This window comes from Belnapia arida (genome assembly GCF_016773205.1).
Classification (GTDB): domain Bacteria; phylum Pseudomonadota; class Alphaproteobacteria; order Acetobacterales; family Acetobacteraceae; genus Belnapia; species Belnapia arida.
Genome location: NZ_JAETWB010000012.1, coordinates 57,672 through 111,772 on the forward strand (window position 1 = coordinate 57,672; position 54,101 = coordinate 111,772).

The window sequence follows — 54,101 nt, forward strand, 5'->3', positions numbered from 1 at the left end:
ATGCTTGCGCTGGAGCCCGTCCTCGCCCGCCTGCCCTGCCCCTTGGTCATCGACCACATGGGCGGCGTGAAGTCTGGCGACCAAGGCCTTGATCACCCCGCCTTCCAGGCCCTGCTCCGGCTGCTGCGCGGCGGCGCCTGGGCCAAGCTCTGCGGCTACCGCTCCTCTACCGCTGGCGCGCCCTATGCCGACGTCGCCGCCATGGCCCGCACCATGATCGAGGCCGCGCCCGAGCGCTGCGTCTGGGGCACCGATTGGCCCCACCCCTCCCTTGCCTCGCCCGAGGAGGTGCCGGACGACGGCGTGCTGATGGACGCCTTCGGCGACTGGGCGCCCGAGCCTGCTCAGCGCCAAGCCATCCTCGTCGACAACCCGGCACGGCTCTACGGCTTCTGATCCCCTTGCACGGCACGCGCGGCCATGGCACGACTAGTGCCATGGTGCAGCGCGCGATCCCCGCTACGCGATTTTGGTACCGCTGGTACACACCGGTGGCCTAGGATCAGCGCACCCACGCAGACCCGCAGAAGCCGCCACTCGCTGGCGGCTTTTTCGTCTCTGCACCTCCCGCCAGCGGTGCCGGCCCCCGAACCACCCAGGAGGCCCCATGCAACGCAGCGATTTCGACTTCGACGTCATCAGCGGCCCGGCCCTGCCTCCCCTGCGGCCGCCCGCGCCGCCGGCCCCGCCGCCGCCCGCGCTTGACCCGGCCGCGGCCCGGCCCGAAAGTTCGAAACCATGATCCTGCTGATCGACAACTACGACAGCTTTACCTTCAATCTCTACCACTTCCTCGGTGATCTTGGAGTGGAGATCGAGGTGCGGCGCAATGATGCGCTGACGAGCCAGGAGGCCCTGGCGATGCAGCCGGAGGCTATCCTGCTTTCGCCCGGCCCCTGCACGCCGAACGAGGCCGGCATCTGCCTGCCGCTGATCGGCGCCGCCGCGTCGGCCGGCGTGCCGCTGATGGGCGTCTGCCTCGGCCACCAGGCGATCGGCCAGGCTTTCGGCGGTACCGTCATCCGTGCCCCCGATCCCGTCCACGGCAAAGTCTGGGACGTCCACCACCGCGGCACCGACCTCTTCGCCGGCCTGCCAAGTCCGGTCCGCGCCACGCGCTACCACTCTCTCGTCGTCTGCCGCGACGACCTACCCGCCGAGCTTGAGGCCACCGCCTGGACCGAGGACGGCCTCATTATGGGGCTCGCCCATCGCAGCCTGCCGATCTGGGGCGTGCAGTTCCACCCGGAGAGCATCGCCTCCCAGCACGGCCACGACCTGCTGCGGAACTTCCTGCTGCTCGCTAAGGCGCGGGTGCCGGCGTGAACAGCCTGAAGCCGGTCCTCGCCCGCCTTGCTGCCGGCGAGCGCCTGGCGGAGAGCGAGGCCGAGGCCGCCTTCGGCATCATCATGGCCGGCGAGGCGACCCCCGCCCAGATCGCCGGCATGCTCATGGCGATGCGCGTCCGCGGCGAGACGGTGGCCGAGATGACCGGCGCCGTCCGTGCCATGCGCGCCCGCATGACGGCAATCGAGGCCCCGCCTGGCGCCATCGACATCGTCGGCACCGGCGGCGATGCCTCGGGCAGCCTCAACATCTCGACTGCGACTTCCCTCGTCGTTGCCGCCTGCGGCGTGCCCGTCGCCAAGCACGGCAACCGTGCCCTCTCCTCCCGCTCCGGTGCCGCCGATGCGCTGGCCGCCCTCGGCATCGACCTCGACGTGCCGCTGGAGCGGCTGGAGGCGGTGCTGAAGACGGTCGGCATGGTCTTCCTGATGGCACCGCGCCACCATGCGGCGCTGCGCCATGCCGCCGGCCCTCGCGTCGAGCTCGGCACCCGCACCATCTTCAACCTGCTGGGACCATTGGCGAATCCCGCCCGTGTCCGCCGCCAGCTCACCGGCGCCTTCAGCGCCGCCTGGCTCCGTCCCATGGCCGAAACCCTCGCCCGCCTCGGCACCGAGGCCGCCTGGCTCGTCCATGGCCAGGGGCTCGACGAGATCGCCCTTTCCGGCGAAACCCAGGTGGTCGCGCTCGACAGCGGGACGATCCGCGAATTCACGATCGCACCGGAGGATGCAGGCCTCCGTCGCGCTCCGCCCGAGGCGATCCGCGGCGGCGAGCCGGCCGAGAACGCCCTCGCCCTCACCGCGTTGCTGGACAGCGCCCCTGGTCCCTACCGCGATATCGTGTTGCTGAATGCGGCCGCGGCTCTGGTCGTTGCGGGGCGCGATACCGATCTAGCATCCGGCGCGGCGCGGGCCGCGGCGGCCATCGACAGCGGGGCCGCTTCTGCCGTACTGGCCCGCCTCAAGGACGCCACTGCAGCATGAATGCCCCCCATCTGATCCTGTCCGAGCCGCAAACCGTGCCAGATACGCTCGCGCGCATCCTGGCCGACAAGTACGAGGAGGTCCGCGCCCGCTCCGCCGCGACGCCGCTCTCCGAGATCGAGCGCCAGGCCCGCACCGCCGACCGTCCGCGCGATTTCGTCACCGCCCTTTGCCAAGCCGTGGCCGATGGCCGGGTCGGCCTCATCGCCGAGATCAAGCGCGCATCCCCCTCGGGCGGGCTGATCCGCGATCCCTTCGAGCCCGCCACCCTCGCCGAGGATTATGCCCGCGCCGGCGCCACCTGCCTCTCGGTTCTGACCGACGCCCCGTATTTCCAGGGCCATGCCGAACACCTGAAGGCCGCCCGCGCCGCCTGCACCCTGCCGGTGCTGCGCAAGGACTTCATGGTCCATCCCTGGCAGGTTTTCGAAGCCCGGGCGATGGGCGCTGACTGCATCCTCATCATCATGGCCGCCCTCTCCGACCAGCAGGCCGAGGAGCTGGAGGATATCGCCCGCAGCTTGGACATGGGTGTCCTCGCCGAGGTCCATGACCGCGCCGAATTGGAACGTGCCCTCGGCCTCCAAACCCGGCTGATCGGTGTTAACAACCGCAATCTTAAGACTTTGCAGACCGACCTTGCGACTTCGGAAGAGCTTGTTCCGCTGGTTCCCGCCGATCGAATTCCCATCGCCGAGAGTGGCATCCGCAACCCCTCCGATGTCCGCCGGATGGCTGATGTCGGCGCCCGCTGCATTCTTGTGGGCGAGAGCCTGATGCGGCAGCCGGACGTCACCGCCGCCGCCGCCGAGCTTGTCCAGGCCCTCTGATGGCGGAAGCGCCCTCCCTCACCCATTTCGACGCGGAAGGCCGCGCCGCCACGGTCGATGTCGGGGGCAAGGCGGAGACGCAGCGTCAGGCCATTGCCCGCGGCCGGGTGGTGATGGAGCCGGCAACGCTGGCCCGCATCGTCGAGGGGCAGATGGCCAAGGGCGACGTCCTCGCCGTCGCACGCCTCGCCGGCATCATGGCAGCGAAGCGCACCGCCGACCTCATCCCGCTCTGCCACCCGCTGATGCTGACCAAGGTGGCAGTCAATCTTACCCCCACCCTGCCCGATGCGGTCGAGATCGAGGCCACTGTCGCCCTCACCGGCCGTACCGGCGTGGAGATGGAAGCGCTGACCGCCGTCACCGTCGCTGCGCTGACCGTTTATGACATGTGCAAGGCGATCGACCGCGGCATGCGGATCGAAGCCGTGCGGCTATCTCACAAGTCTGGCGGAAAGTCAGGTATTTACGAGGCAGAGTGATGATCTCGGTCGAGGAAGCCCGGGCGCGTATCCTGGCGGCCCTCACCGCCACGCCGTCAGAGACCGTGCCGCTGCCCGCCGGCTGGGGCCGCGTCCTCGCCCTACCCATACTGGCCCGGCTGACCCAACCTCCTGCTGATGTCTCGGCCATGGATGGCTACGCCGTCCGCGCTGCCGATGTGACGGAAGGTGCCCGCCTCGCCGTCATCGGCACCGCGCCCGCCGGCCATCCCTTCGCCGGCGAGGTTGGCGCAGGCCAAGCCGTGCGCATCTTCACCGGCGGCATCGTCCCGTTTGGCGCCGACGCAATTCTGCTTCAGGAGGATGCCGAGGCCACCGCCTCCACCGTGCTGGTGAAGGAGGCCGCCCGTCCCGGCCGATGGATTCGGCGCCGCGGTCTCGACTTTGCCGAGGGGGAGGAGGTGCTGTCTGCGGGTCGCCGCCTCACCGCTCGGGATATCGGGCTCGCCGCGGCCGCCAATACGCCCTGGCTGGCGGTCCACCGGGCGCCTCGCATTGGCATCCTGGCGACCGGCGACGAGATCGCCCTCCCCGGCGACCCGATTCCACGCGGCGGTATCGTCAGCAGCAACGCGCATGCCCTGGCCGCGCTCGTCCGCGCCGGTGGCGGCGACCCGCTGATCCTGCCCATCGCACCGGATGACAGCCAGGCGATTGCCGAAGCCGCCCGCGCCGCTCGCGCCTGCGACATGCTGGTAACAACCGGAGGCGCCAGCGTCGGCGACCACGATCTGGTGCAGAGCGCCCTTGGGCCGGAAGGGTTCGCCCTCGATTTCTGGAAGATCGCCATGCGGCCAGGCAAGCCGTTGATCTGGGGCCGCCTTGGCGCAACGCCGGTTCTTGGCCTGCCCGGCAACCCGGTCTCGGCCCTGGTGTGCAGCGTACTTTTCCTGATCCCAGCCCTGGACCGCCTCTCCGGCCTGCCTGGAGCTCCGCCGCGGACTATTCGTGCCCTCGCCGGTGCCGACCTGCCGGAGAACGACCGCCGTTTCGACCATCTTCGTGCGACCCTGCAACCCGGCCCCGAGGGTATCCCGCTGGCGATCCCCTTCCCGCTCCAGGACAGTTCCATGATGAAAACCCTGGCCCGTGCGGAAGCCCTTATCCTCCGCGCGCCTGGCGCGCCGGCCCTCCAAACCGGCGCACCGGTCGAGGTTATTCCTCTCGGTGATCTCGGACTCTGATACGATACAGTTGACCGGTCGGGAGAACTTCCGTAGAACATCGCTGCGATTCGTGGTTTGTTCGCCACCCATACGCAGGGCCAGCCCACGGAGGGGAAGATGCTTACCCGCAAGCAGCATGAGCTGCTGATCTTTATCGACAAGCATTTGCGCGCGACCGGCTTCTCCCCCTCCTTTGAGGAGATGAAGGACGCGCTGAAGCTCAAGTCGAAATCTGGCATCCACCGCCTCATCACCGCCCTGGAGGAGCGCGGCTTCCTCAAGCGTCGCGCCCATCGCGCCCGGGCGCTCGAGGTCATCCGCCTGCCGGAGAACATTGCCCCGCGTCGCACGCCGGAACCCGTGCCTGCCACTCCCCCGGCCACACCAGCATTCTCGCCCAATGTCATCCATGGCCGCTTCGCCCCCAATTTGGCTGGCGTCCAGCGCGCGGCGAATGAGGCGGCCGCCGTCCAACTTCCCCTCTACGGGCGCATCGCCGCCGGTCTTCCAATCGAGGCGCTGCGCGACAGCGGCACCAGCGTCGAGGTCCCAGCCGCCCTGCTGACCAATGGCGAGCACTATGCCCTCGAAGTCGCTGGCGATTCGATGGTTGATGCGGGCATCCTTGATGGCGATACGGTCATCATCCGGCGCGGCGACATGGCCGATAACGGCTCCATCGTCGTCGCACTGGTGGATGAGAACGAGGTCACGCTGAAGCGCCTGCGCCGCAAGGGTAATTCCATCGCGCTTGAGCCGGCTAACCCGCGTTACGAAACCCGCATCTTCGGCCCGGACCGCGTGAAGGTGCAGGGTCGCTTGATCGGTCTGCTGCGCCGCTACTGACCTAATCGACAGCCGCGAGAGGCGCCGCCGAGGCCAGTCCCCGTGGGCTCGGCATCGGCGGCACCCAAGGCCGGTCGCCCCGCCAGGCGCGGTCGCTGATCACCCGGGCCCCGCCGCGGTCCAGCCATATGGCATGTGGGCCTTCCCGCCAGACGGCGAAGCGGTCCACCACTTGCGCGAGGCAGGCTCCGCGCACCGGCTCGGCCGAGACAACCACCGCAGCGCTGGCACAGGTTGCCTCCGGCGCCTCGCCCCGCAGTAGCGCTGCCTCCGCCCCCGCCGGATCGGGCCGCAACACACAGGCCCCGGCCCTGCAGCGCAGGGCACCGTTCGCCGCCACGCCATCGCGCGGCAGCGCCTCAATGCTGACCTCGCCATGCACCCGATGCCAAACCTCCCGGACGAAGCTCGAGGCCCCGGATTGCCGCTGCAGGAACAGCCCGTCGCCTGCCCGCAGCGCAATCAGCCGCCCATCACCTGACACCAGCAGATCCGGCGGCCGATCGACCATCCCGCTGAGCAGCCCGATCGCCAGCAGCGGCACACCAGCCAGCCGCCACCCCGTCCGCCAGAGGCAAAGCCAGAGCAGCCCTATGGCACAAATCCCAAGCCCCCAGGATGGAATCGGCTGCATGGCCAGCGACGCCCCAGGCCAGACGGCGACCAGCCGCGCCACGCCGAGAATTGCCTCCACCCCCCAGCCCATCGGCGCCAGCGCCCAGCCCTCAAGCTCAAACGGCATCAGCAGCACCGCGGCCAGCGCCGCGGGCATGACCAGCAGCGAGGTGACCGGCACCGCAACCGCATTCGCCACCACGCCATAGAGCTGGACCCGGCCGAAATGGTGCAGGGAGAAGGGCATGGTAGCGAGCCCCGCCAGGACCGAGGTCGCCATCACGCCGAACAGCGCCAGCGCGAGGCGGCGTCGCCAAGCCGCTCGCCGCCCGCCTTGCGGCAGCCGCGGCCGCAGCCAGTCCCAGCCCGCAATGAGCGCGAGCACCGCGGCGAAACTCATCTGGAAACTTGCCCCGAGGATGGCAGCCGGCTGCATGACGATCACTGCCGCCGCCGCCAGCGCCAGCACCCTGAGGCTCAGCGCCCGCCGGCCTGCCAGCAACGCCAGCGTCGTCACCGCCGCCATGGCGAAGCTCCGTTGCATCGGTACCTGCACGCCGCTCAACAGCAGATACCCCGCCCCCACAGCCAGCGCCGCCAGCGCCGCGATTGCCTTTCCGGGCAGCCGCATGGCGAAGGCTAGGCCGCAGCGGACCAGGGTGAAGGCAATGCCCATCACCGCGACGATGTGCAGCCCCGAGACCGAGAGCAGATGCGCAAGCCCTGAGTCCCGCATGGCTGTGAGGTCGGCGCCGGGGATGGCGCTCTGGCCGCCGGTGATCAGCGCAGCGGCAATGGCCCCCGTCACCCCTGGAAGAGCTTCGGTCACCCTTGCCTCGATCGACGCCCGCAGCCCGGCGAAAATCGGCCGCGTCTCGCCCGGCACCACCGCCGCCATCCCCAGCGCATAGCCGCTACCGCCAAGGCCGGAGAAGTAGGCTGCCCGCTGGAAATCCCACCCGCCCGGATGCGCCGGCGCTCCCGGCGGCTGGATCATCGCCCGGACGGTGAGGCGGTCGCCCGGTTCCGGCCGGGCCGGGTCCTGCGGCTTCAGCCGCACCCGCACCATCCGCTCCTCCTGCCGCCCGCCATCGAATTGGACTGCCCGAAGCGTCACCCGTCGCCCCTCGGGCAGCAGCTCGATCTCTGCGACTGAACCGCTGAGGATGGTCGCCCCGCGGGGCGGCTCCTGCGGCGGCGCCACTCTTCCAGCCTGCCAGCTCGCCAAGGCGAAGCCGACCGCTCCGGCCGCCAGCAGGCCGAGCAGCAGCCCGGCCACGGGCCGACGCGCCCCGATCCAGAGCGCAAGCAGCGAGAGGGGAGGCGCTAGCCACCTGGCCGCCGGTGGGGGTTCCGACGGCCAGGCGAAATAGACCAGCACGCCCGCACCAAGGGCCACGGCCAGCCATAAGGCAAGCCTTGGGCGTTCGTCCGCGAGGAGGTTTTTCCGCGCGTCCGTCGATGCGAGCCTGCCGGGCCATCGGGGGGCTGGCCGGGCAACAGCTGAAAACATTGTCGGCCGAAATATTACCGTTTCGAATGAGACTTACAACTATTACGTGAAGATAAAATTTGAGATTATCTTAGAGTTGTACTTTAAGATATCCATCTAGATGCGCATCGATTTGGTGCGGCGGCTGCACTCTCCGCAGCTGCAATCCTGTCCGACGCAGCCTTGAGGCCGTGCCAACAGGCCGGTTTCCCAAGCCCCACCGCCCAGTCTATCCTGCCCGCGAGGGGCCCTTGCGCCCCACCACCGGCTCCCGGTCCGGCTTTCTTTGCAACTCAGCAGAAGTGCCGGCCGGCCCAAGCCGCACCGCCCAGGCAGATCATGACAGTCCGCACCCGCTTCGCCCCCTCGCCTACAGGTTTCCTGCACATCGGCGGGGCGCGCACCGCCCTCTTCAACCTGCTCTTCGCCCGGCATCATGGCGGCCAGTACCTGCTCCGCATCGAGGATACCGACCGGGCCCGCAGCACCGAGGAAGCAGTTCAGCAGATCCTCGACAGCCTCGCCTGGCTCGGCCTCAGCCCGGATGAGCCGCCTGTCTTCCAGAGCGGCCGCGAGGTGCGCCATGCCGAGGTGGCGCGGGAGTTGCTCGCCCGTGGCGCCGCCTACCTGGCCTACGACACGCCGGAGGAGCTGGCCGCGATGCGTGCCGAGGCGGAGGCCGCCAAGCGCCCCTTCAAGTACGATGGCTCCCGTTGGATCGGTCTCGACCTCGCCGCCGCCCCGGCCGACCGCAAGCCCGCCATCCGCCTCAAGGCGCCGCACGAGGGCTCCACCGTCGTCGAGGACCTGGTCCAGGGCCGCGTCGAGGTCCGCAACACGGAGCTGGACGACATGATCATCCTCCGCTCCGACGGCACGCCGACCTACCTGCACGCCGTGGTGGTGGACGACCACGACATGGGCATCACCCACGTGATCCGCGGCGATGACCACCTGACCAACACCTTCCGCCAGTGCATGGTCTATGACGCCATGGGCTGGCACCGCCCCCGCTTCGCCCATATCCCGCTGATCCATGGGGCGGACGGCGCCAAGCTCTCCAAGCGCCACGGCGCCGTCGGCGTGATGGAGTTCGAGGCGCAGGGCTTCCTCCCCGAGGCCGTCTGCAATTACCTACTCCGGCTTGGCTGGGGCCATGGCGACGAGGAGTATGTCCCCCGCGACCGCGCCATCGCCCTCTTCGATCTGAAGGATGTCGGCCGGGCCGCCTCGCGCATGGACTATGCCAAGCTGACCCATCTCAACGGCATCTATCTCCGCGCCGCCGACGACGCCCGCCTGACCGAGGACGTGCTGAGGCGCCTCGCAGCACGAGGGATCGATTACGGCACCCTCGGCGGCGACCGCGTTCGCGACCTGATGCCGACGCTCAAGGAGCGCGCCAAGACGCTGGAGGACCTCGCCTCGGCCGCCGCCTTCGCCGCCCAGGAAGGCCCGCCGCCGATGGACCCCAAGGCTGCCGCCCAGCTGACGCCGGAGGCGAAAGCCCTCCTCGCCGACCTCGCCCGCTTCCTCACCGACGCGCCATGGGAAAGGGCGGAGCTGATGAACTGGCTCCGCGACTATGCCGATGTGAAGGGGATGAAGCTCGGCCAGGTTGCCCAGCCGATCCGCATCGCCCTCAGCGGCAGCACCCAGAGCCCGCCGATCGATGCGGTCCTCGCCGCCCTCGGGCGAACGGAGGCGATGGACCGCATCCTGGCTGCGATCGAGTAGTCAGGCTTCCAGCAGCTCGGGGAAGGGCACGATCGTGCTCTTCACCGTGCGCATCGCCATGGCATCCGCAACCGCCCGGCTCACCCCGTCCTCGTCGAAAGGATAGATGGTCTGCATCGCAGCCCAGGGATAGCGGTCCCGCGCATGGTCCAGCATGCGGATGCCGAGCGCCAGGTCGTTCTCGGTGAAGGCCCATGAGCCGATGATGACCACATCCTTGGCGACGAAGCGGTGCCAGTTGGTGGCGATGCTCCCCGCATCGGTGAACTGCCCCATCTCGATCATCGCCGCGCCATCGCGCAGCATCTCGACACCCTCCGGCCCTGCGGCGGGATGCCCCGTGCAGTCCATCACCAGATCAGCGCCGTAGCCGCCAACGATTTCGCGGACGCGCGCCACCCGCGCCTCCGACGTCGGGTAGGCTTCGATATCGACCGTCGCCTCCGCCCCGAAGCGCCGGGCCAGAGCCAGCCGCGGCTCCTCCGGCGCGCCGACGCAAATCACCCGTCCCGCTCCCATCTCCCGCGCCGCAGCGATGGCAAGGATGCCGATCGGCCCGCTTCCCTGGATGACAACCGTGTCGCCCCAGCGGAACAGCCCCATCTTCTGCGCCCGGGCAAAGCCGCGGATGCAAGAGGTCAGCGGCTCCGACAGCGCCCCGAGCCGGAGCGGCATGGTCTCCGGCAGCTTGTAGATCTTGGTCCCCGGCAGCGCCTCGAGATCGACATAGACATACTCGGCCCAACCGCCCCAAAGATGCGGCGGCCGGTCGAAGCCGAGATAGCGCCCATAATAGACCGGCGTCTGGCAGCGGTTGGAATTCTCCGGGTAGTGGCGGCAGTAGTAGCACTCGCCGCAGGGCATGAAGGGCGGGACCATGATCTTGGACCCGATGCCGATCGGCAGGTCCATCCAGTCCGTCTTCAGGTCCGGCCCGATCTCCTGGACGATCCCGGTCATCTCATGGCCGAGGGTGAAGGGCCAGGGCAGCGGCTTCGGCCAATGTCCCTTGAGGATATGCAGATCCGTGCCGCAGACGCCGCAGGCACCGATCTGAATCAGCGCCGATTTCCGGCCGACCTTCGGCCATGGCACCTCGCGGATGACAGGCGGCGCCCCCGGCCCGTCGAAGGTCGCTACACGAATGGGCTTCATCGGCCTCTCCTCCCCTTTGGGCGGGAAGCCTAGGCTGCCAGGGCCACCCCCGTCACCTGCGGCAACACGACGCGGAGCGGCGCCGGCGCCACCCTGACTTCCACCGGCAGCCGTCCTACCGGGTCCCCGTCCGCCTGCACGGCGACTCCCTCGCCCTCGATGCGGAGCCAGGTCGCATGCCGCAGCGCGAGCCCCGGCATATGCGGCAGCAAGTTGAGCGGCAGCGCCGCGCCATAAGCCGCCGCCGCGACCGGCCCGGAGCCGCGGAACAGGGCCACCTGGAAGCCCGGCCGCGCCATTTCGGCCTCCGGCGCCAGCAGATGGCGCCCGGCATAAAGCCGCCCCTTGCTGACGATGACCGAACTCACCAGCGTCTCACCATCCGCGAAAACGACCCGCAGCGGCGGGAAGCGGTAGCGCCCCAGTTCCCGTACCGCCTGCCACACATAGGCTCCCCTGCCGATCCGGCGCTTCAGCCCGAGATCGAGATTGGCGACGACAGCCGCGTCGAATCCCGCCCCCAGCATCTGCACGAAGAGCCTTTCCCCGCCGCCGTCGAAGCGTGCCTCGCCCGGATGCACAAGCCGCGCCTCGCCCTCCACCAGCAGCCGCGCGGAGAGTTCCGGCCGCACCGGGATGCCGAGCTCCCAGGCGAAGACATTGGCCGTACCGAGCGGCAGCACGCCAAGCGCCGCGCCCGCCCCCGCCAGCCCGGCCGCCACCTCGGCGATCGTCCCGTCCCCGCCGGCCGCGACGACGACGCCCTGCCCCCCTCTCGCCCCCTCCCGCGCCAGCAACGCGGCATGGCCCGGATGCGCGGTCTCGACCAGCGTGAAATCCTGCCCAAGCCGCCGCAGCACTTGGAGCGCACGGTCCAGCCTCTGCCGGCGCCGCTGTCCGGCCTTGGGATTGAAGATGATCAGCATGGGGGCTTATCGCGACCGAAGGTGACGCTTCGGGGTCATATCGCGGTCAGTCGGTTTACAACAGAGGACGTACGAAACCGCTTCTGTCATCGCCCAGTCATATCGCAGCCTTTTGCGCCGTGTTACTGCATGGTTTCATGAAGGGTTCACGACAGGATTGCTGATCCCGCGTTACCCGCTCGTTGACGATTGTGTCCGGGGAGTCGCGGTACCCGCCCCACCCCGGCGAGAGCGAGGGCAGGATCATGCAAGCCGCCGAGGCCAGGACCCGTTACCGCAGCGTCTTCCTCTCCGACACCCATCTCGGCATGCGCGGCTGCCGGGCCGACTACCTGGCCGATTTCCTCCGCCGCACCGATTGTGACCGGCTCTACCTCGTGGGCGACATCGTCGATGGCTGGCGCCTGCGCAAGTCCTGGTATTGGGACAGCGACCATGATGACGTGCTGCGCATCCTGCTGAAGCTCGCCCGCTCTGGCACCGAGGTCCTCTACATCCCCGGCAATCATGACGAGATGTTCCGTAACTGGCTCGGCCAGGGGCTGGAGGTGGCCGGCATCCGCCTGATGCGTGAGGCGGTGCATGAGGCCGCCGATGGCCGCCGCTTCCTCGTCATCCACGGGGACGAGTTCGATGGCGTCATCCGCTACGCGAAGCTGCTCGCCCATCTCGGCGACTGGGCCTACGACATGGCGCTCACCCTGAACCGCTGGTTCAACGCCGCGCGCCGCAAGCTCGGCTACCCCTACTGGTCGCTCTCGCAATGGCTGAAGCGCCAGGTGAAGGAGGCGGTCAAAGCGATCGACCGCTTCGAGATGGCACTCGCCAACGAGGCCGGCCGACGCGGGCTCGACGGCGTCATCTGCGGCCATATCCACCATGCCGAGATGCGCGACGTTCACGGCATCACCTACATGAATGATGGTGATTGGGTGGAAAGCTGCACCGCCCTCGTCGAGCATGCCGATGGCCGGTTCGAACTGATCGACTGGGTGCGCGAGATGCGCCTCCGCGCCGAACGCGATGCCACGACCCAGCGCCTGGCCATCGCCCGTGCCTGACCAGCCCGTCACCCTCGCTGAGGCGCCGGCGAAAAGCGCCCCGCTCCGCCTGCTGATCGTCACCGATGCCTGGGCGCCGCAGGTCAACGGCGTGGTGCGCACCCTCAGCACCATGGCCGAGATGCTGCGCGCCAACGGCGACACCGTGGAGGTGATTGGCCCAAACCGGTTCCGCAGCATCCCGACGCCCGGCTACAAGGAAATCCGCCTCGCCATCGCGCCGCGGCGCAAGCTGATGCAGATCGTCGATGCCTACATGCCCTGCGCCGTGCACATCGCAACGGAGGGCCCGCTTGGCTGGGCGATGCGGCGCATCTGCCTCCGGCGCAACTGGCCCTTCACCACCGCCTTCCACACGAAATTCGCCGAATACATGGAGGCCCGTGCCCGGATCCCCGCGGCTTGGTCGTGGCGCGTCCTGCGCCGGTTCCACGCTCCCGCACAGGCGGTGATGGCAGCAACCCCAAGCCTGCGGCGCGACCTAGCCGCGCGCGGCTTCGCCAAGGTCCGCCCCTGGACCCGCGGCGTCGATCTCTCCCGTTTCCAGCCGGAGCCGCGCGAGCCCTTCGAGGGCCTGCCAAGGCCCATATTCCTCTACGCCGGCCGCGTCGCCGTCGAGAAGAACATCGCCGCCTTCCTTTCGCTCGACCTGCCTGGCAGCAAGGTCGTCATCGGCGATGGCCCGCAGCGCGCGGAGCTGGAGCAGCGCTTCCCCGGGGCGCATTTCCTCGGCTACCGTGAGAACGGCGTCCTCGCCCGCTCCTATGCCGGCGCCGATGTCTTCGTTTTCCCTTCGCGCACCGACACCTTCGGCCTCGTGCTGCTGGAGGCGCTCGCCAGCGGCACGCCGGTCGCCGCCTTTCCCGTCACCGGCCCGCTCGACGTGGTGACCGACCAGCGCGTCGGCGTGCTGGACGAGAATCTCCGCGCCGCCTGCCTGGCTGCGCTGGAGTGCAGCCGCGAGGCTGCGCGCGCCCACGCGGAAGCCTTCTCCTGGGACGCTTCGATGGCGCAATTTCGTGAAACCCTGGTCCGGTTCAATAGCTGAAAGCCGAGCCGGACAGAGAGGACAGAGCATGTCGAGCAGCAGCCTTCAACGGCCCGAAAACGCTCATCCCATCGCCAACCTGCCGCTCTTCTTCCGCCGGTGGATGGCGGACCCTTTGCAGATGGGATCCATCGTCCCATCCTCGCGCACCTTGTCGAGCCGCATCGCCAATCTCGCTGTGGCAGACGGCGATGGCGTCGTGCTCGAAATCGGCGCCGGCACCGGCGTCATCTCCCGCGCGATGCTCGACGCAGGCATTGCCCCGGAGCGTCTCGTATTGGTGGAAATCGTCCCCGACATGGCCGACCATCTGCGCGAGAGCCTGCCGGGCACGACCGTGCTCTGCGCCGACGCCTTCGCCCTGCCGCAACATCTGCCGGAGCGTTTCGTCGGCCGCGTCAGCAGCGTGATCTGCGGCATTCCGCTGGTGCTGCTGCCGATCGAGCGCCAGCGCCTCTTCGTCGAAGGCGTTGAGCGCGTCGCCCCCGGCCTTGGCTTCCTGCTCTACACTTACTGCATCACCTCGCCTCTGCCCTACCGCAAGCTCGGACTTTCGGCCAAGCGCGAGACCTGGACTCCGAGGAACTTCCCCCCTGCCAGCGTCTGGCGCTACCGCCCGCTGCAACGGGGTTGACACGGAACTGCCAAGCCGGCGCAACACGCGCCGGCTAGGAGCGCCCCCGGATCGACAAGGGGGATGCCCGCATGCGCCGACTGCTACTCGCCACCACCGCACTGCTGCTGGCCGGTCCAGCCTTGGCCCAACCCCGCTTCGAGGCGAACCTGGCCGGCCATGCCGTCCTGCCCGCCTTCACCATGGCGCTGCCGCCCGCCGACGCACCGCGCGATGCGCTGATCTCCGGCAAGTTCACGGGCCCGGGCAATACCCGCACCGACCAGCCCGGCAGCATTGCCGGCACCACCGGCCCCGTACCCGCCGGGCGGCCGACCGGCATCAGCCTCCCCTTCATCGGCCAGCCGATCCAGGGACTCTCAGGTATCAAGCCGGCCGCCGGTCACCCCGGCGCCTACTGGGTGCTGAGCGACAACGGCTTCGGCAACAAGCGCAACAGCCCTGACGCGATGCTGATGCTCCACCGCATCCGCCCGGACTGGCGGGCCGGCCAGGTCACAGTTGAGCAGACCATCTTCCTCTCCGACCCTGATCGCCGTGTCCCCTTCCGCATCGCCTACGAGGGCACGGAGCGCCGCTACCTGACCGGCGGTGACTTCGACATCGAGAGCATCCAGCCCACAGGTGACGGTTTCTGGCTGGGCGACGAATTCGGCCCCTTCCTCGTCAAGGTCGACCTCGAAGGCTGCGTCCAGCAAGTGGTGGAAACGGTAATCGACGGCCGCCCGATCCGCAGCCCCGACAACCCTGCCCTCCAGGTCCCCGCCACCGCCTTCGAGTCCCAGCGCAGCGGCGGCTTCGAGGGCATGGCCCAGAGCCCCGATGGCAGCCGCCTCTATGCCCTGCTGGAAAAGCCCCTGCTGACGAACGGCCAACCCGAGGGCCGCTTCCTCCGCATTGCCGAATTCGACACTGCGCGCAGCGCCTGGACCGGCCGCGTGCTGCGCTACCGCATAGAGGAGGGCACCACCGCCATCGGCGACTTCAACATGATCGATGACCGACGCGCCCTCATCATCGAGCGCGACGACGGAGAAGGCGACCCGTCGCTTGCCTGCGCCGCCGGCGCCAACCCGCCCGGCTGCTTCGCCACCCCGGCGCGGCTGAAACGCATCTACATCCTCGATCTCGGCGAAGTCGACGAGCAAGGCTTCGTGAAGAAGCTCGGCTATATCGACCTGATGGCGATCCGCGACCCGGAAGGCGTCGCCCGTACCCAAGGAGACCGCGGGCCGAACGAGCCACGCGACCGCTTCACCTTCCCCTTCTTCACCATCGAGAACGTCGCAGTGGTGGATGGCGAGCACATCATCGTCGGCAATGACAACAACCTGCCCTTCAGCGCGGGCCGCCATCTGACCCGCGCCGACGACAACGAGATGATTTTGCTCCGCGTGCCTGAACTGCTGCGGGCCCGCTGATCAGCGCAGCCCGTCTAGCGCGAGGTTCAGCCTCAGCACATTGACCCGCGGCTCACCGAACAGACCCCACTCCCGGCCTTCGGTGTGCCGCGCCACCAGCGCCCTCACTCGCTCCGACGCCAGACCACGAGCCGCAGCGACGCGCTCCACCTGCCGCGCCGCATTCTCGGGGCTGACATGCGGATCGAGCCCGGAGGCCGAGGCCGTCACCGCATCCGCCGGCACCGGCCAGCGCCCTTCCGCCGCCACGCGTTCCTTCAGCGTCTGCAGCAGCGCCGCGCTTGTAGGCGCCGCCTGCGACCCCGCCGAAGCGGCTGCATTGTAAGGCGCCGCCCGCGTGCTCCCCGGCTTCTCCGAATCCGCCTCGGTCGTCGCCGAAGGCCGCGGATGGAAGTACCGCTCGCTCGTGAAGCCCTGCCCGATCAGCGAGGAGCCGATCACCGTTCCCTCCCGCTCCACCAGGCTGCCATTAGCCTGCGCAGGGAAGGCAAGCTGCGCCACTCCGGTGAAGCCCAGCGGCAAGGCTAAACCGCATAGCAAGGTCGACAATCCGACTACCGCCAAGGCCGGGCGCATATTTGCATTCATTTCAGGCCATCCCGAACAAGGTGAGGAGAAGGTCGATGAGCTTGATCCCGACGAAGGGCACGACAATGCCCCCTAACCCATAGATCAGCAGGTTCCGCCGCAGCAGCGCCGCCGCACCGACCGGCGCATAGGCCACGCCGCGCAGCGCCAGCGGCACCAGCGCCACGATGATCAGCGCGTTGAAGATCACCGCCGAGAGAATCGCACTCTCCGGCGAGGCCAGCCGCATCACGTTGAAGACCCCAAGCTCCGGATAGCTGACGACGAAAATGGCTGGCAGGATGGCGAAATACTTCGCCACGTCATTGGCGATGGAGAAGGTGGTCAGCGCTCCACGGGTGATGAGCAGCTGCTTGCCGATCTCCACCACCTCGATCAGCTTGGTGGGATCGCTGTCGAGATCGACCATGTTGCCCGCCTCACGTGCCGCTTGGGTGCCGGTCTGCATGGCGAGCCCGACATCCGCTTGGGCGAGGGCCGGCGCGTCGTTGGTGCCGTCCCCAGCCATGGCAACCAGGCGCCCCTCGCCCTGCGCTTTGCGGATATAGCCGAGCTTCTGCTCTGGCGTGGCCTCCGCCAGGAAGTCGTCCACCCCTGCCTCCGCCGCGATCGCCGCCGCCGTCAGCCGGTTGTCGCCGGTGACCATCACCGTGCGGATGCCCATCCGCCTGAGCTCGGCAAAACGCTCGCGGATGCCCGGCTTGACGATGTCCTTCAGTTCGATAGCACCGAGCACCACGCCATCCCGCCCGACCGCGAGCGGCGTTCCGCCCTGCCGCGCGATCCGCTCCACCGCCTCCGCCAGCGCCGGCGGAATGGCGATACCAAGGCTCCGTGCGAGGCTGTCGACCGCACCCTTCCGGTACTGCCCATCCATCAGGTCGAGCCCCGAAAGCCGCGTCTGCGCAGTGAATGGCACGACCTTCGCCCCCGCCGGCAGCGCTGGCGCGACGACGCCATGGCGTTCGCGCGCGAAGGTGAGGATGGACCGTCCCTCCGGCGTCTCGTCGCCGAGGCTCGCCAGCACCGCCGCCTCCGCCAGCTCCCGCTCGGCGATGCCAGGCGCCGGCACGAACCCCGCCGCCTGCCGGTTGCCGAAAGTGATGGTGCCCGTCTTGTCTAGCAGCAACACATCGACGTCGCCCGCGGCCTCGACGGCGCGCCCACTGGTCGCCAACACGTTGAACCGCACCAGCCGATCCATCCCGGCAATGCCGATGGCCGAGAGCAGCCCGCCGATCGTCGTCGGAATCAGCGTCACCAGCAGCGCTGCCAGCACCGGCACCGAAGGGGGCCTACCGTTCCAGCTCGCCAACCCAACCAGCGAAGCGACGGCGATCAGGAAGATGATCGTCATGCCCGCCAGCAGTATGTCGAGCGCGACCTCGTTCGGCGTCTTCTGCCGTGCCGCGCCCTCGATTAGCGTAATCATCCGGTCGAGGAAGGTGCTCCCCGGCGCCGCCGTGATTCGAACGACGAGCCAATCGGAGACAACGAGCGTCCCCCCCGTGACCGCGCTCCGGTCACCGCCCGACTCACGGATCACCGGCGCGCTCTCGCCCGTCACCGCCGCCTCGTTGACCGAGGCAATGCCCTCGACGATCTCGCCATCGGAGGGGATGATGTCACCCGCCTCGACCAGCACGAGGTCGCCGACCTTCAGTTCCGTCGCACCACGGGGCTGCCAGAGTGTCCGGTCGTCCAGCCGCAGCAGCAGCTTGGCCCGCGCATCGCCCCGCGCGCGCCGCAGGCTCTCCGCCTGCGCCCGCCCCCGGCCTTCGGCAACCGCTTCGGCGAAGGTTGCGAAGACGACGGTGAGCCAGAGCCACGCCGCGATCCCCGCCTGGAAGGCGAAGCCCTGCCCGCGCGCCGCACCCAGCCCCGTCAGCAGCGTGACGAGGATGGCGACCACCTCGGTGACGAAGATCACCGGGTTGCGCACCAGCTTCGCTGGGTTGAGCTTCAGCAACGCATTGAGCGCAGCGCGGCCGAGGAGCGCGCGGTCGGTGAAGGCCACGCCGCGCACCCGGCGCGCAGCCTTCCCCATCGGCATCATGGTATCCATTGGCTCTGTGCCTTCAGAAGGTCTTGCCGGCCAGCAGCGAGACATGCTCGGCCAGCGGCCCAAGGGCGAGGGCCGGCATGAACTGCAGCCCCCCGAGGATCAGGATCACGCCGGCCAGCAGTCCGGCGAAGAGCGGCCCATGCGTCGGGAAGCTGCCTGCGCTCCCTACGGCACGCGGTTTCGCAGCGAGTGAGCCGGCAATCGCCATGACCGGCACCGCATAGGCGAAGCGGCCCAGCATCATGGCGATGCCGAGCGTCACATTCATCCAGGGTGTATCCGCGGTGACGCCGCCGAAGGCCGAGCCGTTGTTGCCCGCCGCCGAGCTGTAGGCATAGAGCATCTCGCTCAGCCCATGCGGCCCCGCCGCCGGGATGGAGGCGACGGCCGCCGGCAGCACCAGCGCCACCGCGGTGAAGCCGAGGATCACCGCTGGCAGCACCAGCACGGCGAGCATGGCAAGCTTCACCTCCCGCGCCTGCACCTTCTTGCCGAGGTACTCTGGCGTCCGCCCCACCATCAATCCGGCGACGAAGACAGCGAGCAGCGCGAAGACCAGCATGCCGTAGAGGCCTGAGCCGACGCCGCCCGGCAACACCTCGCCGAGTTGGATCAGGAAGAGCGGCACCAACCCGCCGAGCGGCGTGAAGCTGTCGAACATCGCATTCACCGCGCCACAGGAGGCGCCGGTGGTGGTGGCGGTGAAGAGCGCGACCAAAGCCTGCCCGAAGCGCAGCTCCTTCCCCTCCATGTTGCCTTGCACCGCATCGATCCCGAGGGCGAGATGCAGCGGGTTGCCCCCCGTCTCGCTCGCATAGACTGCCCACGTTCCGGCCAGCACATAGGCAAGCATCACCAGCAACAGCGCCCGCCCCTGGCGTATGTCGCCGACGATAGCGCCGAAGGTCAGCGCCAGGCCGAAGGGGATCACCTGCTGCGACCAGATCTGCAGGGCGGTGGCGAGCGCCGTCGGTCCCTCGAAGGGATGCGCCGCGTTCACGTTGAAGAACCCACCGCCATTCGTCCCGAGATGTTTGATGGCGATTTGGAAGGCCGCCGGCCCCAGCGGGACCACCTGCCGCACGCCCTCCAACGTCGTCGCTTCTGCATAGGGTGCCAGCGTCTGCGGCATCCCCATGGCGACGAAGGCGAGGCCCACGAGCAGGCTGAGCGGGATGAGCACATAAAGCGTCACTCGCACCAGGTCAGCCCAGAAATTCCCCAGATCTTTCACCCCACCCCGGGCGAAGGCACGGGAGACGGCGAGTGCCAGCGCCATCCCCGTCGCGGCCGAGAGGAAATTCTGTACCGTCAGCCCTGCCATCTGCGAGAGGTAACTGAGGGCCGCTTCGCCGCCATAGGCCTGCCAGTTGGTGTTGGTGACGAAGGACACCGCCGTGTTGAAGGCGAGCCATGGCGTCAACCCGTCGAAGCCCTGTGGGTTGAGGGGCAAGCCCCCCTGCCCCCGCAGAAGCGCATAAAGCAGCAGGAACCCTGCCGCGTTTGTCGCCAGCATCGCCAGCGTATAGCCGCGCCAGCCCTGCCCCTGCCGCGGATCGATGCCAGCCGCCGCATAGAAGGCGCGCTCCACCGGCGCGAGGAAGGTGACGTGCCCTGCCGCCACCGCTGCCATGTAGCGCCCGAGCGGAATCGCCGCCGCGACCACGCAAGCGAGCACGAGCGCGATCTGCGCCCAGCCAATCAGCGTCATGGGATCAAAGGTCCTCAGGCCGCAGCAGGGCCAGAAGGAGGTAGAGCAGCAGCCCGGTCGTAACCGTGCCGCCGAGGACAAGCTCCATCATGGCCGCTACACGCGCTCGCAAGCCGTGGCATAGGCCGCGAGCAAGGCGAAAAGGCCCAATCCGAGAGCCAGCAATACGAGATCAAGCATGGGTCGCTCCGTGCCGGGATAAAGGGTCCGGTCCGGGCGGGAGACTGCGCGCCGAGGAGCGCAAGCCTCCATGTGAGAAAAAGCGGGCCCGTATAAAGGCCGCGTAAATGAGCGGGGCGCCGCCGCCCTCATGCTCCCCCTGCCAAGGGCCGATAAGCCTCTGGAGCCCTTGGGCTAGGCGCCGCGCTTGGCGCCGCGCCAGGGAGCACGGGGCCGGCTTGCACGGCGCACCACCTGTGCGCCGCCACGTCCGGCAGCCGTCTCGCCGGCCAATTCCAGCGTCACCTCGGCCTCCGCCGCAGCCGCCTGCTGGCTCGTCTCGTCTGAACGCGGCGTGCCGCCTTCGATCAGCAGCGCCACCGCGCCATGCGTCTCCTTCACCGCCTCATCCTGGCGGATGGCGACGTGCGGCCTCCCGTCGATGGTGAAGATACGGCGTTGCATGGTCAGCCGCGCGACCTGCTCCTCGGTCGCCGGCAGGAAGGTGCAGCCACGGGCCCGCGCCGCGGCGATCTGCTCGGAAGTCAGTTCCATGTGCCGTCCTTAGAGCAAAGCAGGCATTCGTGGAATCACCCCCATGCCGATTTCCGAATGGCACCAAAATAGTTCCATCCCGGCGGAAGCCGTCTTTTCCGTTGCGGGAAAGCACAAGGTGCTTGGCCACCAGCCGGATCCTGTCATCCTCCTTGCCAGGTTGGGCGCAAGCGCGAATGGTGCATGATCGAGACAGCAACCCCGCCCTGCCGCCCGAGCGAGGCCGGGTGGCGGATCAGGCTGGTGCAGGCGGCCGGCAAGGTTACCGGCAAGCCGCATATCCTGATGCTGTTCGGCCAACTTCCGCGGTCCTACCAAGTGGAGGCCGCAGAGCGGGTGCGCCAAGCCGTTCCTATCTTCCTCGCTGCCGCCGCCTGACGGAGCAATCATGAACCGCCGCACCCTACTCGCCACCGCCCTGCTGGCGCCCGCTCTCGCCCGCGCCGAGGGCCGGACCCTCCGCGTCGTCAACGCTTACAGCGCCGGCGGCACGGCTGATGTCGTCTGTCGCATCCTCTGCGCCGCGCTCGGCCCGCGTCTCGGCCTCTCGGTTGTGGTAGAGAACCGTCCTGGCGCCGCCGGCACCATCGCCGCCCAGGTCGTCGCCCGCGCCGCAGCCGACAGCACCACCCTGCTCTACGACGCGACGGCGCATTCGGTGAACCCGGCGCTCTTCGGCCCCCGCCTGCCCTATGATACGCGACGGGACCTGCTGCCGGTCTTCCTCGCCATGGTCACGCCGAACACGCTGATGGCGACCAACGCCTTCCCTGTCCAGACCGTGCCCGAACTTATCGCCCTGGCCAAATCCCGGCCTGCCGAAATCGCCTGCGCGACCACGGGCATCGGTACCGCCCAGCATGTCTCGCTCGAGCTGCTGAACCACATGGCCGGTATCGGGATCGCCCATGTCGCCTACCGCGAGATGGCCAGTGCCCGAAACGACCTCACCGCCGGCCGCATCCCGCTCCAGTTCAGCAACGTGCCGAACACCCTGCCGCTGCTGCAATCTGGCCAGGTGCGCTGCATTGCCCTGACCGGCCCGGCCCCGCTCGACATCCTTCCCGGCGTGCCTGTCTTTGCCGACACGCTTTCGGGCTACGAGACCTGGGAGTGGAACGGCTTCTTCGCTCCTGCCAACACGCCGTCGGGCCTCATCAGGGACTATAATGCTGCCCTGAACGCCGTCATCGCCGAGCCGCCGGTGTTGGAGCGCCTCACCGGGCTCGGGGCCCTCACCCGAGCCAATACAGCGGAGGAGTTCAATACCTTTCGTGAGCAGCAAATCACCTTCTTTGCAGGGATGGTGAAGACAGCGAATATCCGCATCGATTAGCCGCTCCCGCTGGTAGACTGCGGGCCCATGCCCCTCGTCATCTGCCTTGGCCATCTCGTCGCCGATCACAGCTTCTGGGTGGAGGATGTTCCCCAGCCCCCGGCGAAGCAGGTCGCCCGGCGCTACAGCCTCGGCGTCGGCGGGCTCGCCGCCAATGCCGCCATCGCCGTGGCCCGTCTTAAAGGCCAGGTCCGCTTCTGGGGCCGCGTCGGCGACGACCGCAACGGCGCACCGCTGGCCGAGGAGCTGGCCGGCTTCGGGGTCGATACGGGCGCCGTCCGCATCATTCCGGGTGCCCGCACCCCCGTCTCCGCCGTGCTGCTGGACCCGGTCGGTGAGCGGGTGGTCATCGCCTTCCGTGGCGAGGGGCTCGACCTCGATCCGAGCATCCTGCCGATGGAGACCCTCGCCGAGGCGGGCGCCCTGCTCTGCGACCCGCGCTGGCCCCGCGCCGCCGAGGCCGCCCTCCGCGCCGCCCGCCGCCTTGGCATCCCGAGTGTGCTCGACGCAGAGAAGAGCGAAGCCCGCCTCCTTGCCACCCTGGTCCCGCTGGTCGACCACGCGATCTTCTCGCAACCCGGCCTGCAAATCTTCGCCCCAGGCGTGACGGCCACCGAGGGCCTGCGCCGTGCGCTCGCTTCCGGCGCCAGGCTCGCCGCCGTCACCCGCGGCGAGCACGGCACGCTTTGGCTGGCAGAGGGGATGGAGTCCCCGATGGAAACTCCCGCCTTCCCGGTCGAGGCGACCAATACCGCCGGCGCCGGCGATGTCTTCCATGGCGCCTATGCGCTGGCCCTCGCCGAAGCCATGTCTTTGCCGGATGCCATGCGCTTCGCCTCCGCCGCCGGGGCGCTGCGCGCCCGGGACGGTGAGACGCCCGACCGTGCCGCAGTGGAGGCGCTGCTACTCAGTCGAGGTTGAGGTTGAGCGGCGCGACCACCCGTGTCCAACGCTCCAGGTCCTGCCGCAGCATCGCCCCGAAGGCCGCGCCATCCGCCCCGTTCGGCACCGCCCCCAGCACGTCGAGCCGTGACGTCACCAACTCGGAATGCAGCGCCTCGTTGAAGGCCGTCGCCAGGCGCGCCCGGACTGGCTCCGGCAAGGGTGCCGGCGCCGAGAGCGCCGTCCAGATGCTCGCCTCGAAATCCGCAACCCCTGCCTCGACCAACGTCGGCACCTCCGGCAGCGCCGGGAAGCGCTCGCGCGAGGCCAGCGCCAGCAGCTTGAATTGCCCCGGCGCCACCGCCAGCACCGAGGGCACGGAGACGAACATCAGTGCGATCCGCCCAGCCTGGAGGTCGTTGAAGGCCGCCGCCGCCCCGCGATAGGGCACATGCTCGACGCGCAGCCCCTCCCGCGCGCTCAGATCCTTCATGATGAGGTGCGTGTTGGTTCCGATTCCCGTCGAGGCATAGGGCAGCGGCTCCCGCGCCGCCTTGGCATAGCGCAGCAGTTCCAGCGCAGTCCGCACCGGCAGACCCGGCGCGGCAAGCAGCGCGACCGGGCTGTCGGCCAGCCAGAGGATCGGGGTGAAATCCTCGATCGGGTCATAGGGCAGCCGCCGCCCGATCGCCTTGGCGATGGTAAGCTGTCCGGCTGTGGAGAGGAAGATGGTCAGCCCATCCGGCGCCGCCCGCGCCACCGTCTCGGCGGCGAGCACGCCGCCCGCCCCTGCCCGGTTCTCGACCACCACTTGCTGCCCGAGCGGCCCGGAGACCGCCTGCGCCAGCAACCGCCCCAGCACATCCTGCGAGCCGCCCGGAGCGAGGGGCACCACCAGCCGCACCGGCCGCTCCGGCACCCACTACGCCCGCGCGACGGCCGGCGCCATCCCCGCCAGCGCCAGCAGCCCCCGCCTGCGGATCACGGCATCACCGACCGGCCGAGCGACTGCATCAGCCGATTGGCATTGGCGAACATGGCGATGGAGTGGATCAGGTCGAGCAGTTCCAGGTCGTCGAGCCCCGCCTCCCTGAGCGGCTTCAGATCGGCCGCCCCAACCGCCCCCGGTTCCCGCGTCAGCCTCGCCGCGAAATCGACGATCGCCCGCCGCCGCGGCGACAGCTCCGTCCCGAGCCCCGCCTCCAGCAGCCGCTGCATCACCTCGGCGTCCTTGGTCAACTCCGCGAAGCGCCGGGCATGAACTGAGGCGCAGTAGACGCAGCCATTGACGATGGAGACCACCGCCGTCGCCAACTCGCGCTCCGCCCTTGGCAGTCCGCGCGGCACATACATCACGCTGTTGAACAACGCCCCACGCTCCCCGAGCGAGGCCGGGTCCCGGGCGAGGGTCAGGAAATAGGTCGAGCGCCGTTGCGCCGGCGGGCAGGCCTCCAGCGCCGCGTGCTGCTCCGGCGTCGCGCTCTCCGCCTCGACGGGCGGGATGCGCGGCTCCCAGCAGACCTCCTCGATGGTGAAGCGGGTCATGCCCGCGCCTCCTCCTGCATCGCCCGCAACCCGGCGAGCAGTCTGACTTGAAAGGGGATGAAGGCCACGAGCTGCGTCACCGCCACGATGTCCTGCGGCGACATGCCCGCGGCCGTCAGCGTGTCGATATCCACCTGCCCGCAGCGCCCCGGCGCCTCCGCCACCATCGCCGCATACCGCAGCAGCGCCTCCGTCCGCGCGCCCTCGGCCGGCGCCCCGGCCTGCGCCGCCAACGCCTCGCATTCGGCGACGAGCGCCACATCGCCCTGCTGCCGCGCCACGGCCAGCGCGACCGCCGCCCGCTCCTGCGGGCTGACGCCGCCCGGCGCCTCGGTCAGCACCAGCTCCCGCCAGGCACCCTGCGCGTGCCGCCGGATCGCCTCACGCTGCAGCCGCAGCGCGGCGAGCGGCGAGCCCGCCTCGATGCCGAGCAGCCGCTCGACCAAATCATCCTCGGCCATGCGTTAACTCCTTTCCGGCCATTCGTCGCCCAGCAGCTCCGGCGCCGCATAGGCATCGAGCGCCGCGTAATGCAGCGCCTTGTCCTCAACGAAGAAGGCCCGGGTGATCGCCTCCGCCAGCCGCTTCGCCCCGGCGCTGACGGCGGGGATATTCCCTGTCAGCTTCCCATGGCTGAGCGTCGCCCGGTAGTTGAAGCAATGGATGCGTGACAAGCCCGGGCAAGCCCCCGCCTCGCGCTCCCGAAAGCTGAAATCCGGCGCCAGATCGGCCGAGGCGCCCTGCATCGCCCTGCTCCGCGCCGACGACCCCCTCGCCGCCGGAGCCGTCGTCCCGCTCCGCGCCCTCGCCGGCCGCCGCATCATTTCGACGGCCAATCCCAACCGCCTCCGCCACCGCGTGGACGCGGCGCTGCACGCGGCCGGCATCGCCTGTACCGAGCTGATCGACACCACCACCTCGCTGAGCGCCATGGACGCCGTCCGCGCCGGCCTCGGCATCGCCCTCACCGAGCCGCTGACACCCGCCGGCCTGCCGTCGAAGGGCTCGTCGCCCGGCCACTCGACGTGAACATCCCCTTCTACTGGGCGTCGTCACCCTGGCGACGCAGCCGGTTTCGCCGCTGCTGGAGCAACTCATCAGCCAGATCGAAGCGATTATCGAGGGAAGTGCTGCCTCCCCCGAACTCCCTCCGCCAAGGGCCGAAAGGCCCCTGGGCCCTCTGAGTCAGCCGTGCAGCGCCGAGGGGACTTCCTGGCCGAAATAGGCCAGCTCCAGGCGATGCGGCAGGTCGGGCTCGTCCGCCCGCGCCTCCAGCACCAGGCGTCCCTGCGCCATCGCCACCACGCGGTCGGAGACGGCCAGCGCCTTCTCGATCAGCTGCTCCACCAGCAGCACCGCCGTGCCGCGCTCGCGCAGCGCCCGCACTACGCCGAGCACCCGGTCCACCAGCACCGGCGACAGCCCGGCCGAAGGCTCGTCCAGCATCAGTAACCTCGGCCGCTGCACCAGCCCCTGCGCGACCGCCAGCATCTGCTGCTGCCCGCCGCTCAGCGCGCCACCCTTGTCCTGCCGCTTCGCTGCGATCTCGGGGAAGTACTCCAGCGCCTCCTCCACCCGCCGCATCCGCTCGCTGCGCGGCACGTCGTAGCCGGCCAGCAGCAGGTTGTCGGTGACGGAGATCTGGGTGAAGACCCGGTGCCCCTCGATCACATGCACCAGGCCCTGCCGCACCGCCGCGCGCGGATCAGCCCCCGTCAGCTCCACGCCGCCGAACCGCACCCGCCCCGCACTCGGCGGCAGCAGGCCGGAGATGGCGCGCAGCAGAGTCGTCTTCCCCGCCCCGTTCGGCCCGAGCAGCGACACCACCTCGCCCGCGCCGATCCGCAGGTCGATGCCGTGCAGCACCGCGATCTTTCCATAGCCGGAGCAGAGGCCGCCCACCTCCAGCAGCGGCTTATGCTCCGAGATAGGCACTGACCACCTCCTTGTGGACGCGGATTTCCGCCGGCGTCCCCGCCGCCAGCACCCGCCCGAGATTGAGCACCGTCACCCGGTCGCAAATATCGAAGATCAGGTCGGCATGATGCTCGACGAGCAGCACCCCCACCCCCTGCCGGCTGATGGCGCGGATCAGGCTGCCAAGCCGCTTGATCTCCTCGACGGACAGCCCTGCCGCAGGCTCGTCCAGCATCAGGAATTCCGGCCGCAGCATCAGCGCCCGGGCGATCTCCATGAAGCGCAGCTCGCTGTGCTGCAACCGGTCCGCCCGCACCTCCGCGAGCCCTCCGAGCCCGACCGCGTCCAGCGCGAGCCGCGCCCGGTCCGCCATCACGCGCTCCTCCGCCCGCTGCCGTGGCAGCGAGAGCAGCGCCTCGACGAAGCCTGCCTTGCCCTCGACCGTCGCGCCGATCGTGACGTTCTCAAGGACGGTCGCCTCGCCGATCATGCGCGGCGTCTGGAAGGTCCGGGCGATGCCCCTGCCCGCCCGCCCCGCGGGCCGTCCCGCCGCCAGTTCCGCACCGGCCAGGGTCATCGCCCCCTCCTGCGGCTGGTAATAGCCGGAGATGACATTGAGCGTCGTCGTCTTGCCGCTGCCGTTCGGCCCGATCAGCCCATGCACCTCGCCCTGCCGCAAATCGAGGTCGATGCCGTCGATCGCCCTGACGCCGCCGAAGGCCAGCACGATGCCCCTGAGCGAGAGCACCGCCCGTTCCCCCCGCTCGCCGATCAGCGTGCGCAGCGCCGCCTCCTGCGGCCGGATCGCCCGGTCCTCCGGCAGCGGCCGCCGCCCGCTGCGGTCGAGCAGCGCCGCGATCCCGCCCGGGATCGCCAGCACAATCACCAGCAGCAGCGCGGCGTAGAGGAAGGTGGACCAGGCCGCGAGCGGCGCCGCCACCTCCGGCAGCAGGGTCAGCAATATGGTCCCGAGCAGCGGCCCGAGGATCGAGCCGCGCCCGCCGATCAGGACAGCGATGAAGAACAGCAACGACAGGTCGAAGGTGAAGGCATCTGGCGTGATATAGGTCTGCAGCGTGGCGAAGAGCCCGCCCGCGAAGGCCGCCAAGGCGCCGGCCAGCAGGAAGACCATTGCCAGCAGGCGCGGCTTGGCAATGCCGCTTGCCTCCGCCGCCACCTCCGAGTCACGGATGGCAATCAGCGCCCGCCCGAACCGGCTCCGCGCCAGATTCGCCGTCGCCCAGGTACACACCACGGCCACACCCAGGCAGAAATAGTAGAACCCCCAGGCCGTATCCATCGGCGCCGGCAGGCTGGGCCCGGGGATGCCGATCCCGCCCCCCGTCACATCCTGCCAAGCGAGGGTGATCTGCGTGACGATGGTGGCGAAGCCGAGCGTCGTCATGGCGAAGTAGAAAGTCCGGAGCCGCAACGCCGGCAACCCGACGATGACGCCCGCCACCGCCCCCGCCGCCGCCGCGATGCCGAGCGCCGCGAAGGCCGGCAACGGCTCCATCACCGTCCCCGCCGTCAGGACACTGGCGGTGTAAGCCCCGATCGCCAGCAACGCGACATAGCCGATGGCCAGCTGCCCCGCGAAGCCGACGATCAGGTTGAGCCCCGCGACCAGCACCCAGTAGATGCAGGCCCGCGTGGCGATCAGCGCCCAGTACTCGTTGCCCGTCAGCGGCAGCAGCAGGGCGAGCGCCAGCAGCGCGAGGAAGGGCCACAGCTTCGCCATCCTCACACCCTCCGCGCCGCCGGCGCCCCGAACATCCCCTGCGGCCGCGCCAGCAGCACGATAATGAAAAGGGTGAAGACCGCGACCGAGGAGAAGATGCCCCCCACCATGAAATTCGCCGCCTGCTGGAACAGGCCGAGCAGCAACCCGCCGATCACAGCCCCCCGGTTGTTCCCGAGCCCGCCGAGCGCGACGGGGATGAACCCGTAGAAGTTGAGCAGCGGCCCATTGGCGAAGAAGGCCAGCAGCAGCTGCCCGCCGGCGAAGCCCGCCAGCGCCCCCACCGCGCCGGCCAGCGCATAGCTCGCCATACGCAGATTCCGCTCCGGCAGCCCCAAGGCCCGCGCCGCGAAGTTATCCTCGGCGATGGCGACGAAGGCCCGCCCCACCAGCGTGTACCGGTAGAGATATTCGAGCCCGAGGATGGTCACAGCGCAGGCCGCCACCGGCAGCCAGTATTTCTCGTCCCAGATCCCCGCCCCGATCCCGGCCAGCCTGGGGAAGGGCTGCGGCTCCGTGCTCCATTCCAGCGCCGTCGCATGCTGGATCAGAAGTGCTACGGCGAGCGTCGAGAGCACGTAGAGATGCTGGTCGAGGCTCTTCAGCACCGGCCGCACCGCAACCACCTCCGTCACCACCCCGAGCAGCGCGCAGCAGGCGAGCGTCGCCAGCAACCCCACCGGCATCGGCAGCCCCAGCCGCAGGATGAAGAGCGAGCCGAGCACGCCCCCCAGCATCCCGAGCTGCCCCGCAGTGAAGCTCATCACCCGCGAGGTCGAGAACATGGTGTTGTAGGTGATGCCGATCAGCGCATAGACCGCGCCGACTGCCAGGCCCGAGGCCAGGATCGAGGCGAGCATGCGGCTCAGCCGTAGCCCGGCGCGAGCGCGAAGGTACCGTTCTTCCCCGTCGAGGCCGCCGACATCACCACATCCGAGACGGGGTAGCCGTTATGGTCCTGTGCGGTGAAGCTGTACTCGCCGAAATAGCCCGGATACTGCTTCAGCGAATTCCATTGCCCGATGATCGCCTGGTTGCTGGTCGCCCCCGTCGCCTCCACCGCCTTCGCCACCAGCTCGACGGCGTCGATGCCGCAGGCCACCCACCAGAGCAGCGTGTCCTGCAGGTTCACCTTGCCCCGCATGCGCTGCACCAGTTCCTCGTTGCGCGGCGGCAGCTTGCCGGAGGCGTCGTAGCTGCAGCTCTTGTAGCCGATGGCGTAGACCTTCTCCCAATTCGCCGGCTTGTCGATCAACGTCCCGATCTCGCCCGAGGCCAGCGATGGATGCCCGATGAAGGGCACGTCCCAGCCCATCGCCGCCCGCGTGTTCAGCAGCCGTGCGATCATCCCCGTGGAGACGCTCCAGATGACGATCGCCTGCGCGCCCGCACTCCGCGCCCGCAGCATGTCGGGCGTCATGTCCGGCTGCGTCGCGTCGATATTCGCCTTGGTGACGACCTCCGCGCCGTCCTTCTGGAAGGCGGCCGCCGAGGCATTCGCCGCCGTCACGCCATAGCCCGTCGTGTCGCCGATGACCGCGACTTTCTTCGCCTTGGCGATGTTCAGCGTATAACCGCGCACCGCATCGTCCCATTGCGTGTTGGAAGGCGCGATGCGGAAGGCATTCGGGTATTTCGCCGGGTCGATCAGGCTGTCCACCACGCAGGGGTGGATGTTCGGCATCTTCCCCCGCGCCATGATCGCCGTGACGGCCAGCGACTCGCCCGAGTTGGTCGGCCCCCAGATCGCATGCACGCGGAGCTGGCTGATCATCTCCTGCGTCGCGTTCACCGCCTTGGTCGGGTCGCCCTGGGTGTCGCGGGTGATGATCTCGACCTTCCGCCCCTTCACCCCGCCGGCGGCGTTGATCGCCTCCGCCGCCCACATCACGCCGCGGTTGAAGCCGATCGCCGGCGCCGAGCTCGGCCCGGTCATGGCGGCGAGCCAGCCGATCTTGATCGGCTCGTTCTGCGCGATGGCCGGCATCGCCAGCCCGCTGGCGGCAGCAGCGAGGCCCAAGCCTCGGCGAGTGATGATCATGGCTGTCTCTCCCTTAGGTTTCTTCGTTCACAGCGCTATGCGGACCGGCGCTCCGCGCGTCACCCGCGCGAGCATCGCCGGGTCCGGCTCCACCCCGAGACCCGGCCCGCGCGGCACTGCGACCGTCCCGTCCGGGCAGCGCACCCAGGGGTCGAAGGGGTTCGGCTCCATCTCGAGCCACAGCACCTCGACCATCGGCCGCTCCACCAGCGCCGCCGCGACATGGATGGTGGCGACGAGCCCCGGCCCGAAATACGGGCTGTGCGGCATGACGGCGACGCCATGCGCCTCGCAGAGCGCGATCACCTTCCGCATCTCGGCGATGCCGCCGACCTTGGTCACGCTCGGCTGCGCATAGTCGATCGCCCCGGCGTCGATCAGCGCCTTGAAGCCGAACAGCCCTGCCGTATTCTCCCCCGCCGACAACGGAATCCCGTACCGACGCAGGCTCGCCAGCCCCGCCGCATCCTCCGGCGGCCACACCGGCTCCTCCAGCCAGAACAGCCCCTCGCCGGCCAGCGACCGCGCCATCTCGCGCGCGACCGGCGGCGTCCAGGCGCAGTTCACGTCGAGCATGATTTCGGCCCCCGGCGCCGCGCGTCGCGCCGCAACCACCGCCTCCCGCGTCACCTCATGCAGCTTGATATGCCGATAGCCCCGCGCCGCCGCCTCCGCCGTGTTCCGCGCGACGAGATCGAGGTCCCCGCCATAGGAGAGCAGGCTTGCATAGGCCGGCAGCCGCTCCGGCGCCGCCCCGCCCAGCAACCGCCACACCGGCTGCCCGCAGCGCTTGCCCATGATGTCCCAGAGCGCGATCTCGATGCCCGAGAAGACATAGACGAAGACGCCATTGCGCCCCAGCAGATGCGTCCCGTGCAGCACCCGCCGCGAGAGCCCATTGATATCGGAGGAATCCTGCCCCAGCACCAGCGGCGCGACGATGCTCTCCAGCGCCGCCCTCGTGGTCGGAATGGCGGCATGACCGAAGGCCTCGCCCCAGCCGACCAGCCCATCCTCCGTCTCGACGCGGACGAGCAGCACCTCCATCCGGTCCCAGAGCTGCCCGGCGAAGCGCCCATGCGGCCCGCCCATGGTGAAGGGCATGGACAGGACCGAGGTTTCGACGGCCGTGATGCGCATGAGCCTGGATGTTCCCCCGGGCCCTCTCGCCGGGGCCGCTCCCGCATCCTGCGGCGCCCCGGCGCGGAGTTCAACCGGCCCTCCCCGGATTACTGCCCCTTGAACACGGGCCTGCGCTTCTCGGCGAAGGCAAGCTGCGCCTCCCGCGTATCCTCCGTCCCGGCCAGCGCCACGGTCTGCGACTGCTCGAAGCGATAGCCGTCCTGCAACGGCAATTCCTCCGTGACCTGGAAGGACCGCTTGGCCGCCCGCACGGCCAGCGGCACCTTCGCCGCGATCTCGCGGGCGATGCCCATCGCCGTCTCCATCAGCGCCGCGTCGGGCACGCAGGCCGAGACGACGTTCATCCGCAGCAACTCCGGCCCGGTGACGCGCCGCGCCGTCATGATCATCAGCCGCGCATCGCTCTCGCCGAAATGCCGCCGCACATGCCGCACCCCGCCTGCCAGCCCGACATCCACCTCGGTCATGGAGAGGAAGGCGCTTTCTCCCGCCACCAGGATATCGGCCGAGAGCGCCAGCACGCAGCCCGCCCCGATCGCCGCTCCGTTGATGGCCGCGATGACCGGCACGCCGCACTCCATCACGCAGTCGAAGGCCGCCCGCACCAGCCGGTTGTGCCGCGGATAGGCACCCGGCTGCCCCGTCAGCCCCGGCCGCTCCTTCAGGTCGGCCCCGGCCGAGAAGGCCCGCCCGGCCCCGGTCAGCACAACGGCCCGCACCTCCGGCATGTCATGCAGCGCATCGAAGATGCCGATGATCTCTTCGCGGAATCGCGCATTCTGCGCATTCACCGGCGGCCGCCGCATGGTGACGGTGGCGATGTGCCCGGCGATCTCCACGGCGAAGCAGTCCAGCCCCTCGAAACTCATCCCTCGATCCTCCTGGCAAAATCGACGAGCGCGCGCGCCACGGCCTCGGGCTGCTCCGGCAGCAGCGCATGCCCCGCCCGCTCGACGACGACCATCTCCACCCGTGGCCCCAGCGCCTCGCGCAGCCTGGCCTCCGTCGGCACCGGCGCGATGGTATCCTCCGCCGCCGCGACATAGAGCACCGGCACCCGCTCGGCGACGCGCTTCCAGGCGGCATCCGTCGCAGCCGTCGCCGCCCGTTGCATCCTGGCGACCGGCGCATGCCAGCCGGACAGCCAGACCCGCGCATCATGCCCCGGCGCGAAATAGCCGCGCCGCAAATGCGCGAGCCGCTCCGCTTCGCCGAGTTGCGGGTCGAAGCTGCCATCGATCGAGGCACGCACCGCCGGGTCGAGCACCGTGTCGATCGAGGCTGCCAGCAATGCAACGCCCCGAACCATCGGCGCCCGCACCACCGCCATCGCCCGCGCCACCCAGTTCCCGAAGGCATGCCCCGCCACCACCGCCCGCCCGCCGATATCTGCCGCGGCCAGCGCCGCGGCCGCATCCTCGGCCAGATCGTAGAGCGTCAGCCCCTCCATCGGCCCTGTTGAGGCGCCGATCCCCCGCGGCTCCGCCCGTACCACCCGGAACCCGGCGGCGGCGACCAGCGGCGCCACGGCATCGAAATCCTCCGCGCCTCGCCCGAGCGAAGGCAGCAGCAGCACCGCCGGCCCCTCACCCTCCGTCTGCCAGGCGATCCGGGCCGCACCATGCGACGCCACACCCCGCTCCATCGCCGCCTCCCTGCTTTCCCCGCAGCATCCGCTCGGGCATGCTTCGCGGCAACAGCGTGGGGAGGAAAGGGAGATGCCCGAAGACGCGCCGCCGACCCGCTTCGGCCCGCTGCCGCCCGGTATCGCCCCCACCGTCCCGACGCCCGGCTATCCCGGCACCTTCACCCACACGCCGAGCCAGCCTGCCTTCCGCCGCCCGCCCGGCCGAACCGAGGTCACCGGCCCGCTCGCCCTCCACCGCAAGCTGCCCTGCGGCGAGGCGAATCTGGCGGAGCCCATCCCCGGCCGGCCCGCGATGGGCCAGCTCATCCACATCGCCGGCCAGGTGCTCGACGAGGATGGACGCCCCATCCCGGATGCCGTGGTGGAGCTCTGGCAGGCCAATGCCGCCGGCCGCTACGCCCATGCAAACGATACGCGCTCGGCGCCGCTCGATCCGCACTTCGTCGGCCATGGCCGCGTCCGCACCGATGCCGAGGGCCGCTACGGCTTCTTCACCATCCGCCCCGGCGCCTATCCCGTACCCGGCGAGGCCGTGTGGTGGCGCCCGCCGCATGTCCACTTCTCCGTCCTCGGCCCCGCCAGCCTCTCCCGCCTGGTGACGCAGATGTTCTTCCCGGGCGATCCCCTGAACCCGCTCGATCATATCTTCATGGCCGTTCCCGACGCCGTCGCCCGGGAGCGCCTCGTCGCCCGCCCGCTGCCGCCGGCGGAGATCGGCCCCGGCTGGCTCGGCTACCGCCACGACATCGCACTGCGTGGCCGCCGCGCGACGCCCGTGCTGCCATGACGCCGCTCTCCTCCCACACCATCGGCCCCTTCTTCCCGCGCGCCTTCGTCCGCGAGGGTGACAACGACCTCACCCGCACCGCGCCCAATGCAACGCCCTCCCGCGCCGGCACACGCATCCGCCTGCATGGCCGCGTGCTGCGCGAGGGTGGCCTGCCCTGCGTCTACGCCATCCTCGAAGCCTGGCAGGCCGATGCCGCTGGCCGCTTCCGGCATCCCGCCGACCCCGATTGGGAGTACGCCGACCCCGACTTCCTCGGCTGGGGCCGCGCCTTCACGGATGCCGACGGCCGCTTCGAATTCCACACGCTGATGCCCGGCGGCTTCCTCGACCGTGCGCCGCATGTGAACCTGCTGGTGATGGCCTCCGGCCTGATGCGGCCGGTCTCGACCACGCTTTTCTTCCCCCAGTTCGTCACGGCGAACGCGGCCGATCCCGTGCTCGGCCTGCTGCCGCCGCCGCTCCGCCCGCGCCTGCTCGCCGCACCCGATAATGACGATGGCTACCGCTTCGACATCCGCCTGCGCGGAGGTCCGGCGGAGGAGACGCCCTTCTTCGAAAGCTGAGCGGCTCAGGCGCCGTCCGCCTCGTCCTCCGTCGGCAATTCGCAGCGATTGTGGATATGCGCCGCCGCGACCGCCGCATGCCCCATGCCAACCACGATCTGGTCGAGCCCGCGCACGATGTCGCCCGCCGCATAGAGGCCACGCACCGTCGTCTGCGCATGCCCGTCGACGACGAGTGCGCCCGAGTCGTCCGCTGCGGCGCCTAGCCCGAGGGCCAGCTCCGAGCGGTAGTGCAGCCCGAGCGCCGAATAGAGCACCTCGAACCGGTGCTCCGCCCCGCCGCCGCGCAACGCCGCAATCCGTCCGTCGCGGATCTCAAGCCCCGTCACTGGCTGCTCGATCACCTGGATGCGGTTCCGCTCCACGACCTCGCGCTGCGCCGCATCAAGCGCCAGGGGCTGCCCCAGCGTCAGCAGCGTCACATCGCTGGAATAGGTGCGGGCGATGAAGGCCGCCTCGCCCAGCCCATGCGCGCCACGGCTGATGACGGCGATGCGCCGCCCGCGCGATTCATGCCCGTCGCAAATCGGGCAGTAGCGCACGAGGCCGCGCCGCACCGCATCCGGCAGGTCCGGGAGATCGGGCTCAACATCCACCGCGCCGGTCGCCAGCAGCACGCGGCTGGCGCCCAGCGTCCGGCCCGCCCCATCCGCTGCCTCCAGCACCGCAGCGAACCCCCCCGCCTCCCGCCGCAGCCCGGTCACCCTGGCCGCCACCGGGCGGATGTCGTAGCGTGCCAAGTGATCCCGCTGGCGGGCGAGGATGTCCGGCCCTGCTATGCCCTCGCCGAAAAAGGGGATGTTATGGCTCGCCGGTATCCAGGCCGCCCGCGGCTCGCCCGCATCCGCCACGAGCACGCGCCGGCCGAAGCGCGCCAGGTAGAGCGCCGCCGTCAGCCCCGCCGGCCCACCGCCGATGATGAGTGCATCCAGCCTCCCATCCTCGCGTTCCACCTCTGCCCTCCTACCGTGCTCGCAGGCCAACGCCGGCCGGAGAGGAAGTTCCGGGAATCCCGGCAAGCGAAAGGACCATCCATATGACGCTGTTCACCATTGAGGTCGCCGGCCGCCCCCTGCTCGTCTTCCCCGAGAAGAGCAGCGAGGCCGCCGAGGAGCTGGCCACCAGCACCATCGGCCCTGACCTGCAGGATTTCGAGGAGGATGGCGAGCCGCTCTGGGACGGCGAGGAGCCCCTCTCGGTCCGCCCTGCCAACGAGAAGGAAAGCGCTATCTGGGACCAGGGCCTCGCCGAGGCGAAGTCGGACGGCGATTCAGGCGCGTTCGACCCCGAAAGCTACGCCGTGCTCCTCGTCGAGGTCGATGCCGAAGGCGAGGACGACGAGGAGGACGAGGCCTGATGGCCCGTCAATCCGTCGCCGACCTCATCGCCGACACGCTCCATGGCATCGGCGTCCGCCGCATCTATGGAATTGTCGGAGACTCGCTGAATGGCCTCACCGACAGCCTGCGCCGCAAGGGCAGCATCGACTGGGTGCATGTGCGCCATGAGGAAACGGCCGCCTTCGCCGCCGGCGCCGAGGCCCACCTCACCGGCCAGCTCGCCGTATGCGCGGGAAGCTGCGGCCCGGGCAACCTCCACCTCATCAACGGGCTCTACGACTGCCACCGCAGCCGCGTGCCCGTCCTCGCCATCGCCGCGCATATCCCGACCGCCGAGATCGGCAGCGGCTACTTCCAGGAAACCGACCCCCGCCAGCTCTTCGCAGAATGCAGCCACTATGTCAGCCCGGTGGCGACCGTCTCGCAGATCGGCCGTGCCCTTGACACCGCCATCCGCGAGGCGATCGGCAAGCGCGGCGTCGCCGTGCTCGTCATCCCGGGCGACGTCGCCCTCGAGGAGGCCGAGGCCTCCTCGCCTACCCGTTGGATCGCCCCCGTCGTCCCGCCCCTTCGCCCCGGCCCGGCCGAGGTCACTGCGCTCGCCGGCCTGCTGAACGAGGGTGGGCGGGTGACCATGCTCTGCGGCGGCGGCTGCGCCGGCGCGCATGACGAGGTGGTGGCGCTGGCGGAAGCGCTGAAGGCGCCCGTCGTCCACGCGCTCCGTGGCAAGGAGTTCGTCGAGTACGACAACCCCTACGATGTCGGCATGACCGGGCTGATCGGCTTCTCCTCCGGCTACCATGCCATGATGGAGTGCGACACCCTGCTGATGCTGGGGACGGACTTCCCCTACCGGCAGTTCCTCCCGACCGAGGCAAAGATCGCGCAGGTCGACATCCGCCCGGAGAATCTGGGCCGCCGTACCCGCCTCGACCTTGGGGTGGTCGGCGACGTGAAGGAGACGGCCGCGGCCCTGCTGCCTCAGCTTGCGCCGCGCGGCGACCGCGACTTCCTCGATCAGGCGCTGGCGCATTACCGCGAGGCCCGGCGCGGCCTCGACGAGCTGGCGGTCGGCCATCCCGGCCGCAAGCCCATCCACCCGCAGTACCTGGCCCGCGTGCTCGACGAGGTCGCCGCCGAGGACGCCATCTTCACCTGCGATGTCGGCACGCCGACGGTCTGGGCGGCCCGGTACCTCACCATGAACGGCAAGCGCCGCCTCGTCGGCTCCTTCTGGCACGGCTCCATGGCGAATGCCCTGCCCCAGGCCATCGGCGCCCAGGCCGCCTTTCCCGGCCGGCAGGTCATCTCCCTCTCCGGCGATGGCGGCTTCGCCATGCTGATGGGCGACCTGCTGACGCTGAACCAGCTCGACCTGCCGGCGAAGATCGTCATCGTCAACAACGGCACGCTCGGCTTCGTCGAGCTGGAGATGAAGGCCGGCGGCTTCCTCGATGCCGGCACGGAGCTGAAGAACCCCGACTTCGCCGCCATGGCCCGCGCCACCGGCATGCATGCCGTGCGCGTCGAGGACCCCGCCGAGCTGCGCGGCGCCCTGCAGGAAGCCCTCGCCCATCCCGGCCCCGCCGTCGTCGACGTCGTGACCAACCGCATGGAGCTGAGCCTGCCGCCCAAGACCACCTTCGAGCAGGCGAAAGGCTTCGGCATCTATCTGGCCAAGGCCATCATCAGCGGCCGCGGCAGCGAGGTGGTGGAGCTGGCCCGCACCAACCTGCTGCGTTGAACGCGGGCCGGGGGACACCCGCCCCCCGGCTTTCGCCTCAGTTGCGCCGCGCCGCCTCCGCCGAGCTGAGGATGAAGGCGCGGATCTGCAGCACCTGCGCCTCGTCCAGCCGCCCCGCGAAGCGCGGCATCCCGCTGCCGAGGAAGGCGCCGTCGAGCACCACCTTCGGAAGCTCCTCCAGCAGCTCCCGGTGCGCATAGCCGAGATTGGGTACGTTGCCGCCGTTGTTGACGCCCGGCGCTCCGTGGCAGCCGGCGCAGTTGGCGACATAGAGCCCCGCCCCCGCCTGCGCGTCCTCGGCCTTGTAGGCGATGCCGCCGACCAGCGGCCGCCGCTCCGCCTCCACCACCGCCGGCATCGGCGCCGTGCCGCCGACGCGGAAGGTGTAGACCCGCCCCGGAGTCACCCGGTCCGTCGCCCGCTGCACGATGCCATAGACCCCGCCCCAGCCGACCGCGATCGAGACATACTGCTCGCCATCGATCTCGTAGGTGGAGGGCGCCGCGACCACGCCGGAGCTCACCGGCACCTCCCAGAGCTTCCGCCCGTTGCGCGCGTCATAGGCAATGAACCGCCCATCCGCCGTGCCCTGGAAGACGAGGTTGCCCGCCGTCGTCAGCGTGCCGCCATTCCACGGCCCGCTGTAGTCGACGCCCCAGGCCTCCTGCTGCCGCACGGGGTCCCAGGCCACCAGCCGGCCGAAGGCCTTCGCCTTCGGATCGACGGCATTGAGGTAGAAGCCGAGGTTCCACCCCGATGCACTCTGGAAGCGCATCGGCGAATTGGCATTCATCCGCCAGCCCTGGTCGGGCGAGAGGGTGAGCGGCACGCCGTGCACCGGCATGTAGACCAGCCCGGTCATCGGGTTGAAGGACATCGGGTGCCAGTTGCGCGCGCCATAGGCGGTCGGGATCGCCTCGAAGGGTTGGTCCACGCTCCGCGCCGCCGGGTTCTCGATCGGCCGTCCCTCGTTGTCGTAGCCCGTCGCCCAGTTCACCGCGGTGAAGTTGCGCGCCGAGATGAACTCGCCCGTCTGCCGGTCGATGACGAAGAAGAAGCCGTTCTTCGGCGCATGCATGACGACCTTGCGCCGCCGCCCGTCGATCTCGAGCTCGGCGAGGATCATCGGCTGGGTCGAGGTGAAGTCCCAGTGGTCGCCCGGCGTCTCCTGGTAGTGCCAGACATACTGGCCCGTCTCCGGGTTCAGCGCGACGATGGAGCCGAGATAGAGGTTGTCGCCGCCGGCCGGACTGCGCAGGTTGCGGTTCCAGGGCGAGCCGTTGCCGGTGCCGACATACATCAGGTTCAGCTCGGGGTCGTAGGTCATCGTGTCCCACATCGTCCCGCCGCCGCCGGCCTCCCACCAGCGCCCGGCCGGGTCCCAGGTCCGCATGGCCCGCGCCATGCTCTCATCCTCCGGCGGCTTCGAGGGGTCACCGGGCACGGAGAACCAGCGCCACTTCTGGTCTCCCGTCGCCGCGTCATAGGCGGTCAGGTAGCCCCGCACGCCATATTCCGCGCCGCCATTGCCGATGACCACCTTGCCCGCGAAGACCCGCGGCGCCCCGGTGATGGTATAGGCCCGGCTGCGGTCGATGATCGTGTCCCGCTCCCAGAGCTTCTGCCCCGTCGCCGCATCGAGCGCGAAGAGCCGCCCGTCATAGGAGGCGACATAGACCTTGCCCTGATGGACCGCGACGCCGCGGTTGACGACGTCGCAGCAGCCCCGCTCGCCATGCTCGCGCGGCACCTCCGGGTCGAAGGTCCAGAGCGGCTGCCCCGTCTTCGCATCGACCGCATGGACGATGCTCCAGGAGCCAGTGACATACATCACCCCTCCGACGACGATCGGGGTCGCCTGCACCCCCCGCCGGGAGCCGAGGTCGTAGGACCAGGCAAGCCCCAGCCGCCCGACCGTGTCGCTGTTCACCGCGCGCAGCGGGCTGAACCGGTTCTCGGAATAGTTCAGCCCGTAGCTCGGCCAATCGCGCCCCGTGGCGGCATTGGCGATGATGCTTCGCTGGTCGACGGCGCCCGTTGCGGCGCGGATACGCTCCGGCGTCAGGCCTTGCGCGCCGGCCGCGCCGGCAAAGGCGCCGGCCAGCAGCGCCGCGAGGGCGGTGCGGTGCAGGGGCATGGACATTCTCCCTTCCTGTCCGGACTTTCGGGTCCGTTGAAGGGAAGCCTAAGCGCTCGTATACCCGCCGCGCAACCGATGCGTGTGACGCACTACAGGCCCATTCGCCGCCCTGACAGCCGCCGGAACCATGCGTGGATCGCCGGCAGCAGGGCAACGCAGCCCGCCGCGAAAAGCAGCGGCGCCGCCGCCACCCCCGTCACATCCCGCGCCCACCCCGCCGCCGGCGGCAGCCCGGCATGGCCGGCATAGAGGCAGGTGTAGAACAGTCCCATGCCGATGGCGCGGTTCTCCGGCCGCAGCGCCGCGGCCGGCAGCGCCATGATCACCCCGACAGGCAATCCCATGGCGAGTCCCGCCACGAGCAACGGTCCGGCACCGAGACCAAGCCCCATCAGGGCCAGGCATCCCGACCAGAGCAGGCACCCGCCCGCCATCAGCAGCACCGCCGGAACGCGCCGCTGCGCCAGCATGCCCCCCGCCTGCACCGAGGCGACCGAGAGCCACGTCGCCGCCCCCACCACCAGCCCCGTCTGCGCCGGCGTCAGACCGCCCAGCACCAGGAAGGTCGGCGCGAAGCCGATCGTCACCGCGAAACTGCCGTTGAGCCCGCCCCAGAGCGCACCGGCGAGGCAGACCAGCGCCACCTCCCGCCCCGAGATGCGCCCCGCCGCCACGACGCCGCCGGCGCCATCATTCGGATGCCTGCGATAGCCGAGCCGGAGCAGCAGCAACGCCGCCAGCGCCAGCGCCCCGGTCGCGGCGAAGCCCGCCGCCCAGCCCGCCACTGCGGCGAGCGGACCGAGCCCAAGCTGCGCCAGCCCGATCCCGATCGGGAAGGAATTCACGAAGATCGCCATGGCCAGGACGATGTCGTGCTGCCCGGCGAACCAGTCCGTCACCATCTTCGCCATCAGCACGTTGAGCAGCACCGCCCCCACCCCGCCGAGGAGCCGCCCCGCCGCGAGCCCCCCGAAGCCGGTGGCCAGGCTGGCGAGGACGCCGCCCAGCGCCATCAGCACCAGCCCCGCCGTCACCACCCGCATGTCGCCGAAGCGTCGTCCGAGGGCCCCGCCCGGCAGCGCCAGCACGAGCCCCGGCAGGAAGTAGAGACCGATGAGCGCCCCGAGATCGGCCCCGCCCAGCCCCAGCTCCTCCACCAGCATCGGCGAGACCGAGGCGACGGACTGGAACTGGAAGCCAAGGCTCGTCCGCGCCGCGGTCAGCACGGCGAGCGCCTGCCATCTCGGGTCCATCGGCACCTCCACCCCGGGGATGCCGCAGCTTCGCCCGTGCCGGCCACGGCGCCAATGCGAAACCGTGGCCACCGGCAGGGGCCGGCCTTGTCCACCTTCTGGAACCAAGCTTGCCGACCTACGCTTCCTTCCGGCACGCGGCCCTAGAACATGGTCGCCGAAGGCTGGGGCCGGGGGCGTGAATCATGCGACGACACAACAAGCTGGACCATGATCCGCGATCCGGTAATCGCAGATCATGATCCTGAGGAGAATCCAGCGCCATGGACGACATCGAGAAAACAACGATCCGCAAGGTGATGTGGCGGCTGATGCCCTTCCTCTTCGTCTGCTACTTCGTCGCTTATCTCGACCGGGTGAATGTCGGCTTCGCCAAGTTGCAGATGAATGCGGCGCTCGGCCTTACGGAAGCCGCCTATGGCCTCGGCGCCGGACTGTTCTTCATCTCCTACTTCCTGCTCGAAGTCCCCTCCAACCTCGCCCTTGACCGCTTCGGCGCCCGGCTCTGGATCGCCCGGATCATGGTCACCTGGGGCATCGTCTCCGCCCTCTTCGCCTTCATCGGACCGATCTCGGCGATGACCGGCCTCTCCAACGAGTGGGTCTTCTACATCCTGCGCTTCGTGCTCGGCGCGGCGGAGGCCGGGTTCTTCCCGGGCATCATCTTCTACCTCACGCTCTGGTTCCCCTCCGTCTACCGTGCCCGCGTGGTCGCCCTCTTCATGCTGGCGATCCCCTTCTCCTCCATCGTCGGCGCCCCGGTCTCTGGCGCTCTTCTGAACCTGTCCGGCGGCGGCCTCGATGGCTGGCAGTGGCTCTTCATCCTGGAGGCGATCCCCTCCATCCTGATGGCGGTCGGCGTCGTCTTGTACCTGACCGACCGCCCGGCCCAGGCAGGCTGGCTTGCGCCCGAGGAACGCAGCTGGCTTCAGGGGCGCCTCAACGCCGAGCACGAGCACAAGCAGGCAGCCGAGCATATCAGCATCGGCAAATCCCTCAGCGACCCGCGCGTGCTGGCCTGCGCCTTCGTCTATTTCTGCCTGAACGCGGCGAGCTACGGCGTCGCCTTCTTCCTCCCCACCATCGTCAAGGGCTTCGGGGTCAGCAACTTCGAGACGGGCCTGCTGGCCGCCCTGCCCTTCGTCTTCGGCGCCATCGGCATGGTGTTGCTCGGCCGCAACTCCGACCGCACGCTGAAGCGGCGCGAGCATGTCTGCTTCGCCATGATCCTGGCCGCGGTCGGCGTCGCAGGGGCGGCGCTCGTCTCCTCGCCCGTGCTGGTGCTGGGCCTGCTCTGCCTCAGCCAGATCGGCGTCTCGGCGACGCCGCCGCTGCTCTGGCCGATCCCGAGCGCCTTCCTCACCGGCACCTCGGCCGCGGCCGGGATCGCGGCGATCAACGCCATCGGCAACCTCTCCGGCTTCGCTGGCCCCTACCTGATGGGCTACCTGCGCGATGCGACCGGCAACTTCACTGCCGGCCTGCTTGTCCTCGGCGGCTGCACCCTGGTCGGCGGCCTGGTAGCCCTGACGCTGAAGGTAAGCACCCATCTCGAGACGGCCGCCACGGCCAAGACCGCGGCCGCGCTCTAAGGCAAGCTCCAATCAGATGGGATCATCTGATTGGAGTAATCCGCTCGGCAGACCAAAAAGTTGGAGCAGAGTCCGTGAGCCAGCGCGAACGGACTCCGCTCCAACTGCGGCCCATAGGTCTGTAGGAGTGCGGTAGTGGCGGAGGGGATGGGATTCGAACCCACGGTAGAGGTTGACCCCCTACAACGGTTTAGCAAACCGTGCTGTCAGCGTTGAAGCCCCTGCTGACCTTGATCTTATTGAGATTTAGCAGCGCGAAGAACGCGAACAAAATGCGAACATGCGGCGTAAGGTGCCACAACGGGGACCACAAACCCATAGTTGGGAGCGCTTGCCGAACGTCGCGCAGGAACGCGGGATCGCGCTCGGCATGACCTTCATCGATGGCACGACCACCCGCGCCAACCCGAATGCGACGGGGCAGAAAAAGGGGGATGCGATAGCGGGGAGCAAGATGTGCGCGAGGCACTTGGCCGATCTCACGGTGGCTACGGCACCAAGGCCTGCGTGATCGCCGATGGCGCTGGCCAGGCGGTTACCCTTGCTCTGGTATTGGGCCAAGCGTACGATTTGTCCACGGTGCCAGGTCTGCTCGGTTGCTTGCCATACGTGCCCGGCTAGGTCGTCGGCGACTGCGGCTTTGCCTCCCACGCCTTTCGCAAGCGCATCTGGGCCATGGGCGCCCGACCTGCGATTCCGTCCGACGCTCCGATGCCGAGGTCGCCTGCCCGAACTGGATCTACGCGAACTAACACCTAGTCGATACCCTTTGGGCACGTCTGAAAGAGTGGCAAGCTGTCGCCAGACGCGACGAGAAGACCGCGCGCTCCTTCCTCGGTGTGCTCTGCCACGCTGCAGCAGCCAATTGGATCATAGTCATCAAGGCCTAACAGACTTTTGCCTTTCGCAGGTAGCAACTTGGACTAGCCCCCTGCGGAAGGACGTCGCCACCTGATTTGTTTCAGACGCCCAGAACGGAACGGTACAATCATATGAGCATCATGTGGTTGCAGTCTCAGCTAAGCTGCAGCTGGCCATGTGGATTGGCCTTGTTGAACAAAGCCTTTGGGGGGCTGCGCCCTCTAAAGAATTGGGACATCTATTCCACACGCACCCATGTGAGGGTTTCCACATGACCATCTTCCAATCGCTAATGTTCCTGGCGCTGTTTGTCCCCGTGGTGGCCATTGCGATTCAAACAGTCTTGGAGGCGCGCCGCGACCCTGAACACGAACGGCCAATGATAACTGGCGAAACTTGGGGCACTGGCGATTTCGGGGGCGGTGGTGGCGGCGGTAATTAACGGGCGATAAGCCTCCAGCACGCCGTTATCAAAGACGACCTTCCCTTACTGACGTTCCATTCGCCGCATGTTACTGCCTTTACATCAGGCTACGTCAATTAAACTGCAAAATTCGACCTCTACAGGCATTTGACGAACGCCTGGATGGTCAGACTTCTATCATGACAGCTTTGACAGCCACTCAGCTGTCCCCTCCGGAGTAACCACATGGACTTCGGAACCTGGATTTCAGAAATCGAAGCTCTTGTGACCTTCGACGTTGATGCAGAGTTGTGGCGGAAGTATTTCGACGCTGGGCTGACACCTATTAGAGCCATTGAACAAAACGGCATCGATGAGGAAGTCTGAAAGCTTTTTTGAGCGGATGTAGCCGGAGGAGTGGCTCAAAAATCAGCAGTTAATTTAGATAGAGGCCAACCGGACTTTCAATGCCGTGGAGGAAACCATGGTTCCGCATATCCGTCCTGCCATGGAGGCCGACGCCAATGAGGTTGGCCGTATTATGCATGACGCGTTCCGGGGAGTTGCCGAAGCGCACGGCTTCCATCCAGACCTCGAGAGTGTTGAAGAGGCGGCAAATGTCGCAGCGATGTTCATCGCGTCTCCGACTATATTTGGCGTAGTTGCGGAACATGATGGCCAAATTATCGGCTCCAACTTTTTGGCCGAAGGCGACCCAGTCCGTACGGTTGTCACGCTGACGATCGAGCCGCGGTTCCAGGGCCGTGGTGTCGGCCGCATGTTAATGGAGGCCGTACTAGAGCGCGCCAGAAGTGCCGCAAGCGTGCGTCTTGTCGCTGATGCCTTTAATATCCGCTCTGTGCCGCTTTATGCTTCGATGGGTTTCGAGGTCAAAGAACCTTTGCTGCTCATGCGCGGCACGCCGCAGAGCGGAACATCGTCTGGCTATGTGACTCGCCCACTTAGCGCCGATGACGTCGCCGCTTGTGAGAAACTCGCGAAGAAAGTTTATGGCACGGTACGCACTTCGGAACTACAGGATGCCGTAAAGCTCTTCAAGCCTTTCGTTGCTGAAAAGGATCGCAAAATCTGCGCCTACTTATCGTCAGCGGGCTTGTGGTTAGCCAATCATGGCATCGCGGAAACTGAGGCTGACATGAGAGCGCTTATCGCGGGCACGTCGGCATTGACCGGCGAGCCAATTTCATTTTTGCTCCCTGTACGGCAAGCCAGCCTATTCCAATGGTGCATATGCGAGGGATTTCGCGTGGTGAAGCCGATGCTGCTCATGTCGAAAGGTGAGTACGTCGAGCCGAATGGGGTTTGGTTTCCTTCTGTTTCTTATTGAACTGCGGAGCCAGCGCCGAAGCCAAGGCGTGTTGATGGGTTCAGATTGGGGGCACGCTCGTTGGCGGTGCGAGTCGAGCAGACCGGCATCGGACGAAAACAGTCAATCTCGTAGGACGCTAGCGGCGTAGGGGACGAGAAGGCGAACGGACTGTTTAGGCCAGAGCGAGGCGGCTTCAGGTGGGCCATGGCTGCAGCAGCGGTAAGAGCGAAGAAGGTGCAGCGTCTCAAAAAACCACCTCCACATGTCCGCCCAACCGGCATCCTGGACCTTCCGGATCACACCGTACGCGGATCTCGCTTGGGCGACCCATGGCCTCTCCTTGACGGACGATCAGTCCCGCCTTCGGCGCGCAAAGGCCATAGAACAGCGCAGCAGCGGCGATGCCCGTCGCCGCATCCTCCGGATAACCGGAGTTGCGTGGGAACTGCCGAGCGTGGACGGCACCGCCCTGCCCCGCCGCGTAGGGATAGAGGCCGGTGGAGCCGATCGCCTCGCATGCCGCACGCACCAGTGCTGGGTCTGGTCTCAAGGCATGGAGCCGCGCGAGGTCGGCCAGCGGTACGAGCGTTTTCACCCGGCTCGTGGAGGCGTTCAGCACCGCAGCGGCCGGACTGAGTTCCGCTTCCGCCATGCCAAGGGCGGCCAGCACGGCGCCGACATCCGTGACCGGTTCCACCCGGCCCGGCGGCTGGGTGATCTCGACGGAACCGTCCGCCGCGAAGAGGGCCCGCACTGGCCCGGACAGCGTCTCAATGCGAATTGCGGCACCCAGGGCCTGACCTCGGGAGCGCAGGAGCCAGGCCGCCCCGAGGGTTGCATGGCCGCACATCTCCATTTCGTGCTCGGGGACGAAGAAGCGGAAGCGGAAGTCGGCCGAGATAGGATTTTCTGGCGGAAGGACAAAGCCGCTCTCGTGCCCATGAGCGGCGGCCAAGGCCCGCATGTCCTGGGCATCCATGCCGCTGGCGTCGAGCACGATGGGACATGGATTGCCGCCTCCCGGCCCTGCCGGGAATACGGAGAGGTTGATCGGAGATCGCTGCATGGGCTTACCCTGCCGCGCTGACGCGGAACATGCGCGCCCGATCGGGCCCTATTTCGTGCCGAATCGGGCCTCGGAAGGAGCCTTGCCGGTGTGCTGGCGGAAGAGACGAGCGAGGTGCGAAGAGGAGGTCAGCCCCACCGCATGGGTGGCCGCCAAAACGCTCTGGCCCGCGCCGATACGTCGCGTCGCCTCCCGGACCCGCAGCGCGCCGAGGTAGTCCGCGATGCTGGTGCCTAGGTGGCGCCGAAACAGCCGCGTCATCTGGCGGCGGGACAGGCCGAAGCGTGTTGCGAGCTCGTCAAGCGCGTGCGGCTCGTGCAGCCGGGTGCGCAGATGCTCCGCGATGGCCTGGACCACAGCCGCACCGTGCTGCGCGGAGGCAGGCTCTGGACCTGTCTCGACAGCCTCCTCCAGCAATAGACGCTCGGCGAGGCGGGCGCGGCCGGACCCGTCCGGCAGGGCGTCCCGGTAGGCAAGCAGCGGCAGCATCGTGGGCGGCAACAGGCCGAGCTGCCAGCCTTGCCGGGCGGGGAGCCAGCGCCCGAACCGCGGGCCTTGTGCGTAGAGGACGATGTGCCGGTGCGCAGTTTCCGCAGCCCGGGTGCGGTGGCCGACATCGGGCGCGACGAGGAGCACTTCGCCGGGGCGGATTGGCGTAGGGGCGTGCTGCCCTTCCATCTCGAACAGCATCAGTCCCTGCCGAGGGAGCAGCAGCATGCCACAGTCATGCGCATGCCAATCTGTGGCGTAACCAGGCACGGCAACCGTGCTGGCCGCCCATTCGGCTTGGTTCAGGGCGAAGACCATGTCTCTCCATACCGGAGCGTGACCATTGTCAGCGAAGGAAAAGAAATAGTGAGCCTGCCCACAACGTCCGGAAGCCTACCGGAATGTGCCTCTCCCACCCGCTGGCGGTATTTCCGGTTTGAGGTGCGACGTGGGCCCGCAGTGCAGGATCTGCGCTAGATCGCTGCACCAACAGGCGACACTATGGTGCATCGAGCAACATGCCGGGTCGGCATCCCAAACACTACATGAGACCTGCTACGAATTCGTTGGGCCGCTTTGGGCCCGCAGCCGTCGAGCGAGCCTTCGAAATTGACGTCTGCCTCCGTACGGCCGGACGCAAAATCGGCCAGGCGCTTTCAGCTATACCCAGTTGCGGCAGCTCTGCGCCCATCTTGGCCTTTCAGCCTGAGCCCCTCGCTCATCCATAGCGGACATCACTAGGAAAGAGCGCATCGGTTATTCGGAAAAACCCGGCTTCCGAACGTTTGCGCAGGCGAGCAGGACGGGTACATCACCGGTGCGAGTAGAGCGGCAGGGCCTGCGCGAACGCCTCCGCGTGGAAGATCGTCGCACCTTGCCCGCCCTCTCCGTCGTTCGTCACGACGTAAAGGTCGTTGCTGCCGGGCCTAATGGCCATGCTGGTGGAACGCAGGTTGTGGCCCTCCTCCCGGCCCGGCAGCAGCACCTGGCCGATGGGGATGCCGTTCCTGTTGAAAGCCAGTACCCGACCCTGGCTGTACATCGCCACGTAGAGATTGCCGTCGGCGTCGGCGCGCATCGAGTCCGGCGCAGGGCCGGTGAAGTGGTAGGCGATGGCCGTGCCGAACGGCGTGACCGTCGTCGCGTCCGCCAGCTCGACCCGGTGCAAGAGGTTCCTGCTGAACTCCGTGGCCCATAGCTCCTTGCCGTCCGGGCTAAGCGCGACGCCGTTCGCCATGGCGAGGTGCGGCAGCACGGACGTGATCGTCCTGAGATCAGGCGAGACGTAGTAGACACCGCCCTTCGGGTCGGTCGAGGCGCCCCGGAAGTCGGTGAAGTAGAGGCCGCCCCGGGCGTCGAAGACCAGATCGTTCGGCATGTAACCTGCCTCTGGCGGAACGACCACCTGCATCCCCGAGCCGTCCGGTTGCACCGCGACATCGGCGCCGACGCTCTTGGCGAAGTCCAGGGCCGCGATGAAGATGCGGCCGTCCCTGTGAACCGCGAGACCACCAGGACCGAGCTGGTCCAGTCTGACGACGGTGGAGAGCCGCCTGTCGGGCGTCAGGCGGAGCACGCGCCCGCCGCCCACGTCGCAAAAGAGCAGGTTGCCGTCGCGGTCGAAGGCTGGGCCCTCGAGGACCAGCCCCGTGTCGAACACCTTGAACCAGGGTTCCGCCACCACGGTCTGGAGGCCGCGCTGGGACGGCGGGATCGGAACGGCCCCGCGCGTCTGCGCGTCGTAGCGGAGCGCCGGGACAGACCCGCCGCCCTGCTGGGCATGGTCGACCGAGGCCATGCATGCGCAAACGAGCGCCACCAACAGGCGCCAGGGCGTGGTCACGGCACGGTCATCCCGCCGTCCACGGTGATGGCCTGGCCGACGACGTAGCTCGCCCCCGGGCTGCACAGCCACAGGACGGCCGCGGCGATTTCCTCGGGCCTGCCCGCACGGCCAATGGGCACGTTCTTCGCAATCTCGGCGTAGGCATGCTCGTTCCCGGCGACGACATCACGGGCGACCTGGGTGTCGATCAGGCCGGGGTTCACCGCGTTCACGCGGATGCCGCGCTTGACGTACTCCAGGGCGGCCGTGCGCGTCAGGCCGACGACACCGTGCTTGGAGGCGATGTAGGAGCCGATGCCGGGGTTGCCGGTCAGCGCGCCGACAGAGGCGTTGTTGACGATCGCGCCGCTGCCCTGGCGCTCCATCTGCCGCAGTTCGTGCTTCATGCAACTCCAGACGCCGCGCAGGTTGACCCCAATGACACGGTCCCACTCCTCGCGCGTGCTGTCGGCGGTCGAGGCGATGTGGGCCATGACGCCTGCGTTGTTGAACGCGGCGTCGAGGCGGCCGAACTCGGCGACGGTGCGGTCCACCATGGCCGCCACCTGGGCGTCGTCGCTGACGTCGCAGGTGACGGCGATCGCCTTGTGACCGGCGGCGGCCAGCTTCTGCGCGGCCGCTGTCACCGCTTCCTCCTTAACGTCCGCGAGCACCAAGGCAGCGCCTGCCTCGGCGAAAGCGCTGGCGGCGGCCAGCCCCATGCCGGAACTGGCGCCAGTGACGAGGGCAACTTGCCCCTTGAAGTCGTAGGTCGGGTTCATCTTCTTGTCGCTCGATTAAACTGTCTGGCCACCGTCGACGACCATGGCGTGCCCGGTGACGAAGGCGGCCGCGTCCGAGCACAGCCAGAGCACGGCCGCGGCGATCTCCTCGGGCCTACCCATCCGCCCGACCGGCTCCTGCGCGATCACCCGCGCACGCCCCTCGGGTGTGCCGCCGCTGAAGCGGTCCATCATCGGGGTCTCGATGATCCCGGGGCAGACGGCGTTGATGCGGATGTTCGCCTTCGCGTAGTCGAGCGCTGCCGCCTTCGTGAGGCCGACGACCCCGAACTTCGCGGCGCAGTACGCGGCCTGGCCTGCGAAGCCTTTCACCCCGGCGCCGGAGGAGGTGTTGACGATCGCCCCGCCGCCTTGCTTTAGCAGCAGGGGGATCTCGTGCTTCATGCACAGGAAGACGCCGCGCAGGTCGATCGAGGCGATCCGGTCCCACTGCTCCTCGGTGAGGTCGGCCGCCGCCGTGACCGGCTGCTCAACACCGGCGTTGTTGAAGGCGAAGTCGATGCGACCGAACGCTTCGACCGCCTTGTCCAGCGCGGCCTTCACATCCGTGGCCCGCGACACGTCACACCGGACAGCAAGCGCCCGCCCCCGGCCTGTTCGACCAGGCGGGCCGTCTCCCGGTTGCCCTCCTCCGAGACGTCGGCGACCACGACGCTGGCGCCCTCGCGCGCGAAGGCCAGCGCCGCCGCGCGGCCGATGCCGTTTGCCGCCCCCGTCACGAAGGCGACCTTCCTCGCGTAGCTCCCGCTCTGGTTCGTCGTCATGCCTTGATCCTTCCTGGTTGCTCCGAGGCTGCGAAACCTGGGGCCACTCGCTGTCTCGGATGGAGAGATAGGAGGTACGGTTAGCGGCGATTAGGCGCTAAAAAGCGCATAAGGCTATAAGCAGGGCTTCTCAATGGCGCGGACCGAACGCAACGATCTCGAGGCTTTCCTCGCCGTCGCCCGAGAGCGGAGCTTCACCCGTGCCGCGGCGAAGCTCGGAGTCTCACAGTCGGCCCTCAGCCAGACACTCCGTGGGCTCGAGGCGCGGCTCCGGCTCCGGCTGCTGACCCGCACCACCCGCAGCGTGGCGCCGACAGAGGCGGGCGAGCGCCTGCTGCGGACCCTGGGCCCGGCCTTCGACCGGATCGACGCCACCCTCGCCGAACTCAGCGAACTACGTGAGAAGCCCTCCGGCACCATCCGCATCACAGCGGGCGAGCACCCGGTCGAGACGATCCTCATGCCAGCCCTGGAGCGACTTCTGCCGGACTACCCGGACATCAAGGTCGAGGTCGACGTCGACAACACCCTGACCGACCTCGCAGCCGGGCGCTACGACGCAGGCATCCGCTTCGGCGAGCAGGTGGCCAGGGACATGATCGCGGTGCGGATCGGGCCGGAGATGCGCATGGCCGTCGTCGGCGCACCTGCGTATTTCGCCCGGCGGCCGCGGCCGAAGGCGCCGCAGGACCTAACCGAGCACGCCTGCATCAACATCCGCCTGCCGACGCATGGCTCGCTGTATGCCTGGGAATTCGAGAAGGGAAAGCGCGAGCTCAAGGTGCACGTGGAGGGTCCGCTGGTGTTCAACTACGCGCCATTGCTTCTCCAAGCCGCACTGGGCGGGCTCGGGCTGGCCTGTGTGTTCGAGGACCAAGTGCAGGAACAGATCGCTGAAGGGCGGCTTGTCCGGGTGCTCGCCGACTGGTGCCCGCCCTTCCCAGGGTATCACCTCTACTACCCCGGCCGTCGCCAGCCTACGGCAGCATTCGCCTTGCTGGTCGAGGCGCTGCGCTTCCGGGATTGAAGTCGAAGAACCCTGTGTTGGCTGGTGCGGCGGAATAGGCGTGTTCAGCAGCATCCGGAGCCTGACGGAGCGCGGCGGTGCTGGTTCGACCGGTGCCGCGAACGAGGCAACCTACTCGACCGCCTCCGGCCGTTCACTTTGCCTTCGTGCCGAGCATGACGGGGTCGGTCTCGACGAGCCTGAGCGACCTGACCATATGCTGGGTGCCAGTCTTGTATTTCAGAAAGTGGGGCGTCTCCAGGTGCGCCCTGTACGCCTCGTCACTCGCGTACACCTCGAAGATCCTGATGCGGGCAGGGTTGTCCCTTTCGGACACGGCGTACAGGGCCAGAACCCCGGGCTCGACGCGGATGGAAGTCTCGATCTCCTCTCTGAGCGCAGCCTTGTAGGCGTCCAGCTGGACGGGATCGATATCGAGTTCTGCCACGCGCACGTTCATGCCTTGTCTCTCCTGAGCAACGGCAGTCTCGCAGAGCGACAAAGCAAGCGCCGATGCGCAGAGACCCAAAAACAGTTTGCGAACCATGTTGCCCTCCTGGTGGGTTCTCCGAAGATGCAAGGTCACCGGCGGTACTGCGCGTCGCTGACCTTCTCCAGTCAACGCTCCGGCCGTCACGGGGACCAGCTGAGCCCGCGACGCGACCCGCCTGATTATTGCCTGACCACCTCGGACCCTGCCGCCCGGGTCTTGAGGGGGAGCAGAAAACTTCTGCGGGAGGCCCGCCCGCGGCGTCTTCCCGGGCGGGCCGTTCGTTGACCTCAGTCCGCCAAACCTTCGATGATGTAGGTGCGCGAGATGCCAGACCGCTGCCGGACCGGCCGCAGGTTCCGGTAGACGTCGGAGTCATACCAGGCCCGTGTCTGTTCCATGTTCGGGAACTCAATAATCACGGTCCGTGACCCGGGAGGCGGTCCCTCGAGGGCCGAAATCCTGCCGCCTCGCACGATGAAGTGGCCGCCGAACGGCTCGAACGTCCCGGCGACCCCCGCGCTGTAGGGCTTAATGCCCTCGGGATCCCTGAGTTCGAACTCCGCCACGTAATAGGCCCGAGGCTTGGCGGCAGGCTGCGCCCCGGCGGGCACGATCCCCGCCCCTACAGCGCCGACGGCACCTCCGGTCAGGACAGTGAGGAGAAGCGTTCGCTTCAGCATAAGACCTCCATTTCAAGATGCGTGCGCGATCCGCCCGGCACGCCGTTCGTCAGCCTCGGCGAGACCCGTCCCGCCAGGGCGTCAGGCACAGCTTGCAGCACCGGGACCGGGCCAAGCCCATCGGCGGCGGATGCAAAAGCTCAACGCCGGTACTGCTCGTCCGAGACCTTCTCCATCCACTCCACGGCCCGGCCATCCACGTGCTCCTGCAGGGCGATGTGCGTAATCCCCGTGGCGGCCGCGGCGCCGTGCCAGTGCTTCACCCCGGGTGGGATCCAGACGACGTCGCCAGGGCGGATCTCCTCGACGGGACCACCCTCGCGCTGCACCCAGCCAAGACCCGAAGTCACGACCAGCACTTGGCCGACCGGGTGCGTGTGCCAAGCGGAGCGGGCCCCCGGCTCGAAGGTGACGAGGCCACCGGACATGCGCGACGGGGCAGTCGCCGGGAACAGCGGGTCGACGCGCACGGAGCCGGTGAAGTACTCGACCGGTCCCCCGCCGGAGGGTTGCGAACCGGCCCGCGCGATCCGGATGCCCCCGCCACCCTCGACCAGGGCGGAGGATGCGGCACCCGGCCCCGGGACGGCCGCCACCTGACCGTAGGCGACCACCGGGCCGAGCAGCGATGCCAGCAAGGCCAATGGGGCAAGTCGGTTCATTTCTTTCGTCTCCTGATGTGGGCGTTCTGCCTGCGGGCGACCCCAGACGAGCCCTTGCGGATGCGCTAGTTGCGACGGCCGTCGAGGACGGCCTTCAGGACTGGGACGGCCGAGAAGGCGTTTGGCCAACCGGCGTAGAAGGCGAGGTGCGTGACGACCTCCCCGGCCTGCGCCCGGGTGAGCCCGTTATCCATCGCCCGGTTGAGGTGGTAGGGGACCTGCGCGACCTGGCCCGAGGCGATCAGGCTGCTGACCGTGACGAGGCTGCGGTCCCGCGGCGCGAGGCCCGGACGGAGCCACAGGTCCCGGAACAGGATGTCCGTGGTGAACCCTTCGAGGCCCGGCGACACCGGGCGGACGTCCTGTTCCACGCGCGCCGCCCGCGTGGCCTCCGCGGCTTGGTCGAGCGGGAGGAGTTCGGGCTCGGAGGGAGGCAGTTGATCGGCGCCGATGCGCCGCCGGGCGAAGACATCCTTCGCCGCCGCGACCGCCTGCAAGGCGTTGCCCCAGCCGGAGTAGAAGGCGAGGTGCGTGATGAGCTCGGAGATCTCGCCGGGCTTCACGTCGCTGTCGAGCGCGAGGTCCAGGTAGCGGGGCAGCTCCGCGGCCTGGTTCCGCGCAACCAAGGCCGCCAGCGTGACAAGGCTTCGGTCGCGCGGGGAAAGGTCGGGGCGGCGCCAGAGGTTACCGAAGAGGGCATTTTGCTCGTAGCGCTCGAGCGCCGGGGCAACTGTGCGCACGTTGTCACCTACGCGCGCGGGAACGCTCGCGGATGGCGGAACGCTCACCACCTGCGCGTGGGCCAGTGATTTGGCACCAAGGAGGCATAGAACGGCAGCAGCTGCGAGGAGGCTTGCGTTGCTCGGTGCTTTGCACAGGGCTGTATTGGGCCGGACGCCATTCGTTTCCATCGCTTTTCTCCGTTCGTGGCAGTTGGGAGGCATCAGGAGGGGGACGGTGTCCGGAGGAGCCGCACGGCGACAGGCGCGGCGCAGAGCACGAGCAGCGCGCTGACTAGGAACACGGCCCCCATGCCGTCCCAGCCCGCTACCAGCCCGAGCGCGGGACCGGCTATCCCCAGCGCCAGATCAATGAAAGCGGTGTAGGCGCCCGTGGCGAGGCCGCGGCTCTCCAACGGCGCGCGGCGGACTGCCTCCACGCCGAAGCCGGGGTAGACGAGAGAGTATCCGAGGCCGGTG

At 68.7% G+C, this 54,101-nt stretch carries 57 protein-coding genes and 1 pseudogene (2 of these 58 cut by a window edge); 26 read left to right on the forward strand and 32 right to left on the reverse strand.

The genetic code is table 11. The annotated features are described in order from the left end of the window. The 7 genes from JMJ56_RS19760 to lexA all read left to right on the forward strand — a co-directional run. Positions 1-396, forward strand: partial view of an amidohydrolase family protein gene (locus tag JMJ56_RS19760; RefSeq protein ID WP_202833495.1) — the final stretch only. 471 nt of this gene lie to the left of the window's left edge; the window shows 396 of its 867 coding nt (coding positions 472-867); its start codon lies beyond the left edge, outside the window; it ends in the stop codon at positions 394-396. Between the two features lie 342 nt (positions 397-738). Then, a complete protein-coding gene (locus tag JMJ56_RS19765) occupies positions 739-1,326 on the forward strand; it encodes an anthranilate synthase component II (RefSeq protein ID WP_202833496.1) in 588 nt (195 codons plus the stop codon). Further along, complete coding sequence (gene trpD, locus JMJ56_RS19770) at positions 1,323-2,333, forward strand: anthranilate phosphoribosyltransferase (protein WP_202833497.1); 1,011 nt, start codon at positions 1,323-1,325, stop codon at positions 2,331-2,333. Before JMJ56_RS19765 ends, trpD begins: the two co-directional genes overlap by 4 nt. Next, positions 2,330-3,163: an indole-3-glycerol phosphate synthase TrpC gene (gene trpC, locus JMJ56_RS19775; protein WP_202833498.1), complete on the forward strand. Its 834-nt coding sequence runs from the start codon at positions 2,330-2,332 to the stop codon at positions 3,161-3,163. The genes trpD and trpC overlap by 4 nt, the downstream gene beginning before the upstream one ends. Next, positions 3,163-3,645, forward strand: coding sequence for a cyclic pyranopterin monophosphate synthase MoaC (gene moaC / locus JMJ56_RS19780; RefSeq protein WP_202833499.1), 483 nt, complete (start codon positions 3,163-3,165; stop codon positions 3,643-3,645). Before trpC ends, moaC begins: the two co-directional genes overlap by 1 nt. Continuing rightward, on the forward strand, positions 3,645-4,850 hold the full coding sequence (locus JMJ56_RS19785) for a molybdopterin molybdotransferase MoeA (RefSeq protein WP_202833500.1): 1,206 nt from the start codon (positions 3,645-3,647) through the stop codon (positions 4,848-4,850). The genes moaC and JMJ56_RS19785 overlap by 1 nt, the downstream gene beginning before the upstream one ends. A 99-nt stretch (positions 4,851-4,949) precedes the next feature. Then, the gene (gene lexA / locus JMJ56_RS19790; RefSeq protein WP_202833501.1) at positions 4,950-5,678 is read left to right on the forward strand and encodes a transcriptional repressor LexA; all 729 of its coding nucleotides are present in this window, start codon (positions 4,950-4,952) and stop codon (positions 5,676-5,678) included. A 1-nt stretch (position 5,679) separates the two neighbouring features. Here lexA and JMJ56_RS19795 read toward each other — a convergent pair whose 3' ends face one another. After that, positions 5,680-7,806 carry a ComEC/Rec2 family competence protein gene (locus JMJ56_RS19795; RefSeq protein ID WP_202833502.1) on the reverse strand — a complete coding sequence of 709 codons (2,127 nt, stop codon included), beginning with the start codon at positions 7,804-7,806 and terminating at the stop codon, positions 5,680-5,682. 318 nt (positions 7,807-8,124) lie between these two features. Here JMJ56_RS19795 and gltX point away from each other — a divergent pair, with 318 nt between their 5' ends. Beyond that, positions 8,125-9,522, forward strand: coding sequence for a glutamate--tRNA ligase (gltX, locus tag JMJ56_RS19800; protein ID WP_202833503.1), 1,398 nt, complete (start codon positions 8,125-8,127; stop codon positions 9,520-9,522). Here the strand turns inward: gltX and JMJ56_RS19805 are convergent, their stop codons facing one another. Further along, on the reverse strand, positions 9,523-10,677 hold the full coding sequence (locus tag JMJ56_RS19805; RefSeq protein WP_202833504.1) for a zinc-binding dehydrogenase: 1,155 nt from the start codon (positions 10,675-10,677) through the stop codon (positions 9,523-9,525). A 29-nt stretch (positions 10,678-10,706) separates the two neighbouring features. Continuing rightward, positions 10,707-11,603 carry a diacylglycerol/lipid kinase family protein gene (locus JMJ56_RS19810; protein WP_202833505.1) on the reverse strand — a complete coding sequence of 299 codons (897 nt, stop codon included), beginning with the start codon at positions 11,601-11,603 and terminating at the stop codon, positions 10,707-10,709. Between the two features lie 245 nt (positions 11,604-11,848). Between JMJ56_RS19810 and JMJ56_RS19815 the strand changes: the two genes are divergently transcribed. From JMJ56_RS19815 to JMJ56_RS19830, 4 genes are all read left to right on the forward strand, one after another. Further along, a complete protein-coding gene (locus tag JMJ56_RS19815; RefSeq protein WP_202833506.1) occupies positions 11,849-12,664 on the forward strand; it encodes a UDP-2,3-diacylglucosamine diphosphatase in 816 nt (271 codons plus the stop codon). Beyond that, a complete protein-coding gene (locus tag JMJ56_RS19820; RefSeq protein WP_328702430.1) occupies positions 12,657-13,712 on the forward strand; it encodes a glycosyltransferase family 4 protein in 1,056 nt (351 codons plus the stop codon). Before JMJ56_RS19815 ends, JMJ56_RS19820 begins: the two co-directional genes overlap by 8 nt. A 121-nt stretch (positions 13,713-13,833) precedes the next feature. After that, positions 13,834-14,346 (forward strand): class I SAM-dependent methyltransferase, encoded by a 513-nt coding sequence (locus JMJ56_RS19825; RefSeq protein WP_236038057.1) that lies wholly within the window; start codon positions 13,834-13,836, stop codon positions 14,344-14,346. 71 nt (positions 14,347-14,417) lie between these two features. Next, positions 14,418-15,767: an esterase-like activity of phytase family protein gene (locus JMJ56_RS19830; RefSeq protein ID WP_202833509.1), complete on the forward strand. Its 1,350-nt coding sequence runs from the start codon at positions 14,418-14,420 to the stop codon at positions 15,765-15,767. Here the strand turns inward: JMJ56_RS19830 and kdpC are convergent, their stop codons facing one another. The 5 genes from kdpC to JMJ56_RS19855 form a co-directional block, all read right to left on the reverse strand. After that, positions 15,768-16,355 (reverse strand): potassium-transporting ATPase subunit KdpC, encoded by a 588-nt coding sequence (kdpC, locus tag JMJ56_RS19835; RefSeq protein WP_202833510.1) that lies wholly within the window; start codon positions 16,353-16,355, stop codon positions 15,768-15,770. Position 16,356: 1 nt separating this feature from the next. After that, on the reverse strand, positions 16,357-18,402 hold the full coding sequence (kdpB, locus tag JMJ56_RS19840) for a potassium-transporting ATPase subunit KdpB (RefSeq protein WP_202833511.1): 2,046 nt from the start codon (positions 18,400-18,402) through the stop codon (positions 16,357-16,359). 31 nt (positions 18,403-18,433) lie between these two features. Then, positions 18,434-20,131: a potassium-transporting ATPase subunit KdpA gene (kdpA, locus tag JMJ56_RS19845; protein WP_202833512.1), complete on the reverse strand. Its 1,698-nt coding sequence runs from the start codon at positions 20,129-20,131 to the stop codon at positions 18,434-18,436. Positions 20,132-20,135: 4 nt separating this feature from the next. Then, a complete protein-coding gene (gene kdpF / locus JMJ56_RS35555) occupies positions 20,136-20,222 on the reverse strand; it encodes a K(+)-transporting ATPase subunit F (RefSeq protein ID WP_407927933.1) in 87 nt (28 codons plus the stop codon). A gap of 263 nt (positions 20,223-20,485) precedes the next feature. Then, the gene (locus JMJ56_RS19855; protein WP_202833514.1) at positions 20,486-20,845 is read right to left on the reverse strand and encodes a hypothetical protein; all 360 of its coding nucleotides are present in this window, start codon (positions 20,843-20,845) and stop codon (positions 20,486-20,488) included. Positions 20,846-21,028: 183 nt separating this feature from the next. On the opposite strand from JMJ56_RS19855, the gene JMJ56_RS19860 reads away from it, so the two are divergent. From JMJ56_RS19860 to JMJ56_RS19870, 3 genes are read left to right on the forward strand one after another with little or no spacing between them, the layout of a single operon-like run. After that, positions 21,029-21,223 carry a hypothetical protein gene (locus tag JMJ56_RS19860; protein ID WP_202833515.1) on the forward strand — a complete coding sequence of 65 codons (195 nt, stop codon included), beginning with the start codon at positions 21,029-21,031 and terminating at the stop codon, positions 21,221-21,223. A 10-nt stretch (positions 21,224-21,233) separates the two neighbouring features. Next, positions 21,234-22,181, forward strand: a complete 948-nt coding sequence (locus JMJ56_RS19865) for a tripartite tricarboxylate transporter substrate-binding protein (RefSeq protein ID WP_202833516.1) — start codon at positions 21,234-21,236, stop codon at positions 22,179-22,181. A 27-nt stretch (positions 22,182-22,208) separates the two neighbouring features. Continuing rightward, positions 22,209-23,102, forward strand: a complete 894-nt coding sequence (locus JMJ56_RS19870) for a PfkB family carbohydrate kinase (protein WP_202833517.1) — start codon at positions 22,209-22,211, stop codon at positions 23,100-23,102. On the opposite strand, the gene JMJ56_RS19875 is transcribed toward JMJ56_RS19870, so the two are convergent. The 4 genes from JMJ56_RS19875 to JMJ56_RS19890 all read right to left on the reverse strand — a co-directional run bounded on the left by JMJ56_RS19875 (position 23,089) and on the right by JMJ56_RS19890 (position 25,282). Next, positions 23,089-23,982, reverse strand: a complete 894-nt coding sequence (locus JMJ56_RS19875) for a Bug family tripartite tricarboxylate transporter substrate binding protein (protein WP_202833518.1) — start codon at positions 23,980-23,982, stop codon at positions 23,089-23,091. The two genes, JMJ56_RS19870 and JMJ56_RS19875, sit on opposite strands and share 14 nt — an antisense overlap. A gap of 62 nt (positions 23,983-24,044) precedes the next feature. Further along, positions 24,045-24,608, reverse strand: coding sequence for a peroxidase-related enzyme (locus tag JMJ56_RS19880; protein WP_202833519.1), 564 nt, complete (start codon positions 24,606-24,608; stop codon positions 24,045-24,047). After that, entirely contained in the window at positions 24,605-25,069 is a 465-nt protein-coding gene (locus JMJ56_RS19885) for a carboxymuconolactone decarboxylase family protein (protein WP_202833520.1), read from the reverse strand. Before JMJ56_RS19885 ends, JMJ56_RS19880 begins: the two co-directional genes overlap by 4 nt. A gap of 3 nt (positions 25,070-25,072) precedes the next feature. Beyond that, positions 25,073-25,282, reverse strand: a complete 210-nt coding sequence (locus JMJ56_RS19890) for a hypothetical protein (RefSeq protein WP_236038059.1) — start codon at positions 25,280-25,282, stop codon at positions 25,073-25,075. On the opposite strand from JMJ56_RS19890, the gene JMJ56_RS19895 reads away from it, so the two are divergent. Next, positions 25,272-25,637 carry a LysR substrate-binding domain-containing protein gene (locus JMJ56_RS19895; protein WP_202833521.1) on the forward strand — a complete coding sequence of 122 codons (366 nt, stop codon included), beginning with the start codon at positions 25,272-25,274 and terminating at the stop codon, positions 25,635-25,637. The genes JMJ56_RS19890 and JMJ56_RS19895 overlap by 11 nt on opposite strands. 156 nt (positions 25,638-25,793) lie before the next feature. On the opposite strand, the gene JMJ56_RS19900 is transcribed toward JMJ56_RS19895, so the two are convergent. The 7 genes from JMJ56_RS19900 to JMJ56_RS19930 all read right to left on the reverse strand — a co-directional run bounded on the left by JMJ56_RS19900 (position 25,794) and on the right by JMJ56_RS19930 (position 33,095). Continuing rightward, on the reverse strand, positions 25,794-26,543 hold the full coding sequence (locus tag JMJ56_RS19900; RefSeq protein ID WP_202833522.1) for an ABC transporter ATP-binding protein: 750 nt from the start codon (positions 26,541-26,543) through the stop codon (positions 25,794-25,796). Beyond that, complete coding sequence (locus tag JMJ56_RS19905; protein WP_202833523.1) at positions 26,524-28,266, reverse strand: branched-chain amino acid ABC transporter ATP-binding protein/permease; 1,743 nt, start codon at positions 28,264-28,266, stop codon at positions 26,524-26,526. The genes JMJ56_RS19900 and JMJ56_RS19905 overlap by 20 nt, the downstream gene beginning before the upstream one ends. A 2-nt stretch (positions 28,267-28,268) precedes the next feature. Further along, positions 28,269-29,126, reverse strand: a complete 858-nt coding sequence (locus tag JMJ56_RS19910; protein ID WP_202833524.1) for a branched-chain amino acid ABC transporter permease — start codon at positions 29,124-29,126, stop codon at positions 28,269-28,271. Between the two features lie 5 nt (positions 29,127-29,131). Then, complete coding sequence (locus JMJ56_RS19915) at positions 29,132-30,307, reverse strand: ABC transporter substrate-binding protein (protein WP_202833525.1); 1,176 nt, start codon at positions 30,305-30,307, stop codon at positions 29,132-29,134. 27 nt (positions 30,308-30,334) lie between these two features. Further along, positions 30,335-31,447 carry a mandelate racemase/muconate lactonizing enzyme family protein gene (locus JMJ56_RS19920; protein ID WP_202833526.1) on the reverse strand — a complete coding sequence of 371 codons (1,113 nt, stop codon included), beginning with the start codon at positions 31,445-31,447 and terminating at the stop codon, positions 30,335-30,337. An 89-nt stretch (positions 31,448-31,536) separates the two neighbouring features. Continuing rightward, positions 31,537-32,319 (reverse strand): enoyl-CoA hydratase/isomerase family protein, encoded by a 783-nt coding sequence (locus JMJ56_RS19925; protein ID WP_202833527.1) that lies wholly within the window; start codon positions 32,317-32,319, stop codon positions 31,537-31,539. Beyond that, complete coding sequence (locus tag JMJ56_RS19930; protein WP_202833528.1) at positions 32,316-33,095, reverse strand: alpha/beta fold hydrolase; 780 nt, start codon at positions 33,093-33,095, stop codon at positions 32,316-32,318. Before JMJ56_RS19930 ends, JMJ56_RS19925 begins: the two co-directional genes overlap by 4 nt. A gap of 73 nt (positions 33,096-33,168) precedes the next feature. On the opposite strand from JMJ56_RS19930, the gene JMJ56_RS19935 reads away from it, so the two are divergent. Then, positions 33,169-33,885, forward strand: coding sequence for a dioxygenase family protein (locus JMJ56_RS19935; RefSeq protein ID WP_202833529.1), 717 nt, complete (start codon positions 33,169-33,171; stop codon positions 33,883-33,885). Beyond that, on the forward strand, positions 33,882-34,451 hold the full coding sequence (gene pcaG, locus JMJ56_RS19940; protein WP_202833530.1) for a protocatechuate 3,4-dioxygenase subunit alpha: 570 nt from the start codon (positions 33,882-33,884) through the stop codon (positions 34,449-34,451). Before JMJ56_RS19935 ends, pcaG begins: the two co-directional genes overlap by 4 nt. A gap of 5 nt (positions 34,452-34,456) precedes the next feature. Here pcaG and JMJ56_RS19945 read toward each other — a convergent pair whose 3' ends face one another. Further along, on the reverse strand, positions 34,457-35,404 hold the full coding sequence (locus JMJ56_RS19945; RefSeq protein ID WP_202833531.1) for an NAD(P)/FAD-dependent oxidoreductase: 948 nt from the start codon (positions 35,402-35,404) through the stop codon (positions 34,457-34,459). A gap of 83 nt (positions 35,405-35,487) precedes the next feature. Here JMJ56_RS19945 and JMJ56_RS19950 point away from each other — a divergent pair, with 83 nt between their 5' ends. Together JMJ56_RS19950 and poxB are read left to right on the forward strand one after the other, a co-directional pair. Continuing rightward, a complete protein-coding gene (locus JMJ56_RS19950; RefSeq protein WP_202833532.1) occupies positions 35,488-35,808 on the forward strand; it encodes a hypothetical protein in 321 nt (106 codons plus the stop codon). Next, positions 35,808-37,535, forward strand: coding sequence for a ubiquinone-dependent pyruvate dehydrogenase (gene poxB / locus JMJ56_RS19955; RefSeq protein ID WP_202833533.1), 1,728 nt, complete (start codon positions 35,808-35,810; stop codon positions 37,533-37,535). The genes JMJ56_RS19950 and poxB overlap by 1 nt, the downstream gene beginning before the upstream one ends. 37 nt (positions 37,536-37,572) lie before the next feature. Here poxB and JMJ56_RS19960 read toward each other — a convergent pair whose 3' ends face one another. Together JMJ56_RS19960 and JMJ56_RS19965 are read right to left on the reverse strand one after the other, a co-directional pair. Next, on the reverse strand, positions 37,573-39,678 hold the full coding sequence (locus JMJ56_RS19960; RefSeq protein ID WP_202833534.1) for a PQQ-dependent dehydrogenase, methanol/ethanol family: 2,106 nt from the start codon (positions 39,676-39,678) through the stop codon (positions 37,573-37,575). A gap of 86 nt (positions 39,679-39,764) precedes the next feature. Next, entirely contained in the window at positions 39,765-40,928 is a 1,164-nt protein-coding gene (locus JMJ56_RS19965) for an MFS transporter (RefSeq protein ID WP_202833535.1), read from the reverse strand. A 263-nt stretch (positions 40,929-41,191) separates the two neighbouring features. On the opposite strand from JMJ56_RS19965, the gene JMJ56_RS19970 reads away from it, so the two are divergent. The 5 genes from JMJ56_RS19970 to JMJ56_RS19990 all read left to right on the forward strand — a co-directional run bounded on the left by JMJ56_RS19970 (position 41,192) and on the right by JMJ56_RS19990 (position 45,132). After that, the gene (locus JMJ56_RS19970) at positions 41,192-42,520 is read left to right on the forward strand and encodes an MFS transporter (RefSeq protein WP_202833536.1); all 1,329 of its coding nucleotides are present in this window, start codon (positions 41,192-41,194) and stop codon (positions 42,518-42,520) included. A gap of 331 nt (positions 42,521-42,851) precedes the next feature. Beyond that, entirely contained in the window at positions 42,852-43,031 is a 180-nt protein-coding gene (locus JMJ56_RS35560; RefSeq protein ID WP_202833537.1) for a hypothetical protein, read from the forward strand. A gap of 621 nt (positions 43,032-43,652) precedes the next feature. Further along, the gene (locus tag JMJ56_RS19980) at positions 43,653-43,823 is read left to right on the forward strand and encodes a hypothetical protein (protein ID WP_202833538.1); all 171 of its coding nucleotides are present in this window, start codon (positions 43,653-43,655) and stop codon (positions 43,821-43,823) included. 207 nt (positions 43,824-44,030) lie between these two features. Then, the gene (locus tag JMJ56_RS19985) at positions 44,031-44,171 is read left to right on the forward strand and encodes a hypothetical protein (RefSeq protein ID WP_202833539.1); all 141 of its coding nucleotides are present in this window, start codon (positions 44,031-44,033) and stop codon (positions 44,169-44,171) included. Between the two features lie 97 nt (positions 44,172-44,268). Continuing rightward, a complete protein-coding gene (locus JMJ56_RS19990) occupies positions 44,269-45,132 on the forward strand; it encodes a GNAT family N-acetyltransferase (protein ID WP_202833540.1) in 864 nt (287 codons plus the stop codon). A 226-nt stretch (positions 45,133-45,358) separates the two neighbouring features. Here the strand turns inward: JMJ56_RS19990 and JMJ56_RS19995 are convergent, their stop codons facing one another. From JMJ56_RS19995 to JMJ56_RS20015, 5 genes and pseudogenes are all read right to left on the reverse strand, one after another. Next, on the reverse strand, positions 45,359-46,180 hold the full coding sequence (locus JMJ56_RS19995; protein WP_202833541.1) for a PhzF family phenazine biosynthesis protein: 822 nt from the start codon (positions 46,178-46,180) through the stop codon (positions 45,359-45,361). A gap of 48 nt (positions 46,181-46,228) precedes the next feature. Continuing rightward, complete coding sequence (locus JMJ56_RS20000; RefSeq protein ID WP_202833542.1) at positions 46,229-46,987, reverse strand: helix-turn-helix domain-containing protein; 759 nt, start codon at positions 46,985-46,987, stop codon at positions 46,229-46,231. Between the two features lie 493 nt (positions 46,988-47,480). After that, positions 47,481-48,512: an SMP-30/gluconolactonase/LRE family protein gene (locus tag JMJ56_RS20005; protein WP_328702431.1), complete on the reverse strand. Its 1,032-nt coding sequence runs from the start codon at positions 48,510-48,512 to the stop codon at positions 47,481-47,483. Continuing rightward, positions 48,509-49,276, reverse strand: coding sequence for a glucose 1-dehydrogenase (locus tag JMJ56_RS20010; RefSeq protein WP_202833543.1), 768 nt, complete (start codon positions 49,274-49,276; stop codon positions 48,509-48,511). The genes JMJ56_RS20005 and JMJ56_RS20010 overlap by 4 nt, the downstream gene beginning before the upstream one ends. A 15-nt stretch (positions 49,277-49,291) precedes the next feature. Continuing rightward, positions 49,292-50,061: pseudogene (locus tag JMJ56_RS20015) on the reverse strand (SDR family oxidoreductase). Between the two features lie 133 nt (positions 50,062-50,194). Between JMJ56_RS20015 and JMJ56_RS20020 the strand changes: the two are divergent. Then, entirely contained in the window at positions 50,195-51,088 is an 894-nt protein-coding gene (locus JMJ56_RS20020) for a LysR family transcriptional regulator (RefSeq protein WP_202833544.1), read from the forward strand. Between the two features lie 133 nt (positions 51,089-51,221). On the opposite strand, the gene JMJ56_RS20025 is transcribed toward JMJ56_RS20020, so the two are convergent. The 5 genes from JMJ56_RS20025 to JMJ56_RS20045 all read right to left on the reverse strand — a co-directional run. Beyond that, positions 51,222-51,527, reverse strand: a complete 306-nt coding sequence (locus tag JMJ56_RS20025; protein WP_202833545.1) for a putative quinol monooxygenase — start codon at positions 51,525-51,527, stop codon at positions 51,222-51,224. Positions 51,528-51,847: 320 nt separating this feature from the next. Next, positions 51,848-52,240 carry a DUF1330 domain-containing protein gene (locus JMJ56_RS20030; RefSeq protein ID WP_202833546.1) on the reverse strand — a complete coding sequence of 131 codons (393 nt, stop codon included), beginning with the start codon at positions 52,238-52,240 and terminating at the stop codon, positions 51,848-51,850. A 140-nt stretch (positions 52,241-52,380) separates the two neighbouring features. After that, positions 52,381-52,902, reverse strand: a complete 522-nt coding sequence (locus tag JMJ56_RS20035) for a (R)-mandelonitrile lyase (protein ID WP_328702432.1) — start codon at positions 52,900-52,902, stop codon at positions 52,381-52,383. A 65-nt stretch (positions 52,903-52,967) separates the two neighbouring features. Next, positions 52,968-53,642, reverse strand: a complete 675-nt coding sequence (locus JMJ56_RS20040; protein WP_328702433.1) for a carboxymuconolactone decarboxylase family protein — start codon at positions 53,640-53,642, stop codon at positions 52,968-52,970. A 203-nt stretch (positions 53,643-53,845) separates the two neighbouring features. Next, positions 53,846-54,101: the 3' portion of an arabinose transporter gene (locus JMJ56_RS20045; protein ID WP_202833548.1), read on the reverse strand. The gene runs 929 nt beyond the window's last position; only the last 256 of its 1,185 coding nucleotides appear in the window; its start codon lies beyond the right edge, outside the window; its stop codon occupies positions 53,846-53,848.

Excerpts from the sequence above, each read along its gene's own strand:
- poxB (WP_202833533.1), top strand. The coding sequence starts at position 35,808 with ATGGCCCGTCAATCCGTCGCCGACCTCATCGCCGACACGCTCCATGGC.
- JMJ56_RS19965 (WP_202833535.1), bottom strand. The coding sequence starts at position 40,928 with ATGGACCCGAGATGGCAGGCGCTCGCCGTGCTGACCGCGGCGCGGACG.
- JMJ56_RS19960 (WP_202833534.1), bottom strand. The coding sequence starts at position 39,678 with ATGTCCATGCCCCTGCACCGCACCGCCCTCGCGGCGCTGCTGGCCGGC.
- JMJ56_RS19905 (WP_202833523.1), bottom strand. The coding sequence starts at position 28,266 with ATGGCGAAGCTGTGGCCCTTCCTCGCGCTGCTGGCGCTCGCCCTGCTG.
- JMJ56_RS19855 (WP_202833514.1), bottom strand. The coding sequence starts at position 20,845 with ATGGAACTGACTTCCGAGCAGATCGCCGCGGCGCGGGCCCGTGGCTGC.
- JMJ56_RS19915 (WP_202833525.1), bottom strand. The coding sequence starts at position 30,307 with ATGATCATCACTCGCCGAGGCTTGGGCCTCGCTGCTGCCGCCAGCGGG.
- JMJ56_RS19785 (WP_202833500.1), top strand. The coding sequence starts at position 3,645 with ATGATCTCGGTCGAGGAAGCCCGGGCGCGTATCCTGGCGGCCCTCACC.
- JMJ56_RS19910 (WP_202833524.1), bottom strand. The coding sequence starts at position 29,126 with ATGCTCGCCTCGATCCTGGCCTCGGGCCTGGCAGTCGGCGCGGTCTAT.
- JMJ56_RS19930 (WP_202833528.1), bottom strand. The coding sequence starts at position 33,095 with ATGGAGCGGGGTGTGGCGTCGCATGGTGCGGCCCGGATCGCCTGGCAG.
- JMJ56_RS19830 (WP_202833509.1), top strand. The coding sequence starts at position 14,418 with ATGCGCCGACTGCTACTCGCCACCACCGCACTGCTGCTGGCCGGTCCA.
- JMJ56_RS19870 (WP_202833517.1), top strand. The coding sequence starts at position 22,209 with ATGCCCCTCGTCATCTGCCTTGGCCATCTCGTCGCCGATCACAGCTTC.
- gltX (WP_202833503.1), top strand. The coding sequence starts at position 8,125 with ATGACAGTCCGCACCCGCTTCGCCCCCTCGCCTACAGGTTTCCTGCAC.
- JMJ56_RS19880 (WP_202833519.1), bottom strand. The coding sequence starts at position 24,608 with ATGACCCGCTTCACCATCGAGGAGGTCTGCTGGGAGCCGCGCATCCCG.
- kdpA (WP_202833512.1), bottom strand. The coding sequence starts at position 20,131 with ATGACGCTGATTGGCTGGGCGCAGATCGCGCTCGTGCTCGCTTGCGTG.
- kdpB (WP_202833511.1), bottom strand. The coding sequence starts at position 18,402 with ATGGGGAAGGCTGCGCGCCGGGTGCGCGGCGTGGCCTTCACCGACCGC.
- JMJ56_RS20030 (WP_202833546.1), bottom strand. The coding sequence starts at position 52,240 with ATGCTGAAGCGAACGCTTCTCCTCACTGTCCTGACCGGAGGTGCCGTC.
- pcaG (WP_202833530.1), top strand. The coding sequence starts at position 33,882 with ATGACGCCGCTCTCCTCCCACACCATCGGCCCCTTCTTCCCGCGCGCC.
- JMJ56_RS20035 (WP_328702432.1), bottom strand. The coding sequence starts at position 52,902 with ATGAACCGACTTGCCCCATTGGCCTTGCTGGCATCGCTGCTCGGCCCG.
- JMJ56_RS19990 (WP_202833540.1), top strand. The coding sequence starts at position 44,269 with ATGGTTCCGCATATCCGTCCTGCCATGGAGGCCGACGCCAATGAGGTT.
- JMJ56_RS19970 (WP_202833536.1), top strand. The coding sequence starts at position 41,192 with ATGGACGACATCGAGAAAACAACGATCCGCAAGGTGATGTGGCGGCTG.
- JMJ56_RS19920 (WP_202833526.1), bottom strand. The coding sequence starts at position 31,447 with ATGCGCATCACGGCCGTCGAAACCTCGGTCCTGTCCATGCCCTTCACC.
- moaC (WP_202833499.1), top strand. The coding sequence starts at position 3,163 with ATGGCGGAAGCGCCCTCCCTCACCCATTTCGACGCGGAAGGCCGCGCC.
- JMJ56_RS19865 (WP_202833516.1), top strand. The coding sequence starts at position 21,234 with ATGAACCGCCGCACCCTACTCGCCACCGCCCTGCTGGCGCCCGCTCTC.
- kdpF (WP_407927933.1), bottom strand. The coding sequence starts at position 20,222 with ATGATGGAGCTTGTCCTCGGCGGCACGGTTACGACCGGGCTGCTGCTC.
- JMJ56_RS19950 (WP_202833532.1), top strand. The coding sequence starts at position 35,488 with ATGACGCTGTTCACCATTGAGGTCGCCGGCCGCCCCCTGCTCGTCTTC.
- JMJ56_RS19980 (WP_202833538.1), top strand. The coding sequence starts at position 43,653 with ATGACCATCTTCCAATCGCTAATGTTCCTGGCGCTGTTTGTCCCCGTG.
- lexA (WP_202833501.1), top strand. The coding sequence starts at position 4,950 with ATGCTTACCCGCAAGCAGCATGAGCTGCTGATCTTTATCGACAAGCAT.
- JMJ56_RS20010 (WP_202833543.1), bottom strand. The coding sequence starts at position 49,276 with ATGAACCCGACCTACGACTTCAAGGGGCAAGTTGCCCTCGTCACTGGC.
- kdpC (WP_202833510.1), bottom strand. The coding sequence starts at position 16,355 with ATGAATGCAAATATGCGCCCGGCCTTGGCGGTAGTCGGATTGTCGACC.
- JMJ56_RS19995 (WP_202833541.1), bottom strand. The coding sequence starts at position 46,180 with ATGCAGCGATCTCCGATCAACCTCTCCGTATTCCCGGCAGGGCCGGGA.
- JMJ56_RS19815 (WP_202833506.1), top strand. The coding sequence starts at position 11,849 with ATGCAAGCCGCCGAGGCCAGGACCCGTTACCGCAGCGTCTTCCTCTCC.
- JMJ56_RS19985 (WP_202833539.1), top strand. The coding sequence starts at position 44,031 with ATGGACTTCGGAACCTGGATTTCAGAAATCGAAGCTCTTGTGACCTTC.
- JMJ56_RS19795 (WP_202833502.1), bottom strand. The coding sequence starts at position 7,806 with ATGTTTTCAGCTGTTGCCCGGCCAGCCCCCCGATGGCCCGGCAGGCTC.
- JMJ56_RS19765 (WP_202833496.1), top strand. The coding sequence starts at position 739 with ATGATCCTGCTGATCGACAACTACGACAGCTTTACCTTCAATCTCTAC.
- JMJ56_RS19810 (WP_202833505.1), bottom strand. The coding sequence starts at position 11,603 with ATGCTGATCATCTTCAATCCCAAGGCCGGACAGCGGCGCCGGCAGAGG.
- JMJ56_RS19935 (WP_202833529.1), top strand. The coding sequence starts at position 33,169 with ATGCCCGAAGACGCGCCGCCGACCCGCTTCGGCCCGCTGCCGCCCGGT.
- JMJ56_RS19805 (WP_202833504.1), bottom strand. The coding sequence starts at position 10,677 with ATGAAGCCCATTCGTGTAGCGACCTTCGACGGGCCGGGGGCGCCGCCT.
- JMJ56_RS19885 (WP_202833520.1), bottom strand. The coding sequence starts at position 25,069 with ATGGCCGAGGATGATTTGGTCGAGCGGCTGCTCGGCATCGAGGCGGGC.
- JMJ56_RS19925 (WP_202833527.1), bottom strand. The coding sequence starts at position 32,319 with ATGAGTTTCGAGGGGCTGGACTGCTTCGCCGTGGAGATCGCCGGGCAC.
- JMJ56_RS20000 (WP_202833542.1), bottom strand. The coding sequence starts at position 46,987 with ATGGTCTTCGCCCTGAACCAAGCCGAATGGGCGGCCAGCACGGTTGCC.
- JMJ56_RS19860 (WP_202833515.1), top strand. The coding sequence starts at position 21,029 with ATGATCGAGACAGCAACCCCGCCCTGCCGCCCGAGCGAGGCCGGGTGG.
- trpC (WP_202833498.1), top strand. The coding sequence starts at position 2,330 with ATGAATGCCCCCCATCTGATCCTGTCCGAGCCGCAAACCGTGCCAGAT.
- JMJ56_RS20025 (WP_202833545.1), bottom strand. The coding sequence starts at position 51,527 with ATGAACGTGCGCGTGGCAGAACTCGATATCGATCCCGTCCAGCTGGAC.
- JMJ56_RS19825 (WP_236038057.1), top strand. The coding sequence starts at position 13,834 with ATGGGATCCATCGTCCCATCCTCGCGCACCTTGTCGAGCCGCATCGCC.
- JMJ56_RS20020 (WP_202833544.1), top strand. The coding sequence starts at position 50,195 with ATGGCGCGGACCGAACGCAACGATCTCGAGGCTTTCCTCGCCGTCGCC.
- JMJ56_RS19895 (WP_202833521.1), top strand. The coding sequence starts at position 25,272 with ATGCGTGACAAGCCCGGGCAAGCCCCCGCCTCGCGCTCCCGAAAGCTG.